This is a genomic window from Micromonospora sp. CPCC 205739, assembly GCF_036906795.1.
GTDB lineage: Bacteria > Actinomycetota > Actinomycetes > Mycobacteriales > Micromonosporaceae > Micromonospora.
The window spans coordinates 1-54,162 of the sequence record NZ_JBAKHS010000029.1 but is presented as its reverse complement, the minus strand read 5'-3'; the positions used below and the strand labels follow the sequence as shown (position 1 = coordinate 54,162).

The window sequence follows — 54,162 nt, the reverse complement described above, 5'->3', positions numbered from 1 at the left end:
CTGTGGTTCACCGAGCTGACCGCCGACCGGATCGGCCGGATCGGCACCGACGGCACGGTGGAGCACTTTCCGCTGCCGGTCGCCGGTGGCATGCCCTCGATGATCACCGCCGGGCCGGACGGCGCGCTGTGGTTCACCCTCAACCAGGCCGACGCGGTCGGCCGGATCACCCGCGACGGCACGGTGCGGCTGCATTCGCTGCCGACGGCCGGCGCCGCCCCGGTCGGCATCACCGGCGGCGCCGACGGCGCCCTCTGGTTCGTCGAGATCGGCGCCGGTCAGGTCGGCCGGATCACCCCCGACGGGGCGGTCCAGGAGTTCCCGCTGCCCGACCGGGCCTCCCGGCCGCACGCCATCGTCGCGGACCCGGCCGGCGGCTGCTGGTTCACCGAGTGGGCCGGCAACCGGATCGGCCACGTCAGCGCCGAGGGCGTCGTCGAGGAGTACGCCCTGCCCACGCCGGACGCCGAGCCGCACGGCCTCACCCTCACTCCCGACGGCGCCGTGTGGGTGGCGCTGGAGACCGGGGCGGTGGCCCGGCTGCGGCCCTGATCGGTCATCTCACCAACCCCGACCAGCACCTGCACACGAGCCAACCGCACAGCTACGCCCTCGGCGACGTCAACGGCGGCCAGCAGTTCACCTACATCTCCCACGACGACAGTCGGATCTCCTCGACCAACTCGTCGGCGAGGGACGACGGGCGCTCCCCGACCGGGTCGCGATTCCGCACACCTTGTTCATGACCCCACCGCTGGCGACCGTGGGGCTCACCGAGAGGGAACCCCTCGCCGCCGGCCACCGCGTGAAGATCGCCAGCCGGCCGGTCGCCGAGATCATCGGGATGCCTCGGGCGCACGCCGTCGAGGAGACCCGCGGTTTCATGAAGTTCGTGATCGACGCCGAGACCGACCAGATCCTCGGCGCCGCCCTGCTGAGCATCGACGCCCAGGAGCTCATCAACACCGTCGCGCTGGCCATCCGGCCCGGCACCACCGCCGCCGATCTGCGGGACGCGATCTACAGCCATCCCAGCTCGACCGAGGCGTTCAACGACCTGCTGGCCACCACCGTGCCCGCCGGGGAGCGGCTACCCGCCGGGGCGTCACGCTCGACCGGGCGATGCCGCTCGATACCGAACCCGGGGCGGCGTCGCCGCCGCGCGCTCAGCGCCGGCGGAACGACTGGCGGACGATGCCGCCGACCAGCGCGCACCACGTGCTGGTGCTGACCTTGCCGGTGCGCGGCAGGCCGTGCAGCCGCTGGATGTCCTTCACCGCTTCCTTGGTGGCGTGGTCGTACTCGCCGGTGACGGTGACCTCGGCGTAGCCCTTCCAGTTGAGGATGAACTGCACCGCCTCGACCGGCAGCCCCGTCGCGTCCTTCTCCAGCTCGGGCGCGAGGGTCTCCCAGGTGGGGCCGGTGATGGTGGCGTCGATGTCGACCGGGATGCCGTTGCGGGCCTGCCAGTCCTGCACGGCCGCCACGGTGGCGGCGTTGAAGGCGCTGTTCGGCGTGACGGCGTAGCCGCGGTACGCCAGCAGGTACTGTGCGACCCGGACGGCGGGGGAGCTGACGAAGCGCCACAGGTCCGGCCAGCGGCGGGCGGGCACGTCCGCGAGGTCGGTGCCGAGGTTCTCGAAGACCCGGCGGCGTACGTCCGGGAAGAGCCGGTAGAACGTCGCGCCCGGGCAGAGGGTGGTGCGGAAGTCCCAGTGGCCGAAGATGTCGTGGGCGTGCAGCCCGTACTGCCGGCAGATGGTGGTGCAGAGCTTCACCAGCGAGTCGAGCAGCTCGTCCGGCGGGGTGTCGGTGACGTAGGTGCCCTCGTTCTCGATGCCGATCGAACGGCCGTTCTCGCCGGGGCAGTGGGCCGAGACCATCTGCCGGTCGCCGGCCTGGAGGCGCTCCAGGCTGCCGCGCCGCCCCTCCATCACGTAGCCGCCCCGGCTGATGGTGAAGTGCTGACCGGTGTCGGACCAGCCGTTGCCGTCCATGTGCAGGTTCTGGCAGTCCCGGGCCAGCTTGATCGCCTGCGCCTCGGAGTAGTCGGTGACGTTGGGGAACGCCATGTGGTGCACGATGATCTTGTTGGTGGGGATGGCGCTGATCACCAGCGGGTCGGCCGGCGGGCGGGCGCCCCACTCCTCGCAGCTGTAGATCCAGTCGAGGTCCGCGCCCGGGTCGGCCTGCGCGGCGGCCGGAAAGGCCAGTTCGGACCCGACGACCGCGACGGCCGCCGCGCCCAGGCCGGCCCGCAGCAGGGTACGGCGGTCGAGTTCAGGGTGGTCGAAGTGCATGGCATCTCCTCGGCGGGCCGGCGGTGGCCCAGGGCAGCAATGAAAAGGAACTCCACGTTGCGCGCGTGAGGTGGAGGATATTGCCATCAGCGGCCCGGGCGCTAGAGGCGCGTCGATCCGATCCGAGGGGTGCACGACCGCAGCGACACAGTGGACCGCGGCCCGTGACCACCGGATACTGCCCGGGCACTGCTGACCGTCCAGGGTGGCGTCAGTACGCCGGCGTCGGGGTCCGGTCTCCGTGCGGCATCCGCCAGCCCTCGGCCAACCGGGACGGGTGCACGTTGCGCCCCCCGCCGAAGAACTCGCAGAACTTCATGATCAGCGGATCCCAGCCCAGCGGGTCCACGTACGACGTGCCGGGAATGACGAGCTCCTCCTCGACGTGCGCGCGCAGCACCTCCACCTGGAAGGCGGTGGCGTGCGACGGTGTCCCGCCGAACGGGTACGCGGCGACCACCCGGCACTCCAACTGGATCGGGCACTGCGCCACCCGGGGCGGCGCGACCAGCTCCGACGGCTGGCGGGTCAGCCCGGCGAGGGCGAACTTGTCCGGCTCGTACCGGTAGCCCTGGGCGGCCTTGTGCTCCGGCACGCTCGGCCGGCCGGTGGTCAGCGCGATCCGGTCCACCGCGTCGACCAGCGCCGAGGACGGCAGGTTCAGCACGCACTCACCCTCGCGCCGCAGATTGGCGGTGGTCTGACCGCTGTCGCCCAGGCCGAGCATGGCCGAGCGGCCCAGCCACCACGCCGACGACATCGGCGCGAGGTTGGCGCTGCCGTCCGGGTTGCGGGAGCTGATCAACACCACCGGGGTGCCGAAGTAGAGCACCTTCAGGTCGGGTACGACGTGCATGGTCCTGCCCTTCGCGGACGCCACGGCCGGGGGCGGTCCGCCCGGCCGCCCTCGATCCTGCGCGCGGGCGGTGCCGATCGCTGGCGGCGATCGGACGTGGCGTTGCGGCGGGCCGCCCGACCGGCGCGGCGCGCGACCTGTCCAAGGCGTCGGGGAGTGGCGCCGCGGCGCGGGCCGGGGTCAGCCGGTCGCGGCGAACCGGTCGAGGGCGCGCACCACGTGGCGGCGAGTCTCGTCGGTGCCGAAGTGGCCGGCCTGCTCGACGACGATCAGCTCGGAGTCCGGCCAGGCCCGGTGCAGCTGCCAGGCGGTGTCCAGCGGGCTGCTCAGGTCGAGCCGGCCGTGGACGAGCACCCCGGGGATGCCGGCGAGCCGGTGCGCGTCGCGCAGCAGCTCGCCCTCCTCCAGCCAGGCGCCGTGGGCGAAGTAGTGCGAGCAGATCCGGACCATGGCCGTCCGGGCCGCCGAGGGGCGGTCGCTGTACGGGTTGGTCACGGCGGCCTCGCCGGAGACGACCGCGTCCTCCCAGGCGCACCAGTCCACGGTGGCCCGCTCGCGCACCGCCGGGTCGGGATCGGCCATCAGCCGGGCGTACGCGCCGACGACGTCGCCGTCGCGCGGCGTGCCGGGCGCGCCGGCCAGGAAGCGGTCCCACTGCTGTGGGAAGAACCGGCCGACGCCCCGGTAGAGCCAGTCGATCTCCGAGCGGCGGGTGCTGGTGACCGCGTTGATGACGATCTCCGTCACCCGCTCGGGGTGCCGCTGGGCGTACGCGAGGATCAGCGTGGAGCCCCACGACCCGCCGTGCAGCAGCCAGCGCCGCACGCCCAGGTGCTCGCGCAGGCGTTCCATGTCGGCGATCAGGTGGTGCGTGGTGTTGTGCCGCAGGTCGGTGGCCGGGTCGCTGGCGTGCGGGGTGCTCCGCCCGCAGCCGCGCTGGTCGAACAGCACGATCCGGTACCGCTCGGGGTCGAAAAACTGGCGGACCCCGGTGCCGCACCCCGAACCCGGCCCACCGTGCACCACCAGCGCCGGCTTGCCGTCGGGGTTGCCGCACACCTCCCAGTACACGGCGTTGCCGTCGCCGACGTCGAGCATGCCGTGCTCGTACGGCTCGATCGGCGGATAACGCTCGTCCATGCGTGGGCCCTCCCCAGGGGTACCGGATGCAACAGCGCTGTTACATTAGCCCACATGCCCGACCGCCCGCCCGGCCCCGAACTCCTCGGCACCCGGCTGCGCCACCTGCTCGACCTGCTCGACGGCGACGTCGCCGCCGTCTACGCCGACCTCGGGCTGCCCGGGTTCCGGCCGCGGTTCACCCCGATCGTCCGCGCCCTGGCCTCGGGCGGGCCCGCGCCCATCCGCGCGCTGGCCCAGGCGACCGGGGTCACCCACTCCGCCGCCAGCCAGACCGTGGCGCAACTGGCGAAGGAGGACCTGGTCACCCTCACCCCCGGGGCCGACGCCCGGCAGCGCATCGTGCACCTCACCCCGAAGGCCGAGGCGCTGCTGCCCGTGCTGGACGCCGAATGGGCCGCCACCACCGCCGCCGCCCGCCGGTTCGAGGCAGAGCTGCCGTACCCGCTGAGCCGGCTCGTCGACGAGGCGCTGGCCGCCCTGGGCCGCCGGTCGATGCGGCAGCGCATCGCCGACGTCGCGCCCGACCTCCTGGCGGCGCGAGACCGGTCCCGCGACGACGGCCAGCTCAGCTGATAGTCCAGCGCACCGACCTGCCGGACCAAGGTGGCGCCGGGGCGACGGCCAGGACTGCCGGCCGCCCGAGCGGGTATGCGCGGCGCCGGGAGGCGGGTGCCTCCGGGAACGAGGAGGTCATGGCCGCCGCCGGGTTCGTCGCTCTGGTCATCGTCGTCGCGCTCGCCGCGCTGCTGCTCACCCTGAGCGTCCGCATGGTGCAGCAGTACCAGCGCGGGATCGTCTTCCGCTTCGGGCGGGTGCTGGAGCGCATCCGCGAGCCCGGCCTGCACCTGATCGTGCCGATCGCCGACCGGATGGTCCGGGTCAGCATGCAGACCACCGTGATCGGGGTACCCCCGCAGGGCGCGATCACCCGCGACAACGTCACGCTGACCGTCGACGCGGTCGTCTACTACCGGGTGGTGGACCCGGTCAAGGCCCTGGTCAACGTGCGGGACTACCCGTCGGCGGTGCTCCAGGTCGCGCAGACCGCGCTGCGCTCGGTGATCGGCAAGGCCGACCTGGACACGCTGCTCGGCGACCGGGACCGGATCAACGCGGAACTGAAGTCGGTCATCGACGCGCCCACCGAGAAGCCCTGGGGGCTGCTCATCGAACGGGTCGAGGTCAAGGACGTCTCCCTGCCCGAGGGGATGAAGCGGTCCATGTCCCGGCAGGCCGAGGCGGAACGGGAACGCCGGGCCCGGGTGATCGCCGCCGACGGCGAGTTCCAGGCGTCCCGCCGGCTCGCCGACGCCTCCCGGGCGATGGCCGACACGCCGGGCGCCTACCAGCTGCGGCTGTTGCAGACCGTGGTGGACGTGGCGGCGGAGAAGAACAGCACCCTGGTCATGCCGTTCCCGGTGGAGCTGCTCCGGTTCTTCGACAAGCTGGCCCGCGGCGCCGGGGAGCAGATCGACGCGCCGGAGGCGGTGCCGAGCGTCCCCGGCGACGGCCACCGCCGGGAGGACCACCGCTGACCGGTCGGCGTCAAGCCCTCTGACCGGAATCCATCCATCATCACGGACGTCCGGACGCGTGGAGCACCCGTTGCGCCGATGGACCGGACGCCCGCGGTGACGAGAATGATCAGCGTGGCCCTGACCCGTGACCGTTCCCCGCTGCCCGGGAAGGCCGCCGCGTGAGCGCCGACTGGCAGCTGTCCGGCTACACGCCGGTCCGGCAGCTCGGCGCCGGTGCGTCCGGCCGCGTCCTGCTGGCCACCCACGACGCCACCGGCACCCCCGTGGCCATCAAGTACCTGACCACGGCCCTCGGCGACGACCCGTCCTTCCGCACCGCCTTCCGGGACGAGGCGCAACTGCTCGTCGAGGTCGACGACCCGCACATCTCCCGGCTCTACGAGTACGCCGAGTCGCCGCACGGCGCCGCCATCGTGATGGAACTGGTCAACGGGGTGTCCCTGCGGCAGATGCTGCGCGCCCACGGCCCCACCGAGCCCGAGGCGGCCCTCTGCGTGCTCAAGGGCTCGCTGGCCGGGCTGGCCGCCGCACACGCCCGGGGCGTCGTGCACCGCGACTACAAGCCCGAGAACGTGCTGGTCGGCCTCGACGGGCAGAGCAAGCTCGCCGACTTCGGCATCGCCGTACCGGTGGGCCGCGACGGCGGCGGCTCGGTCAGCGGCACGCCCCGCTACATGGCCCCGGAACAGTGGACCGGCGCCCCGGCCGGCCCGGCCTGCGACATCTACGCCGCCACCGCCACCTTCTACGAGTGCCTCACCGGTCGTCCCCCGTACGACGGGCGGGACCTGATCACGCTGCGGACCCAGCACGCGCAGGCGCCGATCCCCACCGACGCGGCGCCGCCGCCGGTGCACCAGCTGCTCCGCCACGGGATGGCCAAGCAGCCCGCCGACCGGCCGCAGCCGGCGGAGGTCTTCCTCGCCGAACTGGAACGCACCGCCGCCGACGCGTACGGCGCGGACTGGGAGGAGCGGGGCCTGCGCGAGCTGGCCCGCCGGGCCGCCCTGCTCGCCGCTCTCTTCCCGTTCCCCGACGGCACCGGCGGGGCCACCAGCCTCGCCAGCACCACGTTCGGCGCGGCAGGTCCGTCCTCCCGGCGCGGGAAGGGCGCCGCCGCGCTGCTCGGGGCCGGCCTGGTCGCGGCCCTGCTGCTCGGCGGCGCCGGCCTCAGCTACGCCTCCCGGCACGCGGCGGCGCTCACCCTCGCCGACGGTCCGGCCGGGCCGCGCGCCTCCGCCCTCACCTCGCTCGGGCCCAGCCCGTTGGCCGCCGCGCCCGCCATCGACGCGGTGTCGCCCAGCCCGCCCCCGACCCCGACGACCACGGAATCGGCGACCGCCACGCCGTCCCCGCCCCGGCCGCCCGCCGCGACGCCCACCCGCTCCCGCGGGGCCAGCCCGACCCCCCGCACGTCGACCAGCCCGCCGCCGCCACCGGACGGCACGGCACCGGTCGTCGGCGGGCTCGACGCCACGCCCACCCTCCTGGAGCCCGGCGGCTGTCCCTACGGCAACCAATCGAGCACGGTCACCGCGACCGCCAGCGACGACCGGACCAGCGCCGAGGACCTGCGGGTGAGCTTCCGCTACACCCTTGCCGGGGTCACCCGGTCCATCGGCATGACGCACGTCGGCCGGGGCGTCTACCGGGGCACCCTCGGTGACCTGCCGGCGCCGAAGTCGAGCACCAGGATCCCGATCCAGGTGGTCGCCGTCGACGTCGCCGGCAACGCCGCCGACCCGGCCGGGCCGGTGTACGTGTCGCTCTCCTCGTACTGCACCCCGGGCTAGGAGCCGGCCGATGCGACAGTTCCCGACGAAAGGTGGGCTCCGATGACCAGGCCGGGGGAGCGGGGCGTGCCGCCGCAGGGAGACGGCGAACCCACCGTCCACCTGGGCGCGACCGGGCGTCCGGGCGCGCCCGAGCACACCGTCGACCTCGACCGCACGGTGAGCCTGGACCGCACCGTGAATCTGGACCACACGGTGAACCTCGACCACACCGTCAGCCTGGACCGGACGGTGAGCCTGGACCGGACCGTTCACCTCGGGGCCGCCGACGAGACCGTTGACCTCAAGGTCGCCGACCAGACCGTCCACCTCGGAACGACCGGCCGGACCGCACACCTCGGCGCGGACGGGTCGGCCGTCGACGCCGGCGCGGTCGACGAGACGGTACGGCTCGACGCGGCCGCAGCCACGTACCTCGACGCCACGAGCGCCCGCACCGGCGCGGCGCGCACGGGCACCCTGGCCACCGGCCGGGGCGTACCGTCGCCGGCCGGGCCGACCGGGGCGGGCGGTGAGGTGCGGTTCGGGCCCGGGGTGCCCGCGACGCCGCCCGCCGCGCCGTCCTGGCCGACGGCGTCCCCACCGCGCCGCCAGCGGCCGCTCTGGCGGCGGGTGGTCTCGGTGCTCTCCGCCCTGTTCACCGTGGCGCTGGTCGCCGTCGTCGGCTTCTACCTGTGGCAGCGGCTCGACCCGTTGGAGATCAGCGAGGTGAGCGTGGCGGTGCCGCAGCCGGCCGGCGACCGGTGCGACGTCACGGTCGACGTGGTGGCCACGGTGCGGACCAACGGCCGGGCCGGCGTCATCGAGTACCAGTGGCTGCGCTCCGGCTCACCGCCCGGGGCCCTGCTCAGCGAGCGGGTCGGCTGGGGCCAGCGCACCGTCACCCTGCCCCTGAAATGGGCGTTCAACGGGGTCGGCAGCACCACCGAGACGGCCACCGTCAACATCGTCTCCCCGTCGCCGCAACAGGCCCGCGCGGAGGTGAGCTACGCCTGCCGAGGTGCGTGACGCACGTTTCCCCAGCGGCCGGTCGGGGTAGGTCGGGGCCGACCGACCTGATGGACCGTTGTGGAGGGCAGCTATGAAAGACAACTTCGGCGACGCGGTGGGCGACGCCCTGCGCGCGGTGATGCTCTTCCTGCCCAAGGCGGTCGCCTTCGTGGCGATCCTCGTGGTGGGCTGGCTGATCGCCAAGGCCGTACTGAAGATCGTGGACAAGGTCCTGGAGCGGGTCCACTTCGACAAGGCCGTCGAGCGGGGCGGCATCAAGACCGCGCTGGCCCGGTCGAAGTACGACGCCAGCGACATCGTCGCCAAGCTCGCCTACTACGGGGTCCTGCTGGTCACCCTGCAGCTGGCCTTCGGCATCTGGGGCCCGAACCCGATCTCCGACCTGATCGCCGGCGTCATCGCGTGGCTGCCCCGCGCCTTCGTCGCGATCGTCATCGTGGTGGTCGCCGCGGCCATCGCCAACGCGGTGAAGGACATCATCAGCAGCGCGCTGGGTGGCCTGTCCTACGGCCGGGTGCTCGCCAACATCGCCTCGGTCTTCATTCTCGGCCTGGGCATCATCGCCGCGCTCAACCAGATCGGCGTGGCCACCGCCGTCACCACCCCGGTGCTGATCGCCGTGCTCGCCACCGTCGGCGGCATCCTGGTCGTCGGCGTCGGCGGTGGTCTGGTCCGGCCGATGCAGAGCCGCTGGGAGTCGTGGCTGAGCCGCGCCGAGGAGGAGTCGCGGCTCATCGCCACGCACGCCAAGGCGTACCAGGCCGGCAAGCGGGACGTGCAGTCGCACGTGGCCACGCCGGTCACCCCGTACGCGGAGTCGGAGCGGACCCAGCCGGTGGTGCGCCACGACGAGGCCGAGCGCACCCAGCCGGTGCCCCGCGACGACGACGCGGACCGCACCCAGGTGGTGTCCCGCTACGACGAGGCGGACCTGACCCAGCCGGTCGGCCCGTACTCCGGGTCGGAGGCGGCCCGGCCGACGCCGCCCCGGCAGGCCACCGCCACCCACGACGAGCCGGCGCCGATCGACAACGAGGCCACCATGGTGATCCCGACCGACGGCGACAAGTTCCGCCGCTGACCGCTCGACCACCGACCGGGGTGGGGCCCGCACGGGTCCCGCCCCGGTCCGTGTCCGCCCGCCGAACCCGATCGCCAGGTCGGCCGTCGGCGGTTAGCATCGGCGCATGACCTGGCGATGTTGATCCGTAGCTGAGGGCCGCACCCGCGGACCACCCCGGACGCCGCACACCCCGCGTCCGCCCGGTCCCGTGGAAAGGCCCTCATGACCCTCACCACCGCATCCGTGCCCGAGGTCCGCCGCCTGGCGGCCACCCTCTACGGGTACGCGTTCTTCCAGGACTTCGTCCTGCTCTACCCGGTCTACGCGCTGCTGTTCAGCGACACCGGCCTGTCGATCGGCGAGATCTCCTCGCTCTTCGTCATCTGGTCGGCGACCAGCATCCTGCTGGAGGTGCCCTCGGGCGCCTGGGCCGACGCGGTCTCCCGCCGGCTGCTGCTCTGCCTCGCGCCCCTGCTCGCCGGCGCCGGCTTCGCCCTCTGGGTGCTGGCCCCGTCCTACCCGGCGTTCGCCCTCGGCTTCGTCCTCTGGGGAGCCGGCGGCGCGCTCGGCTCCGGCGCCCTGGAGGCGCTGGTCTTCACCGAGCTCGACCGCCTCGGGGCGGCCGGCCGCTACGCCCGCATCATGGGCCGCGCGCGGACCGCGGGGGTGCTCGGCGCGCTTGCCTCGATCGGCCTGGCCGGGCCGGTGCTCGCCGTCGGCGGCTACCCGGCCGTCGGCGCGGCGAGCGTGCTGGCCGGGGGGCTCGCCGCCGCCGTCGCCACCCGCTTCCCCGAACACCGCCCGGCCCCGGCGGCCGCCGCGCCGGAGCCGGCGGCGGACGGCGAGGAGCTGGGCTGGGCGGCGACCCTGCGCGCCGGCCTCGCCGAGGCCCGGGCCGATCCTCGGGTACGCGCGGCGCTGCTGCTGGTCCCGGCGGTGACCGCCGTGTGGGGCGCCCTCGACGAGTACACGCCGCTGCTGGCCCGGGACACCGGCGTCGCCGGGTCGACCGTGCCGCTGCTGCTCCTGCTCGTCTGGGTCGGGGTGACCGTGGGCGGCCTGCTCGCCGCGCCGGCCGAACGGCTGCGCACCCGTGGCTACGCCGCGCTGCTCGCGGTGGCCGCGGTCGCGCTCGCCGTCGGGGCGGGACTGCGCCACCCCGCCGGGTTCGTGCTGGTCGGCGTCGCGTTCTGCGCCTTCCAACTAGCCACGGTGCTGGCCGACGCCCGGGTCCAGGCGCGCATCACCGGGCCGGCTCGGGCCACCGTCACCTCCGTCGCCGGGATGGCCACCGACCTCACCATCATCGCCGTCTACGGCGGGTACGCCCTGGTCGCCGGGGTGGGCGGCAACCGGGCCGCCTTCGTGGCGGCGGCCGTGCCGTACCTGGTGGTGGCCGGCTGGCTGCTGGCCTCGCGCAGGAACCGGCGCGGCGGCCCCGCCCGCGAGCCGGTGGCCGGCCGCAGCGGCGTGCCGACCTGACCGCGCCCGCCGGTGTCGTCGGCCTAGGCGGGCCGGGCCGGCGACACCGGTGCCCGACCCCGTGCCGGGCGGCGGCCTTGGCGACGGGAGAGCGGTTCCGGGCCCGGCACGGCAGGCGGACGGTGTCGGTGCGGGCGGTTAGCGTGACCGGATGACCGGTGTGAGCTACGACCGTTGGTGCGCCGAGATCGTGCAGCAGAGCGACCTGCTCCGGTCCCATCTCGACGGCGCCGACCTGACCGTCCCCGTTCCGTCCTGCCCCGGGTGGAACGTGGGCCAGCTGGTCCGGCACCTCGGGGGCGGGCAGCGGTGGGCCGCGGAGATCCTCCGCACCCGGCCGGCCACGCCACCGGACGACACGCACTTCCGTGACCTGTCCCGGTACGCCGACGAGGACCCGGCGGTGCTCGGGCCGTGGCTGGTCGAAAGCGCCGCCGAGTTGGCCGGGGCGCTGCGCGGCGCCGGGCCGGCGGCGCGGGTGTGGACCCCGCTGGGGGACGGGAGCCCGGCGTTCTTCGCGCGCCGGTTCGCCCACGAGACCCTCGTGCACCGGGCCGACGCCGCGCTCGCTCTCGACGTCGACGTGGTGGTCGCGCCGGAGGTCGCCGTCGACGCGCTCGACGAGTGGATGGAGCTGGGCGCGCTGCCGCAGATGTTCGACTTCCACCCGCACCGCCGGGAGCTGCTCGGCCCGGGCCGGACGCTGCACCTGCACGCCACCGACACCCCGCCCGAGCTGGGCGCCGAGTGGCTGGTCGACCTCACCGGCGACCTGATCGCCTGGCGGCGTGCGCACGAGAAGGCGGCCGTGGCCGTCCGCGGGCGGCTGACCAACCTGCTGCTGCTGGTCTACGGCCGGCTCTCCGTGGACGCGGCGGGCGTCGAGGTGATCGGGGACGCGAAGCTGCTCGACCTCTGGCTGGAGCGGGTCAGCTTCGGCTGACCGGGCCGGCCCGGTGACGGTGGACGACCGCCACCGGGCACTCCGGTCAGCCCGGCAGGTGGACGGAAGTCGTGGTGCTCAGGCCGCCTCGTCGGACTCCAGCAACTGCTTGAGCGCGGCCAGCCGCTCCCGCCAGTACGCCTTCAGCTCGGCCGCCTGCTCGGCGTCGGGGAGCTTCTCGTGCACCACGGCCACCGTGGCCTTCGTGTCACCCTTGGCCACGAAGCCGACCACGATCCGGGTCGGGCCGCCGTCCCAGTCGGCGCGGAAGGTCTTCGGCCGGGTCGCCGTGCGTACCCGGATCGCCACGTCGGGCAGCCACCGCCGGCGCAGCTCTTCGTCACTGAACGCCTCGAACAGCCGGTCCACCGGCACGGCGACCGTCCGGCTGCCGCCCGCCTCCCAGGTGCCGCCGCGCCGCTGCCAGGGGGCGCGCAGGCCACGCGCCTGCTCGTACCCGACGGTGACGGTCTGCGCCCACCAGCCCGGCACCTCGTGGGCGGTGACCAGCCAGCGCGCCGTCTCGGTGTGCGTACGCTGCACCGCGCCCCACTCGTCGAGCAGGGCGAACCACTCGTCCCAGCCGCGGCCGGTGCGCTCACGGAGCAAGGCCTCGGAGATCCGGTCGGCCTGTGCCGCCCCCGAGCCGGTGGCCGGGGGAGTGGACTCGGCGGGCGCGGCGGTCGGCGGTTCAGCCGCGACGGCGCCGGGCAGCAGGTGCCGGCGGGCCGCCGTGTAGCTTTCGCCCGTCTTGTCCATCCGGGTCCGGATCCGGGACTTGAAGGATTTCTGGCGCGTCATCACATGCTCCCTGTCGACGGCGCGGTCGTGGGGACTCACGCTCCCGTCGACCCGCCGTTGCCTGGGCATGTGGCACGGCGCCCCGAGGGCCCGAGGCCCCCTTTGCCTCCGCGACGCCGGTGGCGTGAGCACCGGTAAGGAGGTGAGGCGCGGGACGGCGCCGACGCCATCGTAACCCGCCGCGGTTGGGGCGGGCGAGCAGGTCGCGCCGGTTCAGTCGGGCAGGGCGTCGAGGTAGACCCAGCGCCCGTCCTCCCGGACGAAGCGGCTGCGCTCGTGCAGCGTCCCCGGGCGGCCGGACTCCCGGTAGTGGGCCCGGAACTCGACGGTGCCGGTGCTGTCGAACAGGCCGCCCCGGTCGGTGCCCACGATCTCCAGACGGGTCCACTGCTCGCCCGGGTCCAGGCGCAGCCGGGCCGGGCGGGTGGAGGAGTGCCAGCTGCGCAGCAGGTACCCGGCGTCCCCGACGGCGAAGGCGCTGAACCGGGAGCGCATCAGCGCCTCGGCCGTGCCGGCCGTGCCCTCGCCGCGGTGCAGCAGGCCGCAACAGTCGGCGTACGGCAGGCCGGAGCCGCACGGGCACGGCCGGCCCGGGTCGTCGGCCCCGCTCCGGCGGGCTCCACGTTTCGCCACGGCCCCATCCTGCCGCACCCGCCACCGACCGGATGCGGCGGCCGGGTCACCCGCCCATCGTCACCGAGGGTGACATCCCGACCGGGCGGTCGCCGCGATTGGCCCAGCCGATCACCTCGAAATCGGCCCTCACGCTGGGCCGATCCGCCGACCAGGATCGGGGTACGACGACCTGCTGGAAGGACCGGAACGACGATGACGACGGCGGACATGTGGTTCGACCCGCGCTGCCCCTGGGCCTGGAATGCCTCCCGCTGGTTGCTGGAGGTGGAACGGGTGCGCGCGGTCGAGGTGCGCTTCCACGTGATGAGCCTCAGCGTGCTCAACGAGGGCCGCGACGGGCTGGAGGAGTGGTACCGGGAATGGTTGGCACCCGGCATGGGCCCGGTGCGGGTGGCGGTCGCGGCGGAGCAGAAGGCCGGGCCCGAGGTGCTGCGCGACCTCTACACCGCCCTGGGCAACCGGATCCATCACGACCGGGTGCCGATCGGGCGTGACCTCTACCGGGCGGCGCTGGCCGAGGTGGGGCTGCCGGTCGAGCTGGCCGACGCGGCCGACTCCACCGCGTACGACGAGGCGTTGCTGGCCAGCCACCACGCCGGACTCGAACCGGTCGGTGAGGATCTCGGCACCCCGACCATCCACGTCACCGACGACACCGGCCGGCGCACCGCCTTCTTCGGGCCGGTGGTCGCGCCGATCCCGCGCGGCGAGGACGCCGGTCGGCTCTGGGACGGGGTGGTGGCGGTGACCGGCACCGACGGTTTCTTCGAGCTGAAGCGGGCCCGGACCCGGCCGCCGATCGAGCGGTGAGCGGTCAGCCGAACGCGGCGGCGAAGGGGCCCCGGTTGGTCGCGTCCGGCACCGCGAACACCACCAGGTCGAAGCGGCCCGCGTACGGGCGGTCGGGCCCGAGCAGGTCGGCGAACGCGGCCGCCACCTGGCGCGGGTCGTTGCGGAACACCCCGCACCCCCAGGCCCCGAGCACCAGCCGGCGGTGCCCGTGCGCCAGCGCCACCCCGAGCACCCGCCCGGCCCGCCGCCGCAGCACCCCCGGCAGGTCGACCGGTTCGCGCAGCGCGCCGGCGTTCGGCGCCGCCGCCGTCAGGAACGCGACCCGGTACGGCGGGATCAGCCGCCCCGCGTCGTCCCGGAACACCGGCACGTCGGGGGAGTGGACCACCCGGTCGGAGTAGACCGGGTCGGGCCGTGCCCGGTGGTACGCGTGGAACTCCGGCGCCGTCCGCAGGCTGGCGACCAGGGCGGACGACCGGGCCAGGCTCTCCTCCTGGGCGTGCGCGCCGGTGGCGTACCCGCCACCGGGCTTCTTCGCCGAGGCGAAGTTGAGGCAGGCGACCCGGCCGTCGCCGGTGCCGGCGAGCCGGCGGGTGGCCGCGAGGCTCGTCTCGTCGGTCACCTCCACCGTGGACGGACCGGCCGGGCCGGGCTCGCGCAGCGGCTCGTCGGGCAGGTGCAGGGTGGCGGCCGGCACCGGCCCGTAGCGGCCCTCGGCGACGAGCCGGTCGGTCTCGGCGGCCAGCGCCGCCCGTTCGGTGCGGTCCACCGGCCCATCATGCCCGCCCGGATCGATCCCGACCGCCCCGGCCGTTCTGCGCCCCGCCCCGCGAGGCGGGTGCACCCCGTCGACCAGGCGTCAGGACAGCTCGACCGGCAGCGGCACCGGGCGCTTCGCCACCCGGTCGTCGCCTGAGGAGCGCCCGCGCAGGTGCCGGGCCAGCCATGGCAGCAGGTGCTGCCGGGCCCAGGCCGCCTCGGCGCGGAGCACCTCGTGCCCGCGCCGCCGGGGCGCGACCTCCAGGGGCCGGGTCCACGAGTCGTCGTACCCGGGCAGGCCGGCGGTGTACGCGAGCGCCGCCGCGATCCGCTCGTGGCCGGCGCTGTTGGCGTGCAGCCGGTCCTCACTCCACAGCCGGGGGTCGGAGGCGACCGGGTGCGCGGCGAAGTCCAGCAGGGTGGCACCGGTCTCGGCGGTGACCCGGCCTAGCGCGGCGTTGAGGGTGACCACCCGGTTGCGCAGCGGACGGGCCAGCGGCATCACCGGCACCGGGTCGGGCAGCGTGAAGGTCAGCACGGTGGCGCCCTGGCCGACCAGCGCCCGCTGCATCGTCGCCACGTCGGCGGCGATCCGCCGGGCGTCGAAGGACGGGCGCAGCACGTCGTTCATCCCGGCCACCACCGTGCACAGGTCCGGCGCGAGGTCGAGGGCCGCCGGCAGTTGCTCGGCGAGGATCCGGGCGGTGGTCCGTCCCCGGATCGCGAGGTTGGCGTACTCCAGGCCACCCTGCTCCCGGGCCACCGCCTCGGCGAACCGGTCCGCCCAGCCCCGGTAGCCGCCGGCGTCGTCCGGGTCGTCGAGCCCTTCGGTCGTGCTGTCGCCGATCGCGACGTACCGCTGCCACATCACGATCTCAGCTTATGGGCGGCCCCGCGCGGGCCTCCCGCCGGTGCGGGGCCTCGTCCGCTGGCCTGCCCGGGTACGGTGCGCCAATGGGTCCTCTCGGCTCGTGTCGCGACCAGGAGCGGACCGGATGAGCCCCACCCAGCGCCTCCTCGACGCCGAGCTGGTCCGCCGCTACGTCGCGGCCTCCCTCGGCCCCGACGCCGGGGTGACCAGTTGCGCGCCGCTCACCGGGGGCGGCTTCGCCGCGGTCTGGTCGGTCACCCTCGACGACGGGCGTGCCGTGGTGCTGAAGGTGGGCCCACCGCCCGAGGTCCCGCTGCTGCGCTACGAGCGCGGGCTGATCGGGGCCGAGGCGCGCTACCTGCGGCTCGTCGCTGCGCGCGCCCCGGCAGTGCCCGTCCCGCCGCTGGTGCACCACGGCAGCGATGCGGTCCTCGGCGACTGGCTGCTCACCGGCCTGCTCCCCGGTCGTACCCTGCACCAGCTCACCGTCGACGGTGCCCCGGTCGACGCGGTCCGCGCCGGGCTCGGCGCGGCGCTCGCCGCGCTGCACCGGGTCGACGGCGACCGGTTCGGCTACGACGGTGGCCGGGCCGCCGGGACGACCTGGCGGGAGGCGTTCACCGCCATGGTGGACGAGCTGCTCGCTGACGCGGTCGACTGGGCGGTGCCGCTGCCCGTGCCGGCCGGGCGGCTCCGGCACCTGGTCCACCGGCACGCTGACGCCCTCGACGTGGTGCGCCGCCCGGCGCTGCTGCACGTCGACGGCTGGGCCGGCAACGTGCTGGCCGTCGACGGGCCGGACGGCGTACCCCGGCTCACCGGTCTGGTCGACGGCGAGCGGCATCTCTACGGCGACCCGCTGCTGGATCTGGTCTCGCCGCTGCTCTTCCGCCGCGCCGAGGACGAACCGGACGACGCGTTCCTGCGCGGCTACCGGACGGCGGGTGGTCCGCTGCCGCTCGACGACCCGGGCGTGCGCCGCCGGCTCGGGCTCTACCGGCTGCACCTGTACCTGCTGATGACCGTGGAGATGCCGAGCCGGGGCATCACCCGGGAGAACGACCCCGCCCGGGTCGCCCGGCTCGCGGAGCTGCTGGACCGGGAACTGGCCGCGCTCGCCGAGCCGTGAGCCGCGCACTCCGCACGATCGCCGGGGGTTCAGAGCCAGCCGGAGCGGCGGAACAGCCGGTGCAGGACCAGCGCGGCGGTCGCCATCAGCAGCAACGCCCCGGCGTAGCCGTACCGCCAGGTCAGCTCGGGCATGTGGGTGAAGTTCATGCCGTAGATGCCGGCGATGGCGGTCTGGGTGGCCGCGATCGCGGCCCACGCCGCGATCTTGCGCATGTCGTTGTTCTGGTCGACGGCGAGCTGCGCCAGCCGGGACTGGAGCACCGAGTTCAGCAGCTCGTCGTACGCGGCGACCCGCTCCACCGCGCGGGTCAGCCGGCTCTCCACGTCGGCGAACCAGCGCCGCAGCGCCGGCGGCGGCCCGGCGGCGGTGTCGGAGAGCAGCAGGCGCATCGGCTCCTGCAACGGCAGCACCGCCCGCTTGAACTCCACCAACTCCCGCTTGAGCTGGTAGATGTGCTGGATGTCGGCCCCCCGGTCGTGGGCGAACACGCTCTCCTCGACGCGTTCCAGGTCCTTCTCCAGGTGGACGGCGACCTCCAGGTACAGCTCGGTCATCCGGGCGGCCACCGCGTACGCCACCGCCCACGGCCCCTCGGCGAGCACCCCCGGGCGGCTCTCGATGTCGTGGCGCACCGGGGTCAGCGCGCCGGAGGCGCCGTGCCGGACGGTGACGACGAACCGGTCGCCGAGGAAGACCATCACGTCCCCGGTGTCGACCACCTCGGAGGTGGCGGTCAGCTCGGCGTGCTCGACGTAGCTGGCGGTGCGCAGCACCAGCAGGGTCACCCCGTCGTAGCGCTGCACGGTCGGCCGGTGCCCGTCGGCGAGCGCCTGTTCCACCACCAGCTCGTCGAGGCCGAAGGTGCGCCCGACCGCGGCCATCACCGCCGGGCCGGGGTCGTGCAGGCCCAGCCAGACGAAGGCGTTGCGGCCGCGCCGGGACCGGGCGTACGCGTCGGCGTAGTGCGGGCGGCCGGGCTCGCGCCGGCCGTTGACGTACACCGCGCAGTCGACCACGGCGTCCGGGTTGGAGCGTCGCGGCGTCGGCGCGGGCGCGTCGGCCTCCCGGCCGAGCACCCGGTCGACCAACGACCCCAGTCGCGGGATGAGCCGTGCCGCCACCGTGTACCTCCGCCGCCGTGATCCGGTGGCCCACCGTAGTACGCCCGCGCGCCTGCCGCAGGCGGTGGGTCAGGCCACGGCGGTGGCCCGCACGACGATGTTGTCGGAGTAGTCGCGGGAGCGTTCGTCGAAGCGTCCGCCGCAGGTCACCAGCCGCAACGCCGCGCCCGGCCCACCCGGCCCGTAGACCATCGCGGTGGGAAAGCTCCGCTTCGGGTACGCCCCGACGCCGTCCACCGCGAAGGTCACCGTCCGGCGGTCGGCCCGGGTGACGCGTACGGTGTCGCCGGGCCGCAGGCGTCCGAGGTCGAAGAAGACCGCCGGGCCCTCGCGGGTGTCGACGTGACCGACGATCACGGCGTTGCCGGCCTCGCCGGGGCTGACCCCGGGCCGGTACCAGCCGGCGACGGTGGGGCGGTCCTGCGGCGGCACCTCCAGGGTGCCGTTCGGGTCGCCGGCGACGGAGACCAGGTCGGCGCGGACGCCGATCGCCGGGATGTCGATGCGGACCGGCTCCGAGCGGGGGAGCACCGGCCCGGGTGATCCGCTGCGGTCGGCGCCGCGCACGCCCGCACCGGGCTGCGGCGGCCCGGCCGGGGTTGCGGTCAGTCCCACGGTGATCAGGGTGAGACCGGCGGCGCCGGCCACCGTCACCGCTGCCACCGACGCCCGGGTACGCGTGAACCACCTGCCAACGGCCATCGCCTCACCTCCCCGACACGGCGATGCGGTCGGGGTGCCCGCCCCGGTGCTGCCGGTGCGGGCACCCCTCCCAAGGGATGGTGTGTGAGGTACGGGGTCAGGCGACGGGCGCGGCCGCCCGGCGTCGGCGGCGGACCAGGACGGTCGCCCCGATCGCGGCGGCTCCGGCGAGCGCGCCGCCCGCGGCCAGCAGGCCGGTGGTGCCGTCGCCGCCACCACCGCCGGCGGGCGCCGCGCCGATCGGGGTGACGGTGAAGGTGGCGCTGCCCCCGGAGCTGCCGTTACCGCAGGTGGTGGTCACCGTGTAGGTGCCGAGGGTGAAGCCGGCGGTGAAGAGTTCCGCGCTCAGCCCGCCGCCGGCCGCGGCGGTGGTGGAGCGTACGTTCTGGTCCCGGTTCGGGCCGGTGACACGGAAGATCGCGTCGCCCGCATTCGGGTTGCAGGTCGTCGTGGTGAGCACGACGGTCCCGCCGACCGGTGTGGTGGCCGGTGACACGGTGGTCTGCGCGAGCGCGGCGGCCGGGAGCAGAAGCGTGCCGAGTCCCACGCCGAGCGCCGTCGATACGAGAACTGACTGTGCCTTCATACGCGTCTTCCCTCACTTTTCGTCCGCTGTCTGCGTGGGACGTCGTTCGGGTGGCCAACTCCGTAACTAGCACCGGTGTGGCCAACACTAGGAGGGTTGACCCGCGCGCTCGGCGTAAATGAGAAATCTTCGTTGCCGTCCGGAGTTCTCCGTCGCGCCGGGGAGCTGCGGAAATGCCCGTACAGGACCGCCCACAACGCCCGGACGGGCGTAGCCGCTCGTGCCGCTCGTCCGGTTGCGGCACGAACCGGCCGTCCGCGGCGGCCCGTCCCCTTCTGGGAAAGGCTGTCCGGGTCGGCCGGTGTCGCCGGGTCCGGTGGGCGCAGCTAGCGCAGCGAGCTGATCCGGGCCTTCGGGTCCACGACGGAGACAACGTGCCGAACGGGAACGCCGGGCCCACGGCACCCGGCATACCGCGACTCCGGTCCCGCCGGCTCCACTATGGTCGAGCTGCCCCGCATCCCCGCCCCGGACGGCCTGTCCGGGGCGGCTAGCCGGCGGCCAGCGGCTCGCCCGTCTCCAGCAGCGTCTTGAGGCCGGCCAGCAGTTCGGGCCAGCCGCCGCTGCCCGGCAGTTGGCCGCTGATCGCCCGGTACATTTCGCTGTCGGGGGAGAAGTCGTCGTGGGTGACGGTGAGCCGGACCGCCTCGCCGTGCGGCGTGATGTCGAAGGTCACGGTGGAGCGTCGCTCGCCGAGCCGGGCGGCCAGCTCCTCCTCGGACCAGCCGAAGAAGGCGGCGTGCTCCGGCTGGAAGCCGTGCCAGGTGTAGGACAACCGGCGGTACGGCTCGGCGACCAGCACCTGCTGCCCCAGATCCTTGAACTCGCCGTCCGGCCCATCCTGCCAGAGCAGCGGCGCACCGACCGTCCACTCCGACCGCAGCGCCACCCCGCCCCAGTAGCGGCGGGTGAACGCCGGCTCGGTCAACGCCTGCCAGAGGCGCTCCGGGGTGGTGCGGATGTAGGTGGTGTAGACGAAGCTCGGGCTCTGCATGCGGTCACCCTCCAATGCGGTCTTCAGGTCGGCGAGGGCGCGTACCCGGTCGCGGTCGTAGCGGTGGATCCACCGCTCGGCGATGGCGTTGATCGGTGCGGCGTTGAGGTGGTGCAGCTTCTCCCGGCCCCGGCGCACCGTGGTCACCAGGTTCGCGGCCTCCAGCACCGCCAGGTGCTTGCTGACCGACTGGCGGGTCATGTCGAGCCCGGCGCAGAGATCGCGCAGGGTCTGGCCGTTGCGGAGGTTGAGGCTGTCGAGCAGGCGGCGGCGGCTCGGGTCCGCCAGCGCCCGGAACACCTCGTCCACCGCCACCACCTCGTATACGCAACCCTATGGTTGCCTGTCACCATACGCAACCGCACGGCTGCATGTCCAGCCGCCCTGCGCGACCACCCGGCCAGCTAGCCTCCTAGGATGCCCTAGCGGGTGTGACGTCCGGCGCCGGCCACGCCAGAGCGGCGGCGACCACGGCGAGGACGCCGAGCGCGGTGCCGGAGAGGGCAGCGGCGCACACCGACCGGCCAGCGCCCCGGCCGGGTACCCGGCACCGCGTCGGCTCGTACGCCTAGCGGGGCGCGCGCCGCCAGAACTGGCGCGGCGCGTACCCGTCGCGGCGCAGCCAGTGTTCGGTGTAGACGATCCGCTCCGCCTCGATGACGACCAGCGGCCCGGCCGGCGGCTCGTCCAGCGGGCGGGAGCGTTCCACGTGGTCGGACTGCCAGCGCACCGCCGGCCACCAGTGGGCGAAGTCCGGGTCGTCCTCGTGCAGCACCCGGGCCCGGCCGAACAGCTGCGCGCCGCGGCTGCTGGCCTGCCCGACCAGCGGGGCGAACACCCCGACCGACACCCGCGGGTCGGCGGCGATGTTGCGCATCTTCGGCGAGGTCGGCGCGGCGGTGAACATGACCGCGAAGTCGAGGTGGAAGTAGCGGACCGGGGTGGCCAGCGGGCCGTCCGGGCCGACGGTGGCGAGCACACACATGTTCTGCGAGGAGAGCAGGTTGAGGATGCGCTCGCCGAGGCGGTTGCGGTCCAGGCGGGCGGTGGGGGCGGGGCCGGCGAGCCAGGGGTTGGTGACGGGCATGCTGGATCTTCGCACCCGCACCGCCTCCGGTCAGCCCCCGGCGGGCACCGGCGCCCGCGGCGTCACCGCTTGCGGGCCTGCAGGGTGTACGTCTGCGCCAGCCGCCACGGCCGCTCGGCCAGCCGCCACTCGCCGTCGGCGTCCTTGACCTGCCGCCCGGGCAGCGCGTCCCAGGGCGCGCTGTCGTGCTCCTGGAGCATGGTCAGGTCGAGGCCGGCGTCGAGCAGGGCGGTGACCACCTCGCCCAGGCCGTGGTTCCACTCGTGGGTGGTGTTGTGCTGGAACGTCGCCTCGGTGCTGACGTAGGTGCCCGGCTCCTGCCAGACCAGCGGCTCCGGCCGCTCGAAGTACGGGTGCTCCACCACCAGCAGCCCGTCGGGGTGGGTCTCGTCCAGCGCCCACAGCATCGGGTGGCCCTCGCGCAGGAAGAGCCGGCCGCCGGGGCGGAGCAGCGCCGCGACCACGCCCGCCCACCGGCGGATGTCGGGCAGCCAGCACAGCGCGCCGACGCCGGTGTAGACCAGGTCGAAGCCGCCCGCGCCGAGCACCTCGGGGGCGTCGTAGACGTCGGCCTCGACGAAGTCGACGGCGGCCCCGGCCCGTCCGGCCAGGGCGCGGGCCTGGTCCAGCGAGGCGCCGGAGAAGTCCAGCCCGGTCATCCGCGCGCCGAGCCGGTGCAGCGAGACGGTGTCGGTGCCGATGTGGCACTGCAGGTGCACGCCGCGCAGGCCGGTCACGTCGCCCAGCCGGGGCAGGTCGAAGCGGACCACCTCGCTGAGGTACGCCGGGTCGGCGGCGAAGCGCTCCACCGCGTAGTCGGGGGACGCGGCGTGGGCCGGGGCGCGCTCGTCCCAGTTGGCCCGGTTGAGGGTGCGGTAGTCGGTCACCGGCGCACCGTCGCACATCGACCGGCCGCCGCTCAACGCAGATTCGGCCGCCCCGGTGAGCTGGTACGTTGCCTCGCCGTGACGGTGCAGCGGTGGGACGGGCTGGCCGCGCCGTACTGGGTGGGGTTCGTGGTGGCGGTGGGCGTCTCCGCCGCCACCTGGCGGGTGTTCGACCGGGCCACGGTCGCCGCCGCGTACGCCGACCCGGACCGGCAGCCGGCCCGGGTCGGCTGAGCGGTCAGCGGGACGGGACCGGCAGCACCTCGCCGCGCTCGGCGGAGCGGTGCGCCAGCTCGATCAGCTCCACGGTGGCGACCGCGTCGCGCGGGTCGACCGGCATCGGCGTGCCGTCCCGCAGCGCCGCCGCGACCTGGGCGTAGAAGTCCTGGTAGCGCCCCGGGTCGGTGGGTACCGGGTGCAGGTCGCCGTCGACGCCGAGCCGGCCGTACCGCTCGGCGGGGACCTCGCCCCAGCCCGGCGCGCCCGGGCGGCCCCCGGTGCGCAGCGCGTCCTCCTGCACGTCCAGGCCGTAGCTGGTGTACCCGGCGCGGTCGCCGAGGACGCGCAGCCGGGGCCCGAGCTGTGCGGTGACGGCGCTCATCCACAGGTGGGAGCGGACGCCGCCGGCGTGGGTGAGCGCCACGAAGGCGTCGTCGTCGACCTGCGCGTCGGGCCGCCGCCGGTCCACCTCGGCGTACACGTGGGTCACCGGACCGAAGAGCTGCACCGCCTGGTCGACGAGGTGGGCGCCGAGGTCGTAGAGGGCGCCGCCAGCCTCGCCGGGGGCGGCGCTCTCCCGCCAGCCCTCCTTGATGGCGGGGCGCCAGCGCTCGAAGCGGGACTCGAAGCGGGTCACCCGGCCCAGCTCGCCCTCGGCGATCAGGCGGCGGGCGGTCAGGAAGTCGCCGTCCCAGCGGCGGTTCTGGAACACCGTCAGCGGCACCGACAGGCGCTCGGCCTCGTCGACCAGGGCGCGGCCCTCCGCCGCGGTGGCGGCCAGCGGCTTGTCCACCACGACGGCCAGTCCGGCGGCGACGGCGGCCCGGGCCATCGGCACGTGCGTCCGGTTCGGCGTCGCCACCACGACCAGGTCGAGGGTGTCGGCCGACTCCCACAGCCGGCCGGCGTCGTCGAGGACGCGGACGTCGGGGTGGTCGTGGCGGGCCTGCTCCTGCCGCTGCGGGTTGCCGGTGACGACGGCGTCCAGCCGCAGCCCGGGGGTGGCGGCGATCAGCGGGGCGTGGAACACCTGGCCCGCCAGCCCGTATCCGAGCAGTCCGACCCGCAGTGGTGCCGGTGTCTTCGCCATGGTGTCCCCCCGGTTTCCCGTCCTTGCCCCTGGTCGTTCCAGGTTGTGCCGGTACGAACCTACGCGGCGGCCCGGACCGGCTGCCGGGCGGTCAGCGGGGAGTCGGCTCGGTCACCCAGCCGGCGACGAGGACCAGGCCGGTGGGGCGGTGCACGGCCAGGAAACCGAACGGGTGGTCGACGTCGAGGCTGACCCGCCGCGCCCGTACGCGGTGCCGGGGTGGCGCGGAGCCGGGTGCCATGGCGATGGCGGTGACCGCGGCGGCGCGGAAGCCGGTGGCGCTGAACTCGGCCGTGACGGTCTGCCGGGCCTGGGAGACGTAGAGCAGCGGGGCGATGCCGGGGAAGTTGTCCGCGTCACGGCGGGTGGCGGCGGCGAGCCCGTACAGGTCGGCGCGGTCGAGCAGGTCGTGGTCGGCGTCGACGCGGAACGCGACGGTGCGTACGGCCAGTTGCGGCCGGTCGTCGACCGCCTCGACGGTCTCCTCGGTGATGCCGGGCCCGGCCGGGTGGGGCAGCGTCGGGCCGCCGCCGAGGGCGTGGATCGCGGCCGGCAGCACGGCGCCGGCCGGGCGCCCGGGGACGCCGAGGGCCAGCACCACGTCCACGTCCGCGTCACCGGCGACGGTCAGCAGGCTCACCGGTCCGGCCGGGGTGTCGGCCACCCGCAGCGTCCGGGGATCGCCGCCGTACCGGTGCAGACCGATCAGCCGCCGGCCCTGCCAGGGGCCCTGCCGTGGTTCGCACCAGCCCTCCTGGAAGGGCGCCGCCCAGCCGGTCAGCACCGAGAGGGCGCTGGCCAGCACCAGCGCCGTGTCCGGGGTGACCGTGATCGGCATCTTCCGGATCTGCCCGTCGGTGTGGGTGGACGCCCAGCCGTCCAGCACGGGCTCGTCCACGGCCCGGTCGCCGGTCAGCTCACCCCGCATCGACGCGGGGACCGCGCGCAGCCAGGCCGGGTTCAGTCGCAGCTCGCGTCGGGCCCAGAAGCCCAGCGCCAGCCGGGTGGTGGGGGAGGCGGCCAGGTCGTAGGGGGTGGCGTCGGGGGCGACGGCGGTCAGCTCGTCGCGTGCCGGGCCGGCCGCGTGCCGGGCGAGCAGGGCCAGCAGCGGGTACGCCCCGGCGCCGGAGAGGACGGTCTGCCGGTCGTCGATCAGGGCGGCCCAGCGGGCGGTGAGGGAGTTGGCGGGCGTGCTGCTCATGCCGTGGCACCGTACCGGCCGGGCGGCGCGCCGTGGGGGCTCCGCCCGGCGGGGGCGGGGGAGTGTGACAGCGTGGTCGGGTGGACAACGTCGACCTGGCCGTCGTCGGGGGTGGCGGCGCCGGTTCCCTGGTCCTCGCCGCGCTGGCCCGGCACGACCTGCGTGACCTGCGGATCGCGGTGGTGGACCCGGTCCGCAAGCGGGGCCAGGACCGCACCTGGGCGTTCTGGGCGACGCCCGGCACCGACCTGGAGCCGATGCTCAGCGCCAGCTGGCGGCAGGTGGAGGTGACCACGCCGGGCGGGCGGCGCCGGCTCGACCTGGCCCCGTTGCGGTACGCGATGCTGCGCTCCGCCCCGGTCTACGAGCGGGCCGCCGAGGCGGAGCGACGGCTGCGCGCCACCCGGGTCGACGCGGCCGTCGGCGCCCTCGACGACGACGGCGGGTCGGTGACCGTCCGGGACACCGACGGCGCGGCGCTGCTGCGGGCCCGGTGGGTGCTGGACTCCCGTCCCCGACCGCCCCGGCGGGCCGGGCGGACGAGCTGGTTGCAGCACTTCCGTGGCTGGTGGCTGGAGTCGGCCGGGCCGGTGTTCGACCCGGACCGGGCGGTGCTGATGGACTTCCGCACCCCGCAGCCGTCCCGGGGGGTCTCCTTCGGCTACGTGCTGCCGGTCAGCGACCGGTACGCCCTGGTCGAGTACACCGAGTTCTCCCCGCAGCGGCTGACGGACGCCGGGTACGACGCCGCGCTGCGCGGCTATGCCGACCTGCTCGGTCTCGACCTGAGCGCGCTGACCGTGCGGGAGGTGGAGGACGGGGTGATCCCGATGACCGACGCCCCGTTCGATCCTCGGCCGTCGGCGGGGGTGGTGCGGCTGGGCACCGCCGGTGGGGCCACCCGGCCGTCGACCGGGTTCACCTTCTCCGCCATGCACCGGCAGGCCGACGACGTCGCCCGGGCGCTGGCGGCGGGCCGGGCCCCGGTGCCCCGCCGGGCGTACCCCCGCCGGCACCTGTGGATGGACGCCGTCGCGCTGCGGGCCCTGGACCGGGGGGCGGTCGGCGGCCCGGAGTTCTTCGACCGGCTCTTCGACCGCAACCCGGCGCAGCGGGTGCTGCGGTTCCTCGACGGCGCCACCACCCCGGCGGAAGACCTGGCGGTGATGCGCTCCAGCCCGCTGCTGCCGATGACCTCGGCGGTGGTCGGTGACGCCGTCGGCCGGCTGCGCGCCCGGCTGCGTCCCGGCCCGGCGCCCGCCGCCGCGGCCCCCGACCGGGCCGGTCGGGCCGGCTCGTAGCCGGCCACCGTCGGCGCCGGCTCGCAGGCGCTCACCGTCGGGGCCGGTTCGTCGGCGGCCACCGTCCGGCCGCCGCGGCGCGGCGGGACGGCCGCGCCGAGCGGTGACGGGCGGCACCGGTAGGTTCGGCGCCATGGTGGAGGCGCAGACCGGCAGGGTCGTGGAGATCTGGACGGACGGGGCGTGCAGCGGCAACCCCGGCCCGGGCGGCTGGGGGGCGCTGCTGCGCTACGGCGACCACGAGCGGGAGTTGTGCGGCGGCGAGGCGAGCGCCACCACCAACAACCGGATGGAGCTGACCGCGGCCATCCGGGCGCTGGAGAGCCTGACCCGGCCGGTCACCGTGCGGCTGCACACCGACAGCACCTACGTGCGCAACGGCATCACCGGGTGGCTGGCCTCGTGGAAGCGCAACGGCTGGCTGACCGCGGCGAAGCAGCCGGTCAAGAACGCCGACCTGTGGCAGCGCCTCGAGGCGGCGTGCGCCCGGCACGACGTCACCTGGCTGTGGGTCAAGGGGCACAACGGGCACCCCGAGAACGAGCGTGCGGACGCGCTGGCCAACAAGGGGATGACCGAGGCGCGGGCGGCCGCGCCGCTCAGTGCTCCAGCAGGCGCTCGCGCAGGGCGGTGACCAGGGCGTCGTCGACGCCGAGCGCGTCGCGGGCGTAGCCGCGTACCGAGCCGTGCGCGGCGGTCAGGTCGGCCAGGAAGAGCTCGATGATCCGCGCGGGCGCCCGTCCGTACGCGGGCCAGCGCAGGGTGCGCCCGGGGTGCTGGGCCCGCCAGGTGGCGACCAGAGCGTCGGTGGCCAGCTCGGTGAGCGCGAAGTCCTCGGCGATCTGCCGTTCGTCGACGTCGAGCAGGGCCAGCACCAGGGCGGCGAGCAGGCCGGTGCGGTCCTTGCCGGAGGCGCAGTGGAACACCAGCGGCCCCTCGGCCGTGGCGATCGTTTCCAGCGCCTGCCGCAGCTCGGCCGTCCCGTCGGCGGCGACCTCGGCGTACCGGTCGGCCAGGTAGCGCCACGGGTCGACGGCCGGGTCGATCTCGGCCTGGTCGTAGGTGCGGTGCTCGATGCTCAGGTTGAGCCAGGTCAGGCCGTCCAGCTCGGGGACCCGGCCGCGCGCGGCGATCTCCCACGGGTAGCGCAGGTCGATGACGGTACGCACGCCGAGCGCCCGGAACCGGTCCAGGTCGTCGCCGGCGAGCCGGGCCAGCAAGTCGGACCGGTAGAGCAGCCGCCACCGGAGCGTGCGTCCGTCGGCGGCGCGCCAGCCGCCCAGGTCCCGGAAGTTGTGCAGCCGCGCGAACTCAGGGTGCCGGATCACCAGCGGCACTGTAGTGCCCGGCGTGGGCTCGCGCCGCCCCCGGACGTGGTCGGGCCCGGCCGGACGGGGCCGGCCGGGCCCGGTGCGGGCCTGAGCGTCGTCACACCTCGCTGGCCGGGTTGACCGCTTCCTCCTCGGCCGGGTCGGTGGTGCCGGAGACCGCGTCCACGTCGTAGCCGGCGCGGCTGGTGTCCCGGGCCGAGAGGTGCTCCTCGGCCGGCAGGTCCGCGAAGTCGTCGCCGGTGTCGTCCGTGCTGCGCAGCGAGTCGCCCGGCGGGCGCAGCGACGCCTCGTACGCGGGGGTGCCGTCCGGTTCGTCGGTGTCGGCCCGGTCGGTGCGCTGTTCATCCGTCATGCCGACCTACCTGCCCGCTCGGGCGACCGGCAAACACCGCCGCTCAGCGGCGGGGCCCGCGCCCGCGCCGGGCCGTCGGCCGCGCCGCGGTACGGGCCTCGCCCGCGCGGGGCCGGACCGGGGTGAGGCTCAACCCGGACCAGTGCGCCGGGTGGCGCAGCGTCGGCGGCAGCGCGGTGCGCCGGTCGCCGCGGGCCGCGTCGAGCTGCGACTGGTGCAGGAACAGCGCGCCGGACAGATCCGCGCCGCGCAGGTCGGCGCCGCGCAGGTCCGCGCCGGTCAGGTCGGCCAGCCGCAGCCGGACACCCCGCAGGTCCGCGCCGATCAGGCACGCCCCGCGCAGGTTCGCCGCGACCAGGTCCGCCCCGCGCAGGTCGGCGCCGAGCAGCGCCGCGCCCCGCCGGTCGGCGCCGGCGTGCCCGGCCCGGGCCAGCTCGCTGGCCCGCACCAGCAGCGGGTTCAGCCGCCCCCGGTACGCGTCGACGTCCACCGCGCGCAGCGCGTCGGGGTCCCCGGCGGTGAGGCGTCGGATCTCGTCCACGGCGGCGCGCAGCTCGTCGCGCAGCGCCCCGGCCGGGGTCAGCGCCAGCGCCTCGGTGAGGTACCAGAGCAGCTCGTGCAGCGGGCGTACGACGGAGAAGGTGGCGAACATGGCCGACGCGGTCGCCGGATCGTCGCGCCAGTCCCGGCCGCCGAAGGTGACCTGGGTGACGTGCTGGCCGGCGCCGAAACAGTCGAACACGGTGCAGCCGGGGAAGCCCCGCTCGCGCAGGTGCGGGTGGATGCCGCAGCGGGAGTCGGCGCGCAGGTTCGGGCAGGGCTGGCCGGCCGGCTTGTCCAGGGCGAAGTCGGCCGAGGCGGCGAAGGCCGGGGCGACGCAGCACAACCCGACGCAACGGGCGCAGTCGGCGCGCAGCTCGGCGCCGCCTCGGGGTGTTTCGGACACGCTGACCGGTCTCCCGCTGGTTGGTTCGTTTTCCGGCCGGGTCACTCGGCCCGGCCTACCCATTGTCCGTCGGCGGGGGCGCCGAGCCCGCCCGGGGGGATGTCGCTCGCCGGCCGGCCGTGGGTCGCGGGCCTGGACGACAGCGGGCGGGCGCCGATCGTCGAGCCTCCGGCCGGCGCGACGCCCGCTCCCCAGGAACGGGCGTCGCGCCGCGCCGGTCAGAAGGCGAACAACGCGCCGGTGCCGCGCAGCAGCATGCACCGGTTGCTGTACGTCTCCGACCAGGCCACCGGCCGGTCCTGCCAGAACCCCCAGGCGTGGACCGTGACCGGCGCGTACTCGAAGGTGCAGGGGCCCGGATCCACCGACAGGGCGGCCAGGTTGCCGTCCACGTGGGCCAGGGTGCGGCAGGCGGTCGCCGCGTCGGGGTGGGTGCCGCCGGTCGGCCCGCAGACCAGCACGCTGGAGCGGTCCTCGGCGGTGCCCGCCCGGTCGACGGCGAGCAGCAGCACCGACGGGCTCTCCGCGCCGGATCGGGGCGCGGCCTGCGCGGCCTGGGGGAGCAGGGCGGCCTGCGCGGTCAGGCCGGCGACGGTGAGGGCGGCGGCCGTGGCGGCGACGGCGGCGCGTCGGGCGAGGGGCATGCTGACGTCCTTCCGGTTGCGGACCCCGGGTGGGGGCCGGTGGACGGCCCGTCCGTCGTGTGGCCGGGCCGTCGAGAACCCTAGGTGGACGGTGTGAACGCGAAGCGTCACGAAGTGTTACGCCGCCCGCCCTCCGGAGGACGTCACGTGTGACAACCTGCGCCGCGGCGGGCCGGAAGGGCTCCCGCGCGCAGCGACATGGTCTCCGGCCCGACCCATGAGTTGCGTCCGTGTTGCCGGCGGTGGTCGCCGTCCCTTATGCCCGGGCCGCCGCAGCGGATCAGGCCGAACGCCAGTCGTCCGAGTGCAGGTGCGAGCCGGCCTGCGGGCCCATCAGCAGCATGCCGCCGTCCACCGGCCAGGACGCCCCGGTCACGTACGCGGCGGCGGGCGAGGCGAGCAGCGCCACCACGGCGGCGACCTCCCGCGCGTCGCCGGGCCGGCCCACCGGCACGCCCGGGCGGTCCTCGGTGAACGGGTCGACGTCCTCCTGCCCGGTCATCGGCGTGCTGATCTCGCCGGGGGCGACCGCGTTGACGGTGATCCCATCGGCGGCCAGCTCCTGCGCCATGACCCGGGTGAGCAGGCCCAGCCCACCCTTGGCCGCACAGTACGCGGCCGAGCCGACCCGGGGGGCGTGCTCGTGCACGCTGGTGATGTTGACGATCCGGCCGCCCCGCCCGGCGGCCCGCATCCGCCGGGCCGCCCGCTGGGAGCAGAGGAACGGGCCGTCCAGGTCGACCGCCAGCACCTCGCGCCACTGCTCCCAGCCGGTGTCGACGAACGGGGCGGACGCCCCGGTGCCGGCGTTGTTCACCAGCACCCCGAGCCCGCCGAGCCGGTCGGCCAGCTCGTCGACGACGGCGGCGGCCTCCGGCAGCCGGGTCAGGTCCAGTTCGGCGATCTCGCAGCGGCGGCCCAGGGCGCTGACCTCTCGGGCGGTGCGCTGCGCGCCCGCGCGGTCGCGGTGCCAGGTGATGCCGATGTCGAAGCCGGCCTCGGCGAGGGCGACGGCGCAGGCCTTGCCGATGCCGGAGTCCGCGCCGGTGACGAGGGCGATCTGGGGGTAGTTCTCGTAGCGTTGCGGCATACTCGCGCACTACCCCGCCCAGGTCGGTCCAATCCCGGCAGGTGTGCCGCGCCGCGCGGCGGGTAGCCCGCAGGTCATGGAGTTGGTCGAGGAAGCGCCGTACCGGTTCCGCATCGACCGGCACGACCCGATGCGGGTACCCGGGGTGGTGTTCGCGTCCCGGGCGCTGCTCCCCGACGCCGGGGCGGACAAGTCGCTGGAGCAGGTGGCGAACGTGGCCACTCTGCCCGGCATCGTCGGCGCCTCCTACGCCATGCCGGACGTGCACTGGGGCTACGGCTTCCCGATCGGCGGGGTCGCCGCCACCGCCGTCGAGGACGGGGGAGTGGTCTCGCCCGGTGGGGTCGGCTTCGACATCTCCTGCGGGGTGCGGCTGCTCGCCGCCGACCTGGACCGGGCCGCGCTGCGCCCGCGGCTGGACGCCGTGATGGACGGCCTGAGCGAGTCCACCCCGCGCGGCATGGGCAAGGGCGCCGTGTGGCACCTGACCGACCGGGCCGAGCTCGACGCCGTGCTCCGCGCCGGCTCCCGGTACGCCGTCGAGCGCGGCTTCGGCGTCCAGCGGGACCTGGACCGCTGCGAGGACTACGGCGCGGTGGGCGACGCGAACCCGGCCCAGGTGAGCGAGCGGGCGGTGGAGCGCGGCGCCCGCCAGGTGGGCAGCCTCGGCTCCGGCAACCACTTCCTCGAGGTGCAGGCGGTGGAGGAGGTCTACGACGAGGCCGTGGCGGGGGCCTTCGGGCTGCGCGCCGGCCAGGTCTGCGTCATGATCCACTCCGGCTCGCGCGGGCTGGGCCACCAGATCTGCACGGACTACGTCCGGGAGATGGAGAAGGTGATGCCCGGGTACGGCATCCACGTGCCCGACCGGCAGCTGGCCTGCGCGCCGGTCTCGTCCCACGAGGGCCGGGCCTACCTGGGGGCGATGGCCGCCGCGGCCAACTACGCCCGGGCCAACCGGCAGCTGCTCGCCCACGCCGCCCGGCAGGTCTTCGCCCGGGTCACCGGCTGCGACCTCGACCTGGTTTACGACATCTCGCACAACCTCGCCAAGATCGAGACGCACGAGGTGGACGGGACGCCCCGGCCGCTCTGCGTGCACCGTAAGGGCGCCACCCGGGCCCTCCCGCCGGGACACCCCGAGCTGCCCGACGACCTGCGCCCGGCCGGGCAGCCGGTCCTCATCCCCGGCTCGATGGGCACCGGCTCGTACGTGCTCACCGGCGTGGCCGGCTCGCCGGCTTGGGCGTCAACCTGCCACGGCGCTGGCCGGGTGCAGAGCCGCAAGCAGGCCACCAAGGCGGTGCGCGGGCACGACCCGCGCCTGGAGCTGGAGGCGCAGGACATCGCGGTGCGGGGCGCCAGCCGGCGCGGGCTGGCCGAGGAGATGCCGGCCGCATACAAGGACGTCACCGCCGTGGTGGCGGCGGCCGAGGGGGCCGGCCTGTGCCGGAAGGTGGCCCGGCTGGTCCCGATCGGCGTGGTCAAGGGCTGAACCGTCAGACGTCCACCGTCACCGCGCAGCGCCAGCCGGAGTCCGTGCCGGAGAACCGCAGCTCGTGCAGCGAGATCGCCTTCGGCACCGCGCCGACCAGCTCCACCGCGTCGGTGCCGACGGTGTGCCAGCGCATCCGCACCCCGTCGCCGCTCGGCAGTACCTGCGTGGCCAGCGGCACCGTGCCCTCGGTCTCCAACCGGAAGATCACCTCGTCGAGGACGCCCACCAGCAGGTCCTCGTCCCGCGCGGCCGGCAGCTCGACCGTCGTCTCGCCGTCGGCCCGGGCACCGGTGGTGTCGACGAAGGTCGCCACCAGCGCGGCGACCGCCTCGGCCAGGCAGCCCTCCCGGTCCGGCGCCCACGCCTCGATCCGCACGTCGGCGGTGTGCGGGACGGCGCGGTGCCCTCGGTCCATGCCCCGATCATGCCGCCGCCACCGGTCGCCGGCGGCCGGAACTGTCGCATCGGGACGCTACGGTGCACCCAATGATCGCTGATGACGCGGACGCCCTGGCCGTCACGTTCCACCGCATGATGCGGGCCGTTCTCGCCGCCGAACGCCCCGGTGAGGGCACCCTCGGCCACACCGTCGAGCTGGCCCGCGACTGGGGCACCGGCCGGGCCGCCGACGCCCGGCTGGCCGACGCGCTGCGTCGCCTGCACGGCGAGCCCGACGAGTCCCCGGCGACGCCGCGCTCCGACCGGGGCGCCGCGATCGGGAAGTTCGCCGCGAACGCCCGGCGGCTGCGCGAGGGCGAGCTCACCCCGGCCGAGTTCCAGCAGATCATGGACGACGACAGCGACCTCCACGGCTGAGCCCCGCCGCCGGACGACGGCCCGGGCGGGCAGCGCCGCGGGCGCAGCGCCGGTAGCCTCCGTCCGATGCGGATCACCAAGTACACCCACGCCTGCGTCCGGCTGGAACGCGACGGCCGGGTGCTGGTCGTCGACCCGGGCACCTGGAGCGAACCGGCCGCCCTCGCCGGCGCCGACGCCGTCCTGGTCACCCACGAGCACGCCGACCACATCGACGTGCTGCGGCTGGCCGGCCTCGGCGTGCCGGTCTTCGCCCCCGACGGCGCCGACCTGCCGGCCCTCTCCGCGCTGCCGGTGACCCGGGTGCGGGCCGGGCAGCGGTTCACCGCGGCCGGCTTCGCGGTCACCGCCACGGGCGGCCGGCACGCCACCATCCACGACGGCCAGCCCAACTGCGCCAACCTCGGGTACGTCGTGGACGACGAGGTCTACCACCCGGGCGACTCGCTGCACCTGCCCGGGCAGCCGGTACGGACGCTGCTGGTGCCGGCCCACGCGTCTTGGCTGAAGCTGACCGAGGCGATCGACTTCGCCCGCGCGGTCGGCGCGGCGGCGACGCACCCGATCCACGACGCCCAGGTCAACGACCGCGGGCTGGCCAGCGTCAACGGCTGGTTCGCCGAGACGGTGGGGGAGGGCTACCGCTACCTGGCCCCCGGCGAGACGGCCTGACCCGGCCGCCGACCGTCGAAGACGGGCGCCTCGGCGGTCAGCACCGCCGTGCGCGCCTCGACCCCCCACCGGTCCGCCAGCTCCGCAGTGAGGTCCGCCAGCAGCGCCGGCACGTCCCGGCCGGCCGAGTCGTGCAGCGCCTCGGCCACCACCAGGACGCTGCCGGTCGCGTCGCGCACCGCCGACCAGCCGCTCTGCCGGTGGGTCCAACGCCGGGAGTGCGCTCGCCCCGCCCGGTCGGCGAAGATCACCTCACTGGGCCCCGGGTGCTCGACGTCGCCGGCGAGGGTCACGTACTCCTCCGCGCCGGTCGCGGGCCGGACGGTCAGGTCGCCGTCGATCCGCGTCACGTCCAGCACCGCGACCGGGATCGCGTACGCCAGCGAGAGCGCGTTGCAGAGGTCGACCAGCGGGTGCAGCCGGGCAGCTCCCCGTCCCGGCGGAACCGGCGCAGCAGCGACTCGGCGGCGCACCGGTAGCGGGTCGGCGGCAACCCCATCGCGGCGAAGGCGCGCCGCCACGCCCGGATCTCGGGAAAGCCGCTCTCGGCGCCGCCGGCCAACCGCTGCCGCGCCCGGCCGGTGAAGTCCGCGACCCGGTCGTCCGCTCCGACGCCCGCGGTGATGCCGTCGGCGGTCAGCACGCCGGCGACCAGCGTCGGATGGGCCGCCCGGACGGCGGCGACGTGGTGGAAGCGCATGAAACTCCTACCTCTCGGCGAACAGCAGGGAGACGCCGAGCGCGACGAACGACCCGGCGAAGGCGCGCCGCAGCCAGTCGGTCAGCCGGGGCCGGGCCAGCACCCGGTCGCGGACCGTGCCGGCGAAGCTGCCGTACAGCGCGAACACCACGAAGGTGATCAGCATGAACACGGCGCCGTGGGCGAGCATCCGGGCGGACGCCCCGGGCCCGCCGGCCGGCACGAACTGCGGCAGGAACGCCACGAAGAACAGGGTCGGCTTGGGATTGAGCAGGTTGACCAGCACCGCCGCCGCCCTGCTGGCCTTCCTCGCCCGCCGCGAGGTGCTGGTCGGGTTGACGCTCGTCGCCGGCGCGCCGGGCCTCATCGGGTGGGGCGTCGCCCACATCGCCATCGACGACGTCCTCGTCGGGGTGGCGCTCATCGTCCTGGCGGTCATGCTGGCGGTCTCCGGGATCGCCGTCATCGCCCGCCGCGACGTGCTGGGCCGGGTCGCGCTGGTCGGCGCCGGACTGGCCGTCGCGGGGGCCGGGCTGGCCAACATCGCCAATGGCGACGTGCTGCTCGGCATGGGCGGCGTCGGCTGCGGGGCCGCCATCGCCGCGAGGATCGGCCGCTCGCTGACCGAGGGGAGCGCCGCCGACGGGTGGCGCGGCTGGTGGCGACACATCACCGAGGACCGGCGCGGGGCGGTGCCCGCCGACGCCGCCTCTTCAGCGGGCCTCGCCGACGCCGCGCCGTCGGTGACCGCGAGGCCCGCCCCGGCCGGGGTGCCCCGCCCCCGCCCGGCCCGCCCGGCCGCCCGGCGATCCCGCAAGCGGCGCCGCTGAGCCCGACCGGCGTGAGCACCGCCCCGACCGGTGGCGCGCTGGTTTGCGGCGTGTCGGGGTAACGGCGGGCGGGGACAGCCCGACACGCCGCAGACAGCGCGGGGCACCCGGCGACCCCGCAAGCAGCGCCGCTGGCCCGGACCGGCGTGGGCGACGCCCGCCCGGGTGGAGCGCGCTGGTTTGCGGCGTGTCGGGGTGACGGCCGGCCGGGACACCCCGACACGCCGCAAAATGGCGCGGGGTCAGGCGGCGGCGGGGCTCGTCGTGCGGTAGATGCCGGTGAGCCAGACGTCGAGCAGCACGTCCACCACGTCGCGTTCGGCGACGGCCGGTCCGTCGCCGGCGAAGGTCGCGTACCAGACCCGCTCGTTCATCGAGTTCAGCGCGATCGCCAGGTCCCGGGCGGGCACGCCGGGCGGCGCGGCGCCCCGGCGGCGTTCCGCCTCGATGGCGGCCTCGACCGCCTGCACCCAGCGTTCCAGCACCCGGGCCCAGAGCCGGCGTACCTCGGCGTTGGTGCCGCGGACCTCGGCGCAGGCCAGCACCACGGCCCGGTGACCGCCGAAGGTGGCGTGGAACCGGCTGATCAGCTCGCGCCACCGGGCCCGCGGGTCCTCCGCCAGGTGGACCAGCACATCGCCGGCGGCGGTGTCGGCCTCCTCGGTGACCCGGTCCAGCAGGGTGAGCAGCACCGCGTCCTTGGAGGGGAAGTAGAAGTAGAACGTCGGCCGCGAGATGCCGGCGCCCCGGGCCAGGTCGTCGATGGAGATCTCGCCGAAGGCGCGCTGCTCCAGCAGCCGCTCGGCGGTGGCCAGGATGGCCAGCTCGCGGTCGTCGCCCGCGGACCGTCCGGCCCGCCGTCCGCGCCCGGGCGCGGCGCCGGTGGGGGTACGGGCGGTCGTCATGAACGCCGATGTTACACGCGCTCGACAGGGTGTCGATTGGACTCGACAGAGTGTTGACGGGTGTCGACGGTGGTGGATAGGGTCCGTCCACCGCCTCAGCCAGGGAGATGCCATGGCTTCCGACCACGTCGACGTGCTCATCGTCGGAGCCGGCCTGTCCGGCGTCGGCGCCGCCTGCCACCTGCGGCGCAACTGTCCGGACAAGACGTACGCGGTGCTCGAGGCGCGCGGCGCGATCGGCGGCACCTGGGACCTCTTCCGCTACCCGGGCGTCCGCTCCGACTCGGACATGTTCACCCTCGGCTACTCCTTCAAGCCGTGGACCGACCCGAAGGCGATCGCCGACGGCGACTCCATCCGCCGCTACGTGCGCGAGACCGCCCGCGAGTACGGCGTCGAGGAGCACATCCGCTTCCACCACCGGGCGATCCGCGCCGAGTGGGACAGCGCGAGCGCCCGCTGGACCGTCCACGCGCACCGCGACGACACCGGCGAGGATGTCGTGCTCACCTGCGCGTTCCTCTTCACCTGCTCCGGCTACTACCGCTACGACGCCGGCTACACCCCCGAGTTCCCCGGGGTCGAGCGGTTCACCGGCCGGCTGGTGCACCCGCAGCACTGGCCCGAGGACCTCGACCACACCGGCAAGCGGGTGGTGGTGATCGGCAGCGGCGCCACGGCGGTCACCCTGGTCCCGGCGATGGCCGAACGCGCCGCCCACGTCACCATGCTCCAGCGATCGCCCACGTACGTCATCTCGCTGCCGTCGCGCGACGTGATCGCCGACGCGCTGCGGCGCTGGCTGCCGGCGAAGGCCGCGTACCCGGTGGTGCGGTGGAAGAATGTGCTGCTCGGCACGGCCAACTTCCAGCTCAGCCGGCGCGCCCCGAAGCTGGTCCGGTCGTTGCTGCTGCGGGCGGCCCGGGGACGGCTGCCGGTCGGCTACGACGTCGACCGGCACTTCTCGCCCCGCTACGACCCGTGGGATCAGCGGCTCTGCGTGGTGCCCGACGGTGACCTGTTCGACGCGGTGAAGGCCGGCCGGGCATCCGTGGTCACCGACACCGTCGACACCTTCACCGAGCGGGGTGTGCGGCTGGGCTCCGGCGAGGAGCTACCGGCCGATGTCGTCGTCACCGCCACCGGGCTCAACCTGCTCGCCTTCGGCGGGATGACGCTCGCCGTGGACGGCGCCGAGGTCGACCTGGCGCAGGCCGTGGCGTACAAGGGGATGATGCTCTCCGGGGTGCCGAACTTCGCGATGACCATCGGCTACACCAACGCCTCCTGGACCCTCAAGGCCGATCTGGTCGCCACCTATGTCTGCCGGCTGCTGCGTCACCTCGACGCCACCGGCCAGCAGATCGTCACCCCGGTCGCGCCGCGCTCCGGCGAGCTGGTGCCGCTGATCGACCTCAAGTCCGGGTACGTGCTGCGCAGCGTCGACGCGCTGCCCAAGCAGGGCGCCCGCGCCCCCTGGCGGCTGTACCAGAACTACGCCCGCGACGTGCTGCTGATGAAGCGCGGCCGGCTCGTCGACGAGGGGGTCCGGTTCTCCCGGGCCACGCCGGCCGCCGCCGGCAGCCGCACCGCCGAGGCCCCGGTCGCCTGACCCGGGCTCCACCCCCCGCACCGCAGAAGGAGAACGCCGTGCGAAGGTTCGTCTTCCCCGCCGGGACCGCCGTGGTCACCGGCGCCGCCAGCGGGATCGGTGAGGCGCTCGCCCACGGGCTGGCCCGGCGCGGCACCGACCTGGTGCTGCTCGACCGGGACGCCGACCGGCTCGACGCCGTGGCCGCGGCGATCCGCGCCGCGCACCCCGACCGCCAGGTCGACACGCACCTGGTCGACCTGGCCGACCCGGCCGCCACCGACCGGGTCGCCGCGGAGATCCGGGCCCGGCACCCCCGGATCCGGCTGCTGGTCAACAACGCCGGGGTGGCCCTCGGTGGACGGTTCGACCAGGTCACCCTCGACGAGTTCAACTGGGTGATCGACATCAACTTCCGGGCGGTGGTGCGGCTGACCCACGCGTTGCTGCCGACGCTGAAGGCCGAGCCCGGCGCGCACCTGGTCAACATCTCCAGCCTCTTCGGACTCATCGCCCCCGCCGGCCAGGCCGCCTACTCGGCCAGCAAGTTCGCGGTGCGCGGCTTCACCGAGGCGCTGCGCCACGAGCTGCTCGACGACGGCGTCGGGGTGACCTCGGTGCACCCCGGCGGCATCGCCACCCGCATCGCCCGCAACGCGCGCATCGGCAGCGGCGTCGCCCCCGAGGAGTACGAGACCGGGCTGCGGCAGTTCGAGAAGCTGCTCTCCATCCCGCCGACCAAGGCCGCCGAGGTGATCCTGCGCGGCGTCGAGCGGCGGCGCGGCCGGGTGCTGATCGGCTGGTCGGCGAAGCTGCCCGACCTGCTGGCCCGGGTCGCCCCCGCGTCGTACCACCGGGTGCTGGTGGCCGGGCTCAACCGGGGCGCCGCCGACCCGGCGCGCCAGGCCGGCCGGACGCCCGCCGCCGGCACGCCGGAGCTGTCCACGGGGGAGCGGGCATGAGCGCCGCGACCGACCCGCGTCCCCGGCACGTCACGGTGAACGGGCGGCGGGTCCGCCACCGGGTCGACGGCGACGGGCCGCCGGTGGTGCTGCTGCACGGCATCGGGCGTACCCTGCGCGACTTCACCGAGCAGCACGAGCTGCTCGCCCGCGGCTTCCGGGTGCACAGCGTCGACCTGCCCGGGTACGGCGGGTCGCTGCCGATGGCCGAGCCGTGCACCCTGCCGGCGCTGGGCCGCTTCGTCGGGCACTACCTCGACGCGGTCGGCGTCGATGAGCCCGCGCACCTGGTCGGCAACTCCCTCGGCGGGGCCGTCGCGATGCGCTTCGCCGCGGCCGAGCCGGCCCGGGTGGCCAGCCTCGCGCTGGTCAACAGCGCCGGGTTCGGCCAGGAGGTCGCCGTCGTCCTGCGGGTGCTCGCGCTGCGCCCGTTCGGCCGGCTGCTGCTGCGCCCCAACCGGTCCATGGCCCGGCGCGTCGAGCGTTCCCTCTTCCACGACCCGGCGTTCGCCACCGAGGAGCGGATCGCGTACGCGCTGGAGGTGGCCCGCCAGCCGTACGCGGCCCGGGTGATGCTGGAGACGTGTCGCAGCCTGGGCACCTTCCGGGGCGTCCGTCCGCAGTGGCGGGAGGAGCTGCTGGCGGAGGTGGCCCGGCTCGACGTGCCGACCCTGATCGTCTGGGGCGACCGGGACCTCATCCTGCCCGCCGGGCACCTCGACGCCGCGCGGGCCCGGCTGCCCCGGGCCCGTACCCACCTGTTCACCGACTGCGGGCACATGCCGCAGATCGAGCGGGCCGAGGAGTTCCACCGGCTGCTGGTCGACTTCTGGGCCGCCGCCGAGGCCGGTGACCTCGCCGACGGGGTCGTCGTGCAGCGGCCGGCGGTGATTGAGGCCGGCTGACCCGCGTCCGACGCCGGTCCGGCCGGAGGCTACCGGGCCTCCGTGCCGGCCGGTGCCGGTGCCGGCCGTTTGACCGGTGCGCGCTGGGCGGGTACGCGCGGCGGGGCGGTGCCCTCCAGCACCGCGAGGTCCGCCTCGACGGCGGTCGGCAACCGTCGGCGCTGCCGCGCCACCCAGCCGAGCTGTCGCGCCGCGTCGAGCAGGCCGGGTCGGCGGTCCGGGTCCCGCCAGGTCTGGCGGACCACCCCGGCGACCACCCGGGGCGGCCGGCGCAGCGCCGCGGTCAGCACCCGGTTGCGCGCCTCCTGCCGGTGCCGGGCCCGGCGGTCCCGCCCGGCCGGCAGCGGCAGGTGGTGCACCACCAGCTCGGGGACGTACGCCAGGTGCCAGCCGGCGGCGGCCAGGTCCATCGCCAGCAGCGCCTCCTCGCCGTAGGTGCCCAACCGGCCGGCGAACCCGCCGACCTGGGTGAACGCGGCGCGGCGCAGCACCGCCGCGCAGGCCAGGAAGCCCAGCACCGCCGGTCCCGGCGCGCCCGCCGGGGTGCCCAGCGGCGCCCGCGCCATCTCGGCGGAGACCGGGTCGAGCCGGGCCTCCGCGCCGACCCGCACCTGTGCGGTCAGCAGCCCGGTACGCGGGTGCGCCCGCAGGATCTCCGCCGCCCGCTCCAGCGATCCCGGCGCCCAGTAGGAGTCGTCGTCGGCGAAGGCCACGAACGGGGTACGGGCCAGCGCCACCCCGGCGTTGCGGGCGGCGCCTGCGCCCAGGTTGGCGGCGAGCGGCACCACCCGTACCTCGGGGAACGCCGCCGCGACGGCCTGCGGCGTGCCGTCGTCGGAGCCGTTGTCCACCACGATCACTTCTCCGGTGTGCCGGCGCAGCACGTCGAGCAGCTGTGCGCGCCGGTCCCGGGTGGCCACCACCACCGTCACGTCCGTCGTCATGGCCGCCCTGGTACCCCGATCCGGGTGACTCACGCGGTCAGCCGTGCAATTCCCACCAACGCCGGGGTACGACGCCGACGGTGCGGGAAAGCCGGGTCATGCGTGGCGACGAGGTGACCCTGTTTCTCGGCGGCGACGTGATGACCGGTCGCGGCATGGACCAGATTCTGGCCCGGCCGGGACCGTCGGAGCTGCGGGAACCGTTGATGCTCGACGCGCGCCGGTACGTGGACCTGGCCGAGTCTGCGTCCGGGCCGATCCCGCGCCCGGTCCCTGCGGACTGGCCGTGGGGGGAGGCGGTGCGGCTGCTGAACGACCTGCGACCCGACGTGCGGATCGTCAACCTGGAGACCTCGGTGACCGATCGGGGCGAGTTCGCCGTCGGCAAGGAGATCCACTACCGGATGCACCCGGAGAACCTGTCCTGCCTCACCGCCGCCCGGCTGGACGTCTGCGCCCTGGCCAACAACCACGTGCTCGACTTCGGGCCGCGCGGGCTCGCCGACACCCTCGACGGGCTGCGCCGGGTCGGCATCACGCCGGCGGGGGCGGGCCGGGACGCGGCGGAGGCCTGGCGGCCGGCCCGGGTCGACCTGGGTACCGGCCGCCGGCTGCTGCTCTGGTCGGTGGGCACGCCGTCCGCCGGGGTCCCGCCGTCCTGGGCGGCCACCGACGGGCGGCCCGGGGTGGCGTACCTGCCGGAGATCAGCGAGGCCACCGCCGACGCGCTCGCCGAGCGGGTGGCCGGTGAGGCCGGGCCGGGCGACCTGGTGGTGGTCTCGGTGCACTGGGGATCGAACTGGGGCTACCAGGTGCCGGCGGAGCAGGTCGACTTCGCCCGCCGGCTGGTGGCGGCCGGGGTGCACCTGGTGCACGGCCACTCCTCGCACCATCCCCGGCCGATCGAGGCGTACCGGGGCGGGCTGATCCTGTACGGCTGCGGCGACCTGCTGGACGACTACGAGGGCATCGGCGGGCAGGAGTCGTTCCGCCCCGAGCTGCGGTTGCTGCACCTGCCCACGTTCGGCGCGGACGGGCTGGCCCGGCTGCGCCTGGTGCCGGTACGGATCCGCCGGATGCGGCTGGAGCCGGCGGCGCCGGCCGAGGCCCGCTGGCTCGCCGACCTCCTCGACCGCCTCGGCGCGCCGTACCGGACCCGGTTCCGCCTCGGCGACGACGGCCTGATCGCGCTCGACCCGGCCCGGACCGCCTGACGCCCGCGGCCGGCTGCCCCGCTGTGGCGGGCCCCACCCTTGGGCCGCCCGCGGGGCCCGCTCACCGGCCGGTACGCATCATAGATACATGACGCATCCCAGCTCGCCGGTGCGCGCCACCGCGCCGTCGGCCGCGGAACGGGCCTACCGCCACCTCAAGCGGGCCATCCTGGAGCAGGTCCACCCGGGCGGGTCGCTGATCAGCGAGGGCGAGATCGCCGAGGCGGCCGGGGTCTCCCGCACCCCGGTCCGCGAGGCGCTGCTCCGGCTCGAAGCGGAGGGCCTCGTGGCGCTCTACCCCAAGCGGGGCGCGCTGGTCCGGCCGGTCTCCGCCCGCGAGATCACCGACGTCGTCGAGGCCCGACGGCTGGTCGAGCTGCACGCCGCCGAGCGGGTCTGGCCGCAGCGGCACACCCTCCGGCCGGTGCTGGCCGACTGGCTCGACCGGATGCGGGCGGCCCACGCCGCGGGTGACCTGCGGACGCTGATGGAGGCCGACCGGGCCTTCCACGCCAGCGTGGTCGAGGCGGCCGGCAACGAGATCCTCGCCGAGCTGTACCACCGGCTGCGCGACCGCCAGCTCCGGATGGGCGAGGCCAGCTTCCGGCTCTCGCCCGGTTGGGCCCGGGTGGCCCTGACCGAACACGCCGGCCAGCTCGCCGCCCTCGACGGCGACGACCCGCAGGCCTGGCTCGACGCCGTCGGCGGGCACATCGACAGCGCCGCGAGCGTCTTCCGGACCCTGCGGTGAGTGTCGCCCCGACCAGTGGGCGTCGGTCCGCCGGGCTGGTCTGGGCGGTCGCGCTCGGCGCGTACGTGGCGGCCGTGTTCCACCGCAGTTCGCTGGGCGTGACCGGGGTCGACGCCGCGCACCGGTTCGACATCAACGCCTCCGCGCTGGCCACCTTCACCGTGGCGCAGCTGGCCGTGTACGCGGCCATGCAGGTGCCGGTCGGGGTGCTGCTCGACCGGTACGGCTCCCGCCGGCTGCTGCTCGCCGGCGGCGCGCTGATGGTCGTCGGGCAGCTCTGCTTCGCCGTCGCCACCGACGTACGCCTGGCCGTGGCGGCCCGGGTGCTGGTCGGCCTGGGCGACGCGATGACCTTCATCAGCGTGCTGCGGATCGTCGCGTTCTGGTTCCCCGGCCGGCGCAACCCGCTGATGGTGCAGCTCACCGGCACCCTCGGCCAGCTCGGCGCGATCCTGGGCGCCGTGCCGCTGGTCGCGCTGCTGCACCACGCCGGCTGGACGCCGGCCTTCCTCACCGCCGCCGCGCTCGGCGCGACGGTGCTGCTGATGGTGGCCGCCGCCGTCCGGGACACCCCGCACCGCGAGCACGCCGGCGCGCTCGCCCCCGACCTGGCCACCGTACGCCGGGAACTCGCCGCCGCCTGGGCCCAGCCGGGCACCCGGCTGGGCCTGTGGACCCACTTCGTCACCCAGTTCTCCGGCGCGGTCTTCGCCCTGCTCTGGGGCTACCCGTTCCTGGTGCAGGGGCAGGGCCTGACGCCGACCGCCGCCGCTGCCCTGCTCACCGTGATGACCGTGGCCACCCTGCTCAGCGGCCCGGTGATTGCGCACCTCTGCGCCCGGCACCCGTTCCGCCGCTCGGTCGTGGTCTTCGCCATCACCGCCGGGACTGCCGCGGTCTGGGCTGTGGTGCTGGCCTGGCCCGGCCGCGCCCCGCACTGGCTGCTGGTCGCCCTGGTGCTGGTGCTCGCCGTGAACGGCCCCGGCTCGGTGATCGGCTTCGACTACGCGCGCACCTTCAACCCGGTGCACCGGATCGGCAGCGCCACCGGCATCGTGAACGTCGGCGGGTTCGTCGCCTCGATCCTGCTGGTCCTCGCGGTCGGCGCCGTCCTGGACCTGCTGACCCCGGCCGGGGCGGCCACCCCGACGCTGGACGCCTACCGCTGGGCCTTCGCCGTGCAGTACCTGCTCTGGGCGCTCGGCGCCGTCCAGGTGCTGCGCTACCGCAACGCCGCCCGCCGCCGGCACGCCGCCGAGGCCGTACCCGTTCCGACCGTGGCGGGCCGCTGACCGCCCCCGCCGGTCAGCGGACCAACCTGCGGTGGGTCAGCGAGTCCAGCACGAGGGTGAGACCGGCGCCGACCAGCCACGAGTCCTTGGCGAGGCCGATGCCGGCCTGGGTGGGCTTGAGGCTGCCCGGCTCGCGCAGGCCGGGCGTACGCACGTAGAGCTGCGCCAGCCCGGCCCCGAACGCGGTCAGCCCCAGCCCGCCCAGCAGGGACGGCACGAACGGGATGACCAGGGCGGCGCCCAGCGCGATCTCGCTGGCGGACAGCAGCCGGGCGAAGCGGGCCGAGTCGATCTGGCGGAACTGGGGGATCGCCCCGGCGGCCATGCCGTGCAGCTGTTCGGCGGCCTCACCCTCCAGCGTCCGCTTGCCGAGCCCCGAATTGAGGAAGAACGCGCCGATGACGAGCCGCAACGGCGCATGCGTGAGCTTCATGTCCACTCCCGTCCCGCGGAGAACCGTGCCCCCGCCTACCCCGCACCGGCCGGGATAACCCGCCGAACGGGGCTGTGTCCGCGACCCCGCGCGGCGGTAGGTTCGCGACAGGCATGATCGTGGGCGCAGCCGGGAGGACACCGTGAGCCAGGAAGTCCGGGGAGTCGTGTCGCGACGCAAGGGCGCGCCGGTCGAGGTCACCACCATCGTGGTACCCGACCCGGGGCCCGGCGAGGCGGTGGTGAAGGTGCGCTCCTGCGGGGTCTGCCACACCGACCTGCACTACCGAGAGGGTGGCATCAACGACGAGTACCCGTTCCTGCTCGGCCACGAGGCGGCCGGCGTGGTCGAACAGGTGGGGGAGGGGGTCACCGGCGTCGCGCCGGGCGACTTCGTGGTGCTCAACTGGCGGGCGGTCTGCGGCGTGTGCCGGGCCTGCCGGCGCGGGCGGCCCTGGTACTGCTTCAACACCCACAACGCCGCCCGGAGGATGACCCTCACCGACGGCACCGAACTCGCCCCGGCGCTGGGCATCGGCGCCTTCGCGGAGAAGACGCTGGTCCACGCCGGGCAGTGCACCAAGGTCGACCCCGCCGCCCGGCCCGCCGCGGTGGGGCTGCTCGGCTGCGGGGTGATGGCCGGGCTCGGCGCGGCGATGAACACCGGCCAGGTCACCCGGGGCGACTCGGTCGCCGTGATCGGCTGCGGCGGGGTCGGCGACGCCGCGGTGGCCGGTGCGGCCCTCGCCGGCGCGACCACGATCATCGCGGTGGACACCGACGCCCGCAAGCTCGACTGGGCCCGCAAGTTCGGTGCCACCCACACCGTGGACGCCTCGGCGCAGGACCCGGTCGAGGCGATCCGCGCCGCCACCGGCGGGTTCGGCGCCGACGTGGTGATCGACGCGGTCGGCCGCCCGGAGACGTGGAAGCAGGCGTTCTACGCCCGCGACCTGGCCGGCACGGTGGTGCTGGTCGGGGTGCCCACCCCGGAGATGACCGTCGAGCTGCCCCTGCTGGACGTCTTCGGCCGCGGCGGCGCCCTGAAGTCCAGCTGGTACGGCGACTGCCTGCCCAGCCGGGACTTCCCGCTGCTCACCGAGCTCTACCTGCAGGGCCGCCTCGACCTGGACGCCTTCGTCACCGAGGAGATCGCCCTGGACCAGGTGGAGGAGGCGTTCGCCCGGATGCACCACGGCGACGTGCTCCGCTCGGTGGTGGTGTTCCCGTGACCGCCCGCGTCGACCACGCCGTCACCTCCGGCACGTTCTCCCTCGACGGCCAGACCTTCGACGTCGACAACAACGTCTGGGTGGTCGGGGACGACACCGAGTGCGTGGTGATCGACGCCCCGCACGACGTCGACGCCATCCGGCGCGCGGTCGGCGACCGCCGGGTCGTCGCCGTCCTGGCCACCCACGCCCACGACGACCACGTCCGGGTCGCCCCCGAGCTGGCGAAGGCCACCGGGGCGCCGGTGCTGCTGCACCCCGCCGACCGGGTGCTCTGGGACATGGTTCACCCCGACCTGCCGCCCGACGGGGCGCTCGCCGACGGCCGGCGGATCGAGGTCGCCGGCACCACCCTGCGGGTCCTGCACACCCCCGGCCACAGCCCCGGCGCGTGCAGCTTCCACGCCGCCGACCTCGGCGCGGTCTTCACCGGCGACACCCTCTTCGCCGGTGGCCCCGGCGCCACCGGCCGCTCGTACAGCGACTTCGGCACCATCGTGGCGTCGATCCGGGACCGGTTGCTCACCCTGCCGCCGGAGACCGTGGTGCACACCGGGCACGGCGACGACACCACCATCGGCGCGGAGGCCCCGCACCTGCCGGACTGGCTGGCCCGCGGGCACTGACCGGCGCCGCGCGGGCTCGGCTCAGCGTTCCCCGCGCGGTTCCAGCACCGGCTTGACGTCCAGCACCGGCGTACCGTCCAGGGCCTCCAGGTCGGCGACGCGCACCCGCAGGCCGTCGACCGCCAGCACCCGCACCCGGTGCAGCCCGATCGGGTTGGGCCGGTGCGGGGAGCGGGTGCTGAACACCCCGGTCTCCGGCCGGCTCCGGTCGCCGCGCGGATGCACGGTGAGGACGTCCCGCCGGGCCCGGTCCAGCCAGGTCAGCACCAGCACCTCGGTGCCCGGCCGCAGTTCGCGCAGGCCCGCGCCGACGGCGGGGGAGAAGACCAGCCACGACTCCGGCGCGCCCTCGTCCCCCTGCTTCGGCGCCAGCTCCGGGTCGGTCAGCGGGGACTCCACCCGCCCGACCGGCCGCAGCTCGTACGCCCCGCTCACGCGCCCGCCAGCCGCAGGTGCAGCCGTACCGTGGTGCCCGCCGAGGTGCTGTGCACCAGCACCAGGTCGCAGAGCGCCTGCACGATGACCAGGCCCCGCCCGCCGATGCCGTCGTGCCGGGGCGCCAGCCGACCGGCGAGCGGATCGGCGAGCCAGCCGTCGTCGTGGATCTCGCACACCAGGTGTTCACCGGTGCGCCACACCTGGAGCACGCCGTCGCCACCGGCGTGCACGATGCTGTTGGCGGCCAGTTCGGTGACCGCGATCTGCAGGTCGGCCACCCGGTCCGGGTGCAGGTCGGCGGCCTCCGCGTGCGCGGTGACGAAGCGGCGCACGTCGGCCAGCGTGTCGAGGTCGTAGCGCAGCACGGCGACGGGGTCGGCCGGGACCGGCAGCGGCTTGTTGTGCCCGGCGACGACCTGCTCCGGCGCGAAGGTGGGGCTCGGGTGCCGGCCGGCCGAGTCCACCAGCACCGGGTGGGTGCGGCGGGCGTCCGCGAGCACCCCGGGGGTCAGCCGGGACGCGTCGTACGGGCAGAAAATGGCGACGTCCCGCTCGGCGAACGCGGCATTGATCAACGCTTCGTGCTGCGCGCACGCCGGCTGTTCCAGCTCGGTACGCTCCGCCCACACCGGCTCGCCGACGATCCGGACGCGCCGGTCGGGATGCCGGTCGAGAAAGGCCTGCAACACCCACGGGATGATCCGGCCCGGGTTGCGCCCCTGCACGGTCATGTCGGCGTACCGGACCCGGTCGTCGTCGGCGTCGACGGCGGCCCGGATCAGCGCCAACCGGTCCTGCGGGGCGGCCACCAGCACCGGCTCCCCGTGCGCCAGACCCTCATGGACGAAGGGCACCGTGACCGCCAGCAGCTCCGCCGCGTCCCGGTAGAACGCTCCCTCGTGGACCAGGCCGCCCGGTGGCGGCCCGGCCTCCTGCCCGACCGTCACGCCGGGGACGCCGGGTCGACGAGGTCGAGCAGTCGGCGCAACGCCGGACGGCAGCCGACCAGGCGCAGGCCCGACGGGGCGTTGCGGCGGGCGCGGGCCAGTGCGCTCGCGGCGCCGGCGTCGGCGAAGCGCAGCTCCGAGACGTCCAGCACCGCGGCGCGTTGGTTGGTGCCCGGACCGGCGACGTGGTCGAGCATGGCGGTGAACGCCCCCCGGTTGCTCCGGTCCACCTCACCCACCAGGCGCAGCCCGTGCGGGTTCCGCGTCCGGTACGCCCGCAGCATCGGTGCCCACGCCCGGCCGGCGTTCGGCCCGACGGTGGCCGGATGGGCGGCCGTGGCCGGCAGCAGGTAGTCGGTGGGGAAGAGCCGCCGGTCGTACAGGCACATCGCCGCGGCCTCACCGTCGAGGAAGAGCCGGTTGACCTCGGCCTCGTACCGGACGAGGTCGGCCACGGAGGCGCCCTGGCGCACCGCCCAGCCCATGTCCCCGACGACGCGTACCCCCGGCCGCTCCTCCCGGCGGGCGCGCAGGATCTCGGTGGTCAGGTTGCCGATCATCTCGTCCGGGGTGAACCGGCCCCCGGCGGCGTAGCTCTCCACCGCCGGCACGATCCGCAGCTGGCCGTCGGCCACCGCGGCCTGCGTGGGTACGCCCGAGCCGTCGAGGTGGGCCCGGACGGCGGCCGGCGGGACGGCGTCGGTGAACCAGACGACCTTGTGACCGAGGCGGAGACCGCCGGCGACGAAGCGACCGGCGGCGTGCAGGCCGCCGCCGCTGTCGTCGTCGTCCACCCAGCAGACGTGGTCACCCAGGTGGAGCTGGTCGACCACCGCGCTTGCAGTCACCCTCATCGCCTTCCGGTCGGCGCGCGCCCTCACTCTAGACGGCCCACCGACGCCGCCCAAGGTCGGCGGACGCCTTGTCGCGCCGGTGCCCGGCGCGCGGAACCGCTGCTGACACCGGACGAACGAATCCGGCCGACCGGGACCGTCCGGGATGGAGCGACGGCAGGAGGGCAACCAGCCGGGACGTCGGCGGTCGGATCTAGGATCGACCGGGTGAGCACCGACGACCGACCGCCGACCGTACGACAGCTGCGTCTCGTGGTGGAGGCCGAGGACTACGAGGCCGCCGTCGCCTTCTTCCGCGACGCCCTGGGCCTGCCGGAACAGGCCGCGTTCTCCGGCGACGGGGACGCCCGGGTGGTGATCCTCGACGCCGGCCGGGCCACGCTGGAGATCGCCAATCCGGCCCAGAAGCGGATGATCGACGAGGTCGAGGTGGGCCGGCAGGTGGCGCCGCGGATCCGGGTGGCGTTCGAGGTGGACGACGCCTCCGAGGTCACGGACCGGCTGGTCGCCGCCGGCGCCACCGAGATCGCCCCGCCCACCGTCACGCCCTGGCACTCGCTCAACGCGCGGCTCGACGCGCCGGCCGGGCTGCAGCTCACCGTCTTCCAGGAGCTGCGCGACCTCGCCGACCGCGCCACCCTCGACGGCTTCGGCACCGACCGCGAGAGCTGAGCGGCCCAGCCGCAGGTCCGGGCGACCCGGACGGCGGGTCGAAACCGGTCGACGGGTGCGCAGGTCGCCGCCGATACTGCTGCCCATGCCGGCCGCCCTTCGTCCCGTCGTCCTCACCCCGGCGCCGTCCGCCGCGTTGCGCCACGTCCGCGCGGTCGCGCTGCGGGACCGGCCGGCGGCACTGGCCACCATCGCCCGGCACCTCGCCGGTTCCGGCGCCCGCCACCGCCCCGAGCAGTTGATCGCCGCGATCGCCGGCGGGGGAGGACTGACCGTCAACTTCCACCCCGACCGGCTGCTCGCCGACGGTCGCACCGTGGCCGAGGCGCTGGCCGAGGAGGGGGTCTACCGCAGCCAGTTCGTCACCGGTATCTCCAACGGCGGGCTCACCGCGTACCCGGGTGGGGACCGGGACCGCTGGGAGGAGGCGATGTTCGGCGGGGCGTACCAGGCCCCGGGGGTACGCCCCGACGAGCGACCGGTCTACGGCGGGTTGAACCTGCTCGACCACGCCGACGGCGCCTGTCCCCGCTTCGGCTCCTGCCACCTGCGGCTGCGCCCCGAGGTGCTGGGCCGGGCGACGCTCTGCTTCGGCGACAGCCACCTGGGACCGAAGGACTTCGGCACGGTCGACGTGACCGAGCCGGTGCTGGCCGCCCTGCTGGAGGCGACCGCCGGCACCGGGGTCGGTCTGGGCGTCGCGGGCATGGACACCGCGCGCCTGGTCACGACGCTGCTGCGTCGTCGGGAGCGGCAGGCGTGGGCGCCCGGGGCCTTCGGCCGCGCCCTGGACGACTACGTCGAGGCGCAGGTCCACGGCGGCGTCGACCTGGCCCGGGATGTCGAGGCCATCGTCGTCGACCCCTCGTTCCGGGACACGGACAGCGGGCGCGTCCTGGCCGGGATCGCCCACCGGTGCGGGGTGGAACTGCTCTTCCACCCCGGTTTCGTGCTGCCGGTCGAGGATGTCGACCCGGACTTCCGGGGACCGGCCATCCCCCCGCTGGCCGCCCGGGTGCACGCCGAGTTCGGCACGCCGGGGGCGCCGGTCGACGCCGCGCTGATCGGCCGGGCGGCGGCCTCGGTGGTCCGCGAGCCGCAGCGCTGGGCCGACCGGGGGCCGATCGCCGACACCCTCCAGCACCTCAAGCAGCTCTGGCACGTCCTCGTCTGGTTCGGCACACCGCGCGTCTGACGTCCGGTTCCCAGCGCCCACGCCCGGCGTCGAATTCGCGCGGTGCCTGCGCCCGGCGTCATGTCCGTGGTGTTTGCGCCAGACGCCGGGTTCCGGGCGGCGCACATGTCCGGTTTGCGCCGCCCGCGCCGCCCGTCCCGTTCGGGGCGCCCGCGCCTGAAGTCCCGCCAGCGCGCCTTCGCGCGGGCCACCCGGCCTGTCGCTTTTCGCGCTGCGTCTCCGCGTTGGGGACCGGCCATCCGATCTTCCGAGTGACCCGCGCCGCAGCCCCCGCGGCCCCCGGCATTTCCGGAATGACCGACAAGTCAAGCTGGTTGTGTTCCCCGTACCGCCTGCAGGCAAACCGCGGCGGGCCTGGTAGTCCCCCGAGGGGCGCTCACTCGGAGCGCGTCGACACGACGAAAGGGCAACCATCGTGAAGTCCGACTTCACTCGATGGCTCCCCGCCATCGCGAAGAACCGCAACACCGCACTGGGCATCGCCGGCGTCGCCTGCCTGGGCGCCCTGGCGTTCGGACCCGCCGCTGTGGCCGCCCCCGTCACCAGCGGACCGCACGCCGGAGCCCTGGCCGCCATCGACCTGGCCACCGGCAAGAGCCGGCAGGGCGCCACGGTCGAGTCGGGGCTGACCACCGGCAGCGCCACCACGAAGGTGCCGGCGGGCAAGCCGAGCAAGGACAAGCTCATCCCGCACGGCGTGGAGGGTGCGCAGTCCCGCATCCCGCTGGACGACGAACAGCTCGACAACGCCAGGGCGATCATCGAGACGGCCAAGAAGACCGGGGTCGGCGAGCGCGGCGCGGTGATCGGCATCGCCACCTCGCTGCAGGAGTCGAAGCTCTACAACCTGGGGCACCTCGGCGTGTACAACGACCACGACTCGCAGGGGCTGTTCCAGCAGCGCCCGTCGTCGGGTTGGGGCACGCCCGAGCAGATCACCGACCCGGAGTACTCCTCGCGGGCGTTCTTCGAGGCGCTGAAGAACGTGCACGGCTGGGAGGAGCTGCCGCTGACCACCGCGGCGCAGACCGTGCAGATCTCCGCCTTCCCGTACGCGTACGCGCAGTGGGAGGAGCAGGCGGCGGACATCGTCCAGCAGCTCTGGTGACCTCCTGAAACGACACCACGACCGGCCGGTTCCCCTCACGGGGGCCGGCCGGTCGCGGTCTGTCGTACCCGAGGTCAGAGTTCCGGCGCGGTCTCCCGGCGCAGCTTCGCCGACCCGGCGCCCACCGAGAACCCGGCGACCCACCGGCTCGCGCTGCCGGCCCGGGTCCGGTCGGTCAGGTGGTACCAGTCCATCCGGCAGCGTTGCGGCGTCACCTCCAGCACCCCGTACCCGTGCCCGTCCAGCTCGGTCCACCTGACGTGCGGATTCGTCGAGCGGATCAGCCCGGCGCCGAGCGAGCTCAGCGGGTTGCCGGCCGGCAGCTTCAGAAAGTCGTTGAGGTTGTCGCTGGTCACCGACGGCACCACGAACTCCGCCGCGGCCGGGTTGGTCAACCCGGTGGACTTCGTGGTCACCTCGTTCGCCCAGGAGGTGTGGATGTCGCCGGTGAGGAAGACGACGTCGCGGGTCCCGGTGGCCCGCAGGTGGTCGACGAGCTCGTTGCGGTCGGCGTTGTAGCCGTCCCACTGGTCGGCGTTGAGCACCGCGCCGTTCTGCGGGATGCCGAGCAGCGTGCCCAGCGGCCCGAGCAGCCACGCCGGCAGCGCACCGACGTCCACCCGGGCCATCATGACCGGGTTGCCGACCAGCTTCCAGCGCGCCGTCGACGCCGCCAGGCCGGCCTTGAGCCAGGCCAGCTGGGCCTCGCCGGTGATGGTGCGGCCCGGGTCGTCCACCGCGGTGCCCGAGGCCTGCCGCGATCGGTACGACCGCAGGTCCAGCATGGACAGCTCGGCGAGCTGCCCGTACCGGAAGCGGCGGTAGATCGCCCCGTCCTCGCCCATGCGCACCGGCATCCACTCCTGGTACGCCCGCCGCGCCGCGGCCACCCGGTCAGCCCAGGCGCCCTCCGTGGCCGGGGTGTGGTTCTCCGCCCCGCCGGACCAGGCGTCGTTGGCCACCTCGTGGTCGTCCCAGGTGATCACCCAGGGCAGCGCGGCGTGCAGCGCGATCAGGTCGGGGTCGGACTTGTAGAGCCCGTGCCGGATCCGGTAGTCGGCCAGGGTGAGCACCTCGTGGGTCGGCTCGACCTTGCGGACCACCGTGCCCGCCGCGTCGAACTGGCCGGTGCCGTACTCGTACAGGTAGTCGCCGAGGTGCACCACCAGGTTCAGGTCGCCCCGGTCGGCGAGCCGCCGGTACGCCGCGAAGTAGCCGGCCTCCCAGTTCGCGCAGGACACCACGCCCATCCGCAGCCGGTCGATCGCGGCGTCGGCGGGCGGGGCGGTCATGGTCCGGCCCGTGGGCGACCAGCCGCCGCCGTACCCGAACCGGTACCAGTAGGTCGTCGCCGGCGCGAGCCCGGTGACCGCCACCTTCACCGTGTGGTCCCGGGCGGGGCCGGTGACCAGCGCGCCCTGCGCGGTCACCGTGCCGAAGTCCGGGTCTGTGGCCACCTGCCAGCTCACCTCCACGTCCGGGCCCACGCCGGAGCCGGGTGTCGCGTCGGGGGTCGGGGTGAGCCGGGTCCAGAGCAGGATGCCGTCCGGCAGTGGGTCGCCCGAGGCGACGCCGTGCAGAAAGGCGCCGGCGGCGGCGTGGGCGGTACCGGAACCGGCGAGGGTGGTGCCGGCGAGGACGGCCGTGCCGGCGGATGCGCCGGCCATGCGCAGGAGGGTACGACGGTCGAGGGTGTTCGTCATGGTCTATGTGTCTACCGTTACCCCCCGCCTCACCGCTGCCCCGCACGGTGACTGTTCTCCACTCCTTCTCTTGTGGTTACGTTTCGGAATTGTGTCCGATCTGGACTGACGGACCTGGCTCGCACCGGTCGCCTCGACCGCCGCCCGACGCGCCGCCACACCCCGTCGCGGCCGGTCTCGGCCACCTGCCTGCCGACGTCCTTTCCGAGGTACGCCCGTGTTGGTCTCCATCCCTGGCGAGATGTGGTGCGCCAGGGTCGGTGCCGGGCGGCGGAGACGCGGACGCTCGGCGCGAGTGCGTCGGTCTTCGTTCGGGTCGCGCGCGGCATCGACGCGACTTGCGGGGTGGTCGCGGCCTCTCCGACAGGTCACCGCGACATCCGGCGCGGCGGGAGGGATCGTCCCGGCACAGCGTCGGGTGTCCGTCCAGGCGGGGAGTACGTCCGCCTCGACGCGATGTCCGGTGGCTCGGTCCCGGTCCCTCTGGGCGACTTTCGCACCAGACCGGAGGGGCGATCGGGGCCGACCGGTATGTCCGGATCGTGGCGTGGTGCCGGACCTACTGCCCGCCCCCGGGCCTCCACAAACCGGATTGTGAGGGCGGGGCGGGCTGACCCCACCCGCCCGGTATGTCGCTTTTTTTGGGGGATCGGCTGTTCGGCATGCCGCCACTGGCGGCGTCGGCCATCCGGTTTGGTGCCGCAGGTGCCTGATGTCCGCACCGCCGCCTGACCCCGGGTGGAATGGCGGCCGGGCGAGTGTCGTTACATCCACTGGACGATCGCAGCAGCACCCCCGCTGGCCTGGCCCCTCGACGTGGCCGACCCGGGATGGCGGGCCCCGGAATGATGGCAGACGGCGGGTCGTTACATCACCTGGACGATCGCAGCAGCTACCCCGCTGGCCTGGCCCGATGACGTCGCCGGCCCGGGATGCCAAGCCCCCGGAATGATGGCGGGCCGAAGGTCGTTACACATGGTCCCGGCGCCGCGAGCCCCCCGCTCGCGATGACCTGCCGGACAAAGACCCCTTGTGAACTTTCGAGCGCCTGATCGTGGTGCTTACGCCGCCGGCACGTTGTCGATCCCCCGGTCGACTCGGTGGCGTCAACCCCCTGAAGGAGCTTCCTCCATGAACACGATGCGTAAGAGCGTTCTCGGTATTGCTGGTCTGGCTTTCGCCGGTGGCGTCTTCGCCGGCCCGG

59 protein-coding genes and 1 pseudogene (1 of these 60 only partly in view) are annotated in these 54,162 nt (G+C 75.0%); 29 read left to right on the top strand and 31 right to left on the bottom strand.

What is annotated here, in order from left to right:
* Together V6U88_RS27760 and V6U88_RS27755 are read left to right on the top strand one after the other, a co-directional pair.
* Positions 1 to 552: the 3' portion of a Vgb family protein gene (locus tag V6U88_RS27760; protein ID WP_334457458.1), read on the top strand. It extends 327 nt beyond the left edge of the window; only the last 552 of its 879 coding nucleotides appear in the window; its start codon lies beyond the left edge, outside the window; the stop codon is at positions 550 to 552.
* A 184-nt stretch (positions 553 to 736) separates the two neighbouring features.
* Complete coding sequence (locus tag V6U88_RS27755; protein WP_334457455.1) at positions 737 to 1,231, top strand: hypothetical protein; 495 nt, start codon at positions 737 to 739, stop codon at positions 1,229 to 1,231.
* Here the strand turns inward: V6U88_RS27755 and V6U88_RS27750 are convergent.
* The 3 genes from V6U88_RS27750 to pip all read right to left on the bottom strand — a co-directional run bounded on the left by V6U88_RS27750 (position 1,167) and on the right by pip (position 4,296).
* Positions 1,167 to 2,300, bottom strand: coding sequence for a peptidoglycan recognition protein family protein (locus V6U88_RS27750; RefSeq protein WP_334457454.1), 1,134 nt, complete (start codon positions 2,298 to 2,300; stop codon positions 1,167 to 1,169). The genes V6U88_RS27755 and V6U88_RS27750 overlap by 65 nt on opposite strands.
* A gap of 211 nt (positions 2,301 to 2,511) precedes the next feature.
* Positions 2,512 to 3,156: a flavin reductase family protein gene (locus tag V6U88_RS27745; protein ID WP_334457452.1), complete on the bottom strand. Its 645-nt coding sequence runs from the start codon at positions 3,154 to 3,156 to the stop codon at positions 2,512 to 2,514.
* Between the two features lie 180 nt (positions 3,157 to 3,336).
* The gene (gene pip / locus V6U88_RS27740) at positions 3,337 to 4,296 is read right to left on the bottom strand and encodes a prolyl aminopeptidase (protein ID WP_334457450.1); all 960 of its coding nucleotides are present in this window, start codon (positions 4,294 to 4,296) and stop codon (positions 3,337 to 3,339) included.
* A gap of 54 nt (positions 4,297 to 4,350) precedes the next feature.
* Between pip and V6U88_RS27735 the strand changes: the two genes are divergently transcribed.
* From V6U88_RS27735 to V6U88_RS27705, 7 genes and pseudogenes are all read left to right on the top strand, one after another.
* Positions 4,351 to 4,872 (top strand): MarR family winged helix-turn-helix transcriptional regulator, encoded by a 522-nt coding sequence (locus V6U88_RS27735; RefSeq protein WP_334457448.1) that lies wholly within the window; start codon positions 4,351 to 4,353, stop codon positions 4,870 to 4,872.
* A 119-nt stretch (positions 4,873 to 4,991) separates the two neighbouring features.
* Positions 4,992 to 5,834 carry an SPFH domain-containing protein gene (locus tag V6U88_RS27730; protein WP_334457446.1) on the top strand — a complete coding sequence of 281 codons (843 nt, stop codon included), beginning with the start codon at positions 4,992 to 4,994 and terminating at the stop codon, positions 5,832 to 5,834.
* Positions 5,835 to 5,995: 161 nt separating this feature from the next.
* The gene (locus V6U88_RS27725; protein WP_334457444.1) at positions 5,996 to 7,630 is read left to right on the top strand and encodes a serine/threonine-protein kinase; all 1,635 of its coding nucleotides are present in this window, start codon (positions 5,996 to 5,998) and stop codon (positions 7,628 to 7,630) included.
* A 42-nt stretch (positions 7,631 to 7,672) separates the two neighbouring features.
* Complete coding sequence (locus V6U88_RS27720) at positions 7,673 to 8,638, top strand: hypothetical protein (protein WP_334457441.1); 966 nt, start codon at positions 7,673 to 7,675, stop codon at positions 8,636 to 8,638.
* A 73-nt stretch (positions 8,639 to 8,711) separates the two neighbouring features.
* A pseudogene (locus tag V6U88_RS27715) lies at positions 8,712 to 9,434 on the top strand (mechanosensitive ion channel family protein); the annotation flags it as partial.
* 492 nt (positions 9,435 to 9,926) lie between these two features.
* The gene (locus V6U88_RS27710; RefSeq protein WP_334457436.1) at positions 9,927 to 11,186 is read left to right on the top strand and encodes an MFS transporter; all 1,260 of its coding nucleotides are present in this window, start codon (positions 9,927 to 9,929) and stop codon (positions 11,184 to 11,186) included.
* A 151-nt stretch (positions 11,187 to 11,337) separates the two neighbouring features.
* Positions 11,338 to 12,129, top strand: a complete 792-nt coding sequence (locus V6U88_RS27705) for a maleylpyruvate isomerase family mycothiol-dependent enzyme (protein WP_334457435.1) — start codon at positions 11,338 to 11,340, stop codon at positions 12,127 to 12,129.
* A gap of 78 nt (positions 12,130 to 12,207) precedes the next feature.
* Here the strand turns inward: V6U88_RS27705 and V6U88_RS27700 are convergent, their stop codons facing one another.
* A complete protein-coding gene (locus V6U88_RS27700; protein WP_334457433.1) occupies positions 12,208 to 12,930 on the bottom strand; it encodes a hypothetical protein in 723 nt (240 codons plus the stop codon).
* Between the two features lie 213 nt (positions 12,931 to 13,143).
* Positions 13,144 to 13,563, bottom strand: a complete 420-nt coding sequence (locus tag V6U88_RS27695) for a YchJ family protein (RefSeq protein WP_334457432.1) — start codon at positions 13,561 to 13,563, stop codon at positions 13,144 to 13,146.
* Between the two features lie 195 nt (positions 13,564 to 13,758).
* Between V6U88_RS27695 and V6U88_RS27690 the strand changes: the two genes are divergently transcribed.
* The gene (locus V6U88_RS27690; protein WP_334457430.1) at positions 13,759 to 14,376 is read left to right on the top strand and encodes a mycothiol-dependent nitroreductase Rv2466c family protein; all 618 of its coding nucleotides are present in this window, start codon (positions 13,759 to 13,761) and stop codon (positions 14,374 to 14,376) included.
* Positions 14,377 to 14,380: 4 nt separating this feature from the next.
* Here the strand turns inward: V6U88_RS27690 and V6U88_RS27685 are convergent, their stop codons facing one another.
* Complete coding sequence (locus V6U88_RS27685; RefSeq protein ID WP_334457428.1) at positions 14,381 to 15,127, bottom strand: TIGR02452 family protein; 747 nt, start codon at positions 15,125 to 15,127, stop codon at positions 14,381 to 14,383.
* Between the two features lie 90 nt (positions 15,128 to 15,217).
* Positions 15,218 to 15,985: an SGNH/GDSL hydrolase family protein gene (locus V6U88_RS27680; protein ID WP_334457465.1), complete on the bottom strand. Its 768-nt coding sequence runs from the start codon at positions 15,983 to 15,985 to the stop codon at positions 15,218 to 15,220.
* A gap of 127 nt (positions 15,986 to 16,112) precedes the next feature.
* On the opposite strand from V6U88_RS27680, the gene V6U88_RS27675 reads away from it, so the two are divergent.
* A complete protein-coding gene (locus V6U88_RS27675; protein WP_334457426.1) occupies positions 16,113 to 17,117 on the top strand; it encodes a phosphotransferase family protein in 1,005 nt (334 codons plus the stop codon).
* A gap of 29 nt (positions 17,118 to 17,146) precedes the next feature.
* On the opposite strand, the gene V6U88_RS27670 is transcribed toward V6U88_RS27675, so the two are convergent.
* The 6 genes from V6U88_RS27670 to V6U88_RS27645 form a co-directional block, all read right to left on the bottom strand.
* The gene (locus V6U88_RS27670; protein WP_334457423.1) at positions 17,147 to 18,241 is read right to left on the bottom strand and encodes a magnesium and cobalt transport protein CorA; all 1,095 of its coding nucleotides are present in this window, start codon (positions 18,239 to 18,241) and stop codon (positions 17,147 to 17,149) included.
* A gap of 69 nt (positions 18,242 to 18,310) precedes the next feature.
* A complete protein-coding gene (locus V6U88_RS27665; protein ID WP_334457421.1) occupies positions 18,311 to 18,943 on the bottom strand; it encodes a class F sortase in 633 nt (210 codons plus the stop codon).
* Positions 18,944 to 19,040: 97 nt separating this feature from the next.
* The gene (locus tag V6U88_RS27660; protein WP_334457419.1) at positions 19,041 to 19,529 is read right to left on the bottom strand and encodes a hypothetical protein; all 489 of its coding nucleotides are present in this window, start codon (positions 19,527 to 19,529) and stop codon (positions 19,041 to 19,043) included.
* A gap of 490 nt (positions 19,530 to 20,019) precedes the next feature.
* The gene (locus V6U88_RS27655; RefSeq protein WP_334457417.1) at positions 20,020 to 20,832 is read right to left on the bottom strand and encodes an ArsR/SmtB family transcription factor; all 813 of its coding nucleotides are present in this window, start codon (positions 20,830 to 20,832) and stop codon (positions 20,020 to 20,022) included.
* Positions 20,833 to 21,091: 259 nt separating this feature from the next.
* The gene (locus V6U88_RS27650) at positions 21,092 to 21,610 is read right to left on the bottom strand and encodes a pyridoxamine 5'-phosphate oxidase family protein (RefSeq protein ID WP_334457415.1); all 519 of its coding nucleotides are present in this window, start codon (positions 21,608 to 21,610) and stop codon (positions 21,092 to 21,094) included.
* Positions 21,611 to 21,672: 62 nt separating this feature from the next.
* Positions 21,673 to 22,497 (bottom strand): class I SAM-dependent methyltransferase, encoded by an 825-nt coding sequence (locus V6U88_RS27645; protein ID WP_334457414.1) that lies wholly within the window; start codon positions 22,495 to 22,497, stop codon positions 21,673 to 21,675.
* 78 nt (positions 22,498 to 22,575) lie between these two features.
* Here V6U88_RS27645 and V6U88_RS27640 point away from each other — a divergent pair, with 78 nt between their 5' ends.
* On the top strand, positions 22,576 to 22,731 hold the full coding sequence (locus tag V6U88_RS27640) for a hypothetical protein (RefSeq protein WP_334457412.1): 156 nt from the start codon (positions 22,576 to 22,578) through the stop codon (positions 22,729 to 22,731).
* Between the two features lie 4 nt (positions 22,732 to 22,735).
* Here the strand turns inward: V6U88_RS27640 and V6U88_RS27635 are convergent, their stop codons facing one another.
* Positions 22,736 to 23,806: a Gfo/Idh/MocA family protein gene (locus V6U88_RS27635; RefSeq protein WP_334457410.1), complete on the bottom strand. Its 1,071-nt coding sequence runs from the start codon at positions 23,804 to 23,806 to the stop codon at positions 22,736 to 22,738.
* Between the two features lie 91 nt (positions 23,807 to 23,897).
* A complete protein-coding gene (locus tag V6U88_RS27630) occupies positions 23,898 to 25,007 on the bottom strand; it encodes a serpin family protein (protein ID WP_334457409.1) in 1,110 nt (369 codons plus the stop codon).
* Positions 25,008 to 25,087: 80 nt separating this feature from the next.
* Here V6U88_RS27630 and V6U88_RS27625 point away from each other — a divergent pair, with 80 nt between their 5' ends.
* Both V6U88_RS27625 and rnhA read left to right on the top strand, forming a co-directional pair.
* A complete protein-coding gene (locus V6U88_RS27625; protein ID WP_334457407.1) occupies positions 25,088 to 26,308 on the top strand; it encodes a lycopene cyclase family protein in 1,221 nt (406 codons plus the stop codon).
* A gap of 133 nt (positions 26,309 to 26,441) precedes the next feature.
* Positions 26,442 to 26,942: a ribonuclease HI gene (rnhA, locus tag V6U88_RS27620; protein ID WP_334457404.1), complete on the top strand. Its 501-nt coding sequence runs from the start codon at positions 26,442 to 26,444 to the stop codon at positions 26,940 to 26,942.
* On the opposite strand, the gene V6U88_RS27615 is transcribed toward rnhA, so the two are convergent.
* The 5 genes from V6U88_RS27615 to V6U88_RS27595 all read right to left on the bottom strand — a co-directional run bounded on the left by V6U88_RS27615 (position 26,908) and on the right by V6U88_RS27595 (position 30,671).
* Positions 26,908 to 27,636, bottom strand: coding sequence for a tyrosine-protein phosphatase (locus V6U88_RS27615; RefSeq protein ID WP_334457402.1), 729 nt, complete (start codon positions 27,634 to 27,636; stop codon positions 26,908 to 26,910). The genes rnhA and V6U88_RS27615 overlap by 35 nt on opposite strands.
* Positions 27,637 to 27,736: 100 nt before the next feature.
* Positions 27,737 to 27,991, bottom strand: coding sequence for a hypothetical protein (locus V6U88_RS27610; protein WP_334457400.1), 255 nt, complete (start codon positions 27,989 to 27,991; stop codon positions 27,737 to 27,739).
* Positions 27,992 to 28,034: 43 nt separating this feature from the next.
* Positions 28,035 to 28,937, bottom strand: coding sequence for a pentapeptide repeat-containing protein (locus tag V6U88_RS27605; protein ID WP_334457398.1), 903 nt, complete (start codon positions 28,935 to 28,937; stop codon positions 28,035 to 28,037).
* A 218-nt stretch (positions 28,938 to 29,155) separates the two neighbouring features.
* Positions 29,156 to 29,581 (bottom strand): SSI family serine proteinase inhibitor, encoded by a 426-nt coding sequence (locus V6U88_RS27600; protein ID WP_334457396.1) that lies wholly within the window; start codon positions 29,579 to 29,581, stop codon positions 29,156 to 29,158.
* A gap of 280 nt (positions 29,582 to 29,861) precedes the next feature.
* Positions 29,862 to 30,671, bottom strand: a complete 810-nt coding sequence (locus tag V6U88_RS27595; RefSeq protein ID WP_334457394.1) for an SDR family oxidoreductase — start codon at positions 30,669 to 30,671, stop codon at positions 29,862 to 29,864.
* Positions 30,672 to 30,747: 76 nt separating this feature from the next.
* On the opposite strand from V6U88_RS27595, the gene V6U88_RS27590 reads away from it, so the two are divergent.
* A complete protein-coding gene (locus V6U88_RS27590) occupies positions 30,748 to 32,166 on the top strand; it encodes an RtcB family protein (RefSeq protein ID WP_334457393.1) in 1,419 nt (472 codons plus the stop codon).
* A gap of 4 nt (positions 32,167 to 32,170) precedes the next feature.
* Here V6U88_RS27590 and V6U88_RS27585 read toward each other — a convergent pair whose 3' ends face one another.
* Positions 32,171 to 32,584 carry an archease gene (locus V6U88_RS27585; RefSeq protein ID WP_334457390.1) on the bottom strand — a complete coding sequence of 138 codons (414 nt, stop codon included), beginning with the start codon at positions 32,582 to 32,584 and terminating at the stop codon, positions 32,171 to 32,173.
* 71 nt (positions 32,585 to 32,655) lie between these two features.
* Here V6U88_RS27585 and V6U88_RS27580 point away from each other — a divergent pair, with 71 nt between their 5' ends.
* Together V6U88_RS27580 and V6U88_RS27575 are read left to right on the top strand one after the other, a co-directional pair.
* The gene (locus V6U88_RS27580; protein WP_334457389.1) at positions 32,656 to 32,985 is read left to right on the top strand and encodes a hypothetical protein; all 330 of its coding nucleotides are present in this window, start codon (positions 32,656 to 32,658) and stop codon (positions 32,983 to 32,985) included.
* 66 nt (positions 32,986 to 33,051) lie between these two features.
* Positions 33,052 to 33,657 carry an MBL fold metallo-hydrolase gene (locus tag V6U88_RS27575; RefSeq protein WP_334457387.1) on the top strand — a complete coding sequence of 202 codons (606 nt, stop codon included), beginning with the start codon at positions 33,052 to 33,054 and terminating at the stop codon, positions 33,655 to 33,657.
* On the opposite strand, the gene V6U88_RS27570 is transcribed toward V6U88_RS27575, so the two are convergent.
* The 3 genes from V6U88_RS27570 to V6U88_RS27560 are packed head-to-tail and all read right to left on the bottom strand — an operon-like array spanning position 33,630 to position 34,643.
* Entirely contained in the window at positions 33,630 to 34,016 is a 387-nt protein-coding gene (locus V6U88_RS27570; RefSeq protein WP_334457385.1) for a phenylalanine--tRNA ligase beta subunit-related protein, read from the bottom strand. The two genes, V6U88_RS27575 and V6U88_RS27570, sit on opposite strands and share 28 nt — an antisense overlap.
* A complete protein-coding gene (locus V6U88_RS27565) occupies positions 34,004 to 34,357 on the bottom strand; it encodes a hypothetical protein (RefSeq protein ID WP_334457383.1) in 354 nt (117 codons plus the stop codon). Before V6U88_RS27565 ends, V6U88_RS27570 begins: the two co-directional genes overlap by 13 nt.
* A gap of 7 nt (positions 34,358 to 34,364) precedes the next feature.
* Complete coding sequence (locus V6U88_RS27560; protein WP_334457381.1) at positions 34,365 to 34,643, bottom strand: LysE family translocator; 279 nt, start codon at positions 34,641 to 34,643, stop codon at positions 34,365 to 34,367.
* Between V6U88_RS27560 and V6U88_RS27555 the strand changes: the two genes are divergently transcribed.
* Positions 34,633 to 35,187, top strand: a complete 555-nt coding sequence (locus V6U88_RS27555) for a hypothetical protein (RefSeq protein ID WP_334457379.1) — start codon at positions 34,633 to 34,635, stop codon at positions 35,185 to 35,187. The genes V6U88_RS27560 and V6U88_RS27555 overlap by 11 nt on opposite strands.
* Before the next feature lie 242 nt (positions 35,188 to 35,429).
* On the opposite strand, the gene V6U88_RS27550 is transcribed toward V6U88_RS27555, so the two are convergent.
* Positions 35,430 to 36,092 carry a TetR/AcrR family transcriptional regulator gene (locus V6U88_RS27550; protein WP_334457377.1) on the bottom strand — a complete coding sequence of 221 codons (663 nt, stop codon included), beginning with the start codon at positions 36,090 to 36,092 and terminating at the stop codon, positions 35,430 to 35,432.
* A 112-nt stretch (positions 36,093 to 36,204) separates the two neighbouring features.
* On the opposite strand from V6U88_RS27550, the gene V6U88_RS27545 reads away from it, so the two are divergent.
* From V6U88_RS27545 to V6U88_RS27535, 3 genes are read left to right on the top strand one after another with little or no spacing between them, the layout of a single operon-like run.
* Positions 36,205 to 37,704, top strand: coding sequence for a flavin-containing monooxygenase (locus V6U88_RS27545; protein WP_334457376.1), 1,500 nt, complete (start codon positions 36,205 to 36,207; stop codon positions 37,702 to 37,704).
* A 38-nt stretch (positions 37,705 to 37,742) separates the two neighbouring features.
* Positions 37,743 to 38,645, top strand: coding sequence for an SDR family NAD(P)-dependent oxidoreductase (locus tag V6U88_RS27540; protein ID WP_334457374.1), 903 nt, complete (start codon positions 37,743 to 37,745; stop codon positions 38,643 to 38,645).
* Positions 38,642 to 39,550 (top strand): alpha/beta fold hydrolase, encoded by a 909-nt coding sequence (locus V6U88_RS27535; protein WP_334457373.1) that lies wholly within the window; start codon positions 38,642 to 38,644, stop codon positions 39,548 to 39,550. Before V6U88_RS27540 ends, V6U88_RS27535 begins: the two co-directional genes overlap by 4 nt.
* Before the next feature lie 29 nt (positions 39,551 to 39,579).
* Here the strand turns inward: V6U88_RS27535 and V6U88_RS27530 are convergent, their stop codons facing one another.
* Complete coding sequence (locus V6U88_RS27530; protein ID WP_334457372.1) at positions 39,580 to 40,494, bottom strand: glycosyltransferase family 2 protein; 915 nt, start codon at positions 40,492 to 40,494, stop codon at positions 39,580 to 39,582.
* An 80-nt stretch (positions 40,495 to 40,574) separates the two neighbouring features.
* Between V6U88_RS27530 and V6U88_RS27525 the strand changes: the two genes are divergently transcribed.
* The 3 genes from V6U88_RS27525 to V6U88_RS27515 all read left to right on the top strand — a co-directional run bounded on the left by V6U88_RS27525 (position 40,575) and on the right by V6U88_RS27515 (position 43,751).
* A complete protein-coding gene (locus V6U88_RS27525) occupies positions 40,575 to 41,708 on the top strand; it encodes a CapA family protein (RefSeq protein ID WP_334457371.1) in 1,134 nt (377 codons plus the stop codon).
* Between the two features lie 88 nt (positions 41,709 to 41,796).
* On the top strand, positions 41,797 to 42,459 hold the full coding sequence (locus tag V6U88_RS27520) for a GntR family transcriptional regulator (RefSeq protein WP_334457369.1): 663 nt from the start codon (positions 41,797 to 41,799) through the stop codon (positions 42,457 to 42,459).
* Complete coding sequence (locus V6U88_RS27515; RefSeq protein WP_334457367.1) at positions 42,456 to 43,751, top strand: MFS transporter; 1,296 nt, start codon at positions 42,456 to 42,458, stop codon at positions 43,749 to 43,751. The genes V6U88_RS27520 and V6U88_RS27515 overlap by 4 nt, the downstream gene beginning before the upstream one ends.
* Before the next feature lie 13 nt (positions 43,752 to 43,764).
* Here the strand turns inward: V6U88_RS27515 and V6U88_RS27510 are convergent, their stop codons facing one another.
* Positions 43,765 to 44,184 carry a hypothetical protein gene (locus tag V6U88_RS27510; protein WP_334457365.1) on the bottom strand — a complete coding sequence of 140 codons (420 nt, stop codon included), beginning with the start codon at positions 44,182 to 44,184 and terminating at the stop codon, positions 43,765 to 43,767.
* Between the two features lie 142 nt (positions 44,185 to 44,326).
* On the opposite strand from V6U88_RS27510, the gene V6U88_RS27505 reads away from it, so the two are divergent.
* On the top strand, positions 44,327 to 45,415 hold the full coding sequence (locus tag V6U88_RS27505) for an S-(hydroxymethyl)mycothiol dehydrogenase (protein ID WP_334457364.1): 1,089 nt from the start codon (positions 44,327 to 44,329) through the stop codon (positions 45,413 to 45,415).
* Positions 45,412 to 46,041: an MBL fold metallo-hydrolase gene (locus V6U88_RS27500; RefSeq protein ID WP_334457363.1), complete on the top strand. Its 630-nt coding sequence runs from the start codon at positions 45,412 to 45,414 to the stop codon at positions 46,039 to 46,041. The genes V6U88_RS27505 and V6U88_RS27500 overlap by 4 nt, the downstream gene beginning before the upstream one ends.
* A gap of 21 nt (positions 46,042 to 46,062) precedes the next feature.
* Here the strand turns inward: V6U88_RS27500 and tsaA are convergent, their stop codons facing one another.
* Genes tsaA through V6U88_RS27485 form a run of 3 tightly spaced genes read right to left on the bottom strand, consistent with a single transcriptional unit; the run spans position 46,063 to position 48,274 of the window.
* Complete coding sequence (gene tsaA / locus V6U88_RS27495) at positions 46,063 to 46,476, bottom strand: tRNA (N6-threonylcarbamoyladenosine(37)-N6)-methyltransferase TrmO (protein ID WP_334457362.1); 414 nt, start codon at positions 46,474 to 46,476, stop codon at positions 46,063 to 46,065.
* Positions 46,473 to 47,426, bottom strand: coding sequence for a sensor histidine kinase (locus V6U88_RS27490; RefSeq protein ID WP_334457361.1), 954 nt, complete (start codon positions 47,424 to 47,426; stop codon positions 46,473 to 46,475). Before V6U88_RS27490 ends, tsaA begins: the two co-directional genes overlap by 4 nt.
* Positions 47,423 to 48,274, bottom strand: coding sequence for an MEDS domain-containing protein (locus V6U88_RS27485; RefSeq protein ID WP_334457359.1), 852 nt, complete (start codon positions 48,272 to 48,274; stop codon positions 47,423 to 47,425). The genes V6U88_RS27490 and V6U88_RS27485 overlap by 4 nt, the downstream gene beginning before the upstream one ends.
* A 213-nt stretch (positions 48,275 to 48,487) precedes the next feature.
* Here V6U88_RS27485 and V6U88_RS27480 point away from each other — a divergent pair, with 213 nt between their 5' ends.
* The 3 genes from V6U88_RS27480 (at position 48,488) to V6U88_RS27470 (ending at position 51,255) form a co-directional block, all read left to right on the top strand.
* Positions 48,488 to 48,952, top strand: coding sequence for a VOC family protein (locus V6U88_RS27480; RefSeq protein ID WP_334457358.1), 465 nt, complete (start codon positions 48,488 to 48,490; stop codon positions 48,950 to 48,952).
* Positions 48,953 to 49,037: 85 nt separating this feature from the next.
* Positions 49,038 to 50,147 carry a DUF3626 domain-containing protein gene (locus V6U88_RS27475; protein WP_334457357.1) on the top strand — a complete coding sequence of 370 codons (1,110 nt, stop codon included), beginning with the start codon at positions 49,038 to 49,040 and terminating at the stop codon, positions 50,145 to 50,147.
* Between the two features lie 415 nt (positions 50,148 to 50,562).
* A complete protein-coding gene (locus V6U88_RS27470) occupies positions 50,563 to 51,255 on the top strand; it encodes a hypothetical protein (protein ID WP_334457356.1) in 693 nt (230 codons plus the stop codon).
* Between the two features lie 74 nt (positions 51,256 to 51,329).
* Here the strand turns inward: V6U88_RS27470 and V6U88_RS27465 are convergent, their stop codons facing one another.
* On the bottom strand, positions 51,330 to 52,958 hold the full coding sequence (locus V6U88_RS27465) for an alkaline phosphatase D family protein (RefSeq protein ID WP_334457355.1): 1,629 nt from the start codon (positions 52,956 to 52,958) through the stop codon (positions 51,330 to 51,332).
* Between the last annotated feature and the right edge of the window lie 1,204 nt (positions 52,959 to 54,162).

What these genes read in the sequence shown, in the direction of transcription:
- V6U88_RS27465 (WP_334457355.1), bottom strand. Translation starts at nt 52,958, where the DNA reads ATGACGAACACCCTCGACCGTCGTACCCTCCTGCGCATGGCCGGCGCA.
- V6U88_RS27690 (WP_334457430.1), top strand. Translation starts at nt 13,759, where the DNA reads ATGACGACGGCGGACATGTGGTTCGACCCGCGCTGCCCCTGGGCCTGG.
- V6U88_RS27580 (WP_334457389.1), top strand. Translation starts at nt 32,656, where the DNA reads ATGATCGCTGATGACGCGGACGCCCTGGCCGTCACGTTCCACCGCATG.
- V6U88_RS27705 (WP_334457435.1), top strand. Translation starts at nt 11,338, where the DNA reads ATGACCGGTGTGAGCTACGACCGTTGGTGCGCCGAGATCGTGCAGCAG.
- V6U88_RS27630 (WP_334457409.1), bottom strand. Translation starts at nt 25,007, where the DNA reads ATGAGCAGCACGCCCGCCAACTCCCTCACCGCCCGCTGGGCCGCCCTG.
- V6U88_RS27585 (WP_334457390.1), bottom strand. Translation starts at nt 32,584, where the DNA reads ATGGACCGAGGGCACCGCGCCGTCCCGCACACCGCCGACGTGCGGATC.
- V6U88_RS27520 (WP_334457369.1), top strand. Translation starts at nt 41,797, where the DNA reads ATGACGCATCCCAGCTCGCCGGTGCGCGCCACCGCGCCGTCGGCCGCG.
- V6U88_RS27610 (WP_334457400.1), bottom strand. Translation starts at nt 27,991, where the DNA reads ATGACGGATGAACAGCGCACCGACCGGGCCGACACCGACGAACCGGAC.
- V6U88_RS27565 (WP_334457383.1), bottom strand. Translation starts at nt 34,357, where the DNA reads ATGCGCTTCCACCACGTCGCCGCCGTCCGGGCGGCCCATCCGACGCTG.
- V6U88_RS27545 (WP_334457376.1), top strand. Translation starts at nt 36,205, where the DNA reads ATGGCTTCCGACCACGTCGACGTGCTCATCGTCGGAGCCGGCCTGTCC.
- V6U88_RS27575 (WP_334457387.1), top strand. Translation starts at nt 33,052, where the DNA reads ATGCGGATCACCAAGTACACCCACGCCTGCGTCCGGCTGGAACGCGAC.
- V6U88_RS27675 (WP_334457426.1), top strand. Translation starts at nt 16,113, where the DNA reads ATGAGCCCCACCCAGCGCCTCCTCGACGCCGAGCTGGTCCGCCGCTAC.
- V6U88_RS27650 (WP_334457415.1), bottom strand. Translation starts at nt 21,610, where the DNA reads ATGCCCGTCACCAACCCCTGGCTCGCCGGCCCCGCCCCCACCGCCCGC.
- pip (WP_334457450.1), bottom strand. Translation starts at nt 4,296, where the DNA reads ATGGACGAGCGTTATCCGCCGATCGAGCCGTACGAGCACGGCATGCTC.
- V6U88_RS27660 (WP_334457419.1), bottom strand. Translation starts at nt 19,529, where the DNA reads ATGAAGGCACAGTCAGTTCTCGTATCGACGGCGCTCGGCGTGGGACTC.
- V6U88_RS27735 (WP_334457448.1), top strand. Translation starts at nt 4,351, where the DNA reads ATGCCCGACCGCCCGCCCGGCCCCGAACTCCTCGGCACCCGGCTGCGC.
- V6U88_RS27535 (WP_334457373.1), top strand. Translation starts at nt 38,642, where the DNA reads ATGAGCGCCGCGACCGACCCGCGTCCCCGGCACGTCACGGTGAACGGG.
- V6U88_RS27700 (WP_334457433.1), bottom strand. Translation starts at nt 12,930, where the DNA reads ATGACGCGCCAGAAATCCTTCAAGTCCCGGATCCGGACCCGGATGGAC.
- V6U88_RS27750 (WP_334457454.1), bottom strand. Translation starts at nt 2,300, where the DNA reads ATGCACTTCGACCACCCTGAACTCGACCGCCGTACCCTGCTGCGGGCC.
- rnhA (WP_334457404.1), top strand. Translation starts at nt 26,442, where the DNA reads ATGGTGGAGGCGCAGACCGGCAGGGTCGTGGAGATCTGGACGGACGGG.
- V6U88_RS27635 (WP_334457410.1), bottom strand. Translation starts at nt 23,806, where the DNA reads ATGGCGAAGACACCGGCACCACTGCGGGTCGGACTGCTCGGATACGGG.
- V6U88_RS27720 (WP_334457441.1), top strand. Translation starts at nt 7,673, where the DNA reads ATGACCAGGCCGGGGGAGCGGGGCGTGCCGCCGCAGGGAGACGGCGAA.
- V6U88_RS27730 (WP_334457446.1), top strand. Translation starts at nt 4,992, where the DNA reads ATGGCCGCCGCCGGGTTCGTCGCTCTGGTCATCGTCGTCGCGCTCGCC.
- V6U88_RS27530 (WP_334457372.1), bottom strand. Translation starts at nt 40,494, where the DNA reads ATGACGACGGACGTGACGGTGGTGGTGGCCACCCGGGACCGGCGCGCA.
- V6U88_RS27680 (WP_334457465.1), bottom strand. Translation starts at nt 15,985, where the DNA reads ATGTGGCAGCGGTACGTCGCGATCGGCGACAGCACGACCGAAGGGCTC.
- V6U88_RS27600 (WP_334457396.1), bottom strand. Translation starts at nt 29,581, where the DNA reads ATGCCCCTCGCCCGACGCGCCGCCGTCGCCGCCACGGCCGCCGCCCTC.
- V6U88_RS27745 (WP_334457452.1), bottom strand. Translation starts at nt 3,156, where the DNA reads ATGCACGTCGTACCCGACCTGAAGGTGCTCTACTTCGGCACCCCGGTG.
- V6U88_RS27710 (WP_334457436.1), top strand. Translation starts at nt 9,927, where the DNA reads ATGACCCTCACCACCGCATCCGTGCCCGAGGTCCGCCGCCTGGCGGCC.
- V6U88_RS27665 (WP_334457421.1), bottom strand. Translation starts at nt 18,943, where the DNA reads ATGGCCGTTGGCAGGTGGTTCACGCGTACCCGGGCGTCGGTGGCAGCG.
- V6U88_RS27590 (WP_334457393.1), top strand. Translation starts at nt 30,748, where the DNA reads ATGGAGTTGGTCGAGGAAGCGCCGTACCGGTTCCGCATCGACCGGCAC.
- V6U88_RS27475 (WP_334457357.1), top strand. Translation starts at nt 49,038, where the DNA reads ATGCCGGCCGCCCTTCGTCCCGTCGTCCTCACCCCGGCGCCGTCCGCC.
- V6U88_RS27510 (WP_334457365.1), bottom strand. Translation starts at nt 44,184, where the DNA reads ATGAAGCTCACGCATGCGCCGTTGCGGCTCGTCATCGGCGCGTTCTTC.
- V6U88_RS27550 (WP_334457377.1), bottom strand. Translation starts at nt 36,092, where the DNA reads ATGACGACCGCCCGTACCCCCACCGGCGCCGCGCCCGGGCGCGGACGG.
- V6U88_RS27595 (WP_334457394.1), bottom strand. Translation starts at nt 30,671, where the DNA reads ATGCCGCAACGCTACGAGAACTACCCCCAGATCGCCCTCGTCACCGGC.